Source organism: Pyrodictium brockii (assembly GCF_055379715.1).
On sequence record NZ_AP042401.1, the window covers coordinates 445249 to 501750 of the forward strand.

The following is a 56502-nucleotide window of genomic DNA, read 5'->3' on the forward strand; positions in this document are numbered from 1 at the left end:
TGGGGCCTGCACCGGGTGCCCAGGGGCGGCCGGGAGAGTGGAGGGAGTTGAATAGTAGCGGCGTGAGGATAGGTGTGTACTTCGACCGGTACGAGCCCGCCCATGAGGTCAAGGACCCTGGGCAGATAGTGCTGGGGCTGAACGACCTGGGCGTGGAGGCAGAGCTGATAACGGTGGAGAAGCCTAGCCTCAGGGGCTACCAGCGGATCCCGCTCAGGTTCGTGCAGGCGGGGGAGGCGTCCCGGCCAGAGTACTGGCGCAGCACACCCTACGACGTAGTCATCATCTACACGTGGCTTGGAAGACCCTACCTGCCCATAATAGCCGCGCTGAAGAAGGCCGGGAAGAAGGTCATAGTGAAGGGGGATATAGACGGCAGGCTATGCTACCCCGCGTTCCCCAGGAGCGTTTACCGCACCAGGAAGGTCGGCAAGCTGCTGAGGCACATGCCCGGCCCGCTGAGAGCACTGGCCGAGAAGACCATAGCTAGGCTGAGGACGCTCCCCAGAAGAATAATACCGCACCTGGAGGCCGCCGACGCCCTGGTCCTCGAGTCCCCGCAGGCCAAGGCCAACCTGGCGTACATCCTAGTGTACTGGGGCAGGCCGGACCTAACCGGGAAGATCCACTTCATACCCAACCCCGTGGCAGATGATATAGCGAGGGCCCCTATACCGGCGAGGAAGAAGAGGAAGATAGTGGCTGTCGGCAGATGGCATGACGTGGCGCAGAAGAACACCGGCACCCTGGCCCGGGTGCTCTGCAGCTTCGCCAGGGCCATGCCGGACTACGAGGCCGCGGTGATAGGGCCCGGGGAGGAGACGGTCAGGAGGTACATGGCGGAGGCCTGCAGAGGGGACCCCGCCCCCTCCATCAGTGTTCTCGGCCGGGTCCCACGCGGCGAGCTGGTCAGGCACCTGGGCGAGGCCAGGATACTCTTCATGCCCTCCAACTGGGAGAGCTTCGGCATAGCCGCCGCGGAGGCGGTGTCGATGGGCTGCAGCATAGTGGGGACCCCCATCGAGAGCCTCATGTACCTAACCCGGGGAGGCTTCTCCGGGACCCTAGCCCCCGACTTCAGCGAGAAGGCCCTCCTCGCCGCCCTGCTGACAGATGTCCAGCGCTGGGAGGCCGGGGAGTACGACCCAGGCGAGATAGCCTCCTTCTGGCGCAGCAGGCTCAACCGTAGAACGGTGGCGAGGAGCTACCTGGAGCTAGCCGCAAGGCTGCTAGAGGAGGGCGGCCGGCAGCGCCACGCCTAGAGCCTCTCGAGGATCCTGGCCAGCCTCTCCAGGCTCCCCGTCGACATCCTTCTCAGCCTCTCCAGGGTCTCCTCGACTGCCTCCGCGACCCCGGGGCCCCCGGAGAGGCACCTGTCGATGGCCTCCGCCACCCCCTCCACGGTCGGGGGGAAGAGGCAGGGGTAGCCCGGCCCCAGCACCTCCCTCAGCGTCCCCGTCGCGGATGCTAGGAGGGGCTTCCGGTAGGCCACCGCCTCCCAGGCCGCCGAGAGCATCGTGTACTCCCTCGTCGTAGCCGCCACCACGGCGGCGGCGTGGCTGAGGAGCCAGGCGTACTGGGGCTCGGGGAGGAAGCCGGTGAGCACTATGGAGCCCCGGCTCTCCCGGGCCAGCCTCCTCAGCCTCCGGTGGAGCCCCGGCCTCCTCCCCGGATCCCCGGTCACCACGAGCCTGTAGCCCCCGGGGGCCCCTGATGCGAGGAAGCCCCTGGCCACGAGCTCCAGGGGCTCGTCGGGCGCCCAGGAGGCCGGGACGAGGATGTACCCCCCGTCGCCGAGGTCTAGGGCTGGCCTCTCCAGCCTAGCCGGGGGCCGGGGCAGGGGGTCGTAGACCACCAGCACCCTCTCCCCCGGCAGCCCGGCCCTCCCCAGCAGCCTCGCCTCGGGCTCGTTGTGGGCCAGCACCAGGTCGGCGCGGCGGAGGAGCCCGCGGAAGGGCCGGTTGAGCAGGAGCCCCGCCGGCGAGCTGTAGACGAGGAACCCGGTGTGCACGTCGGCCACGACCCGGAAGCCGAGGCGCCCGGCCAGCGTGGCCACGCGGAGGAGCAGCGGCCCCTGCGGCAGCTGCACGACCACGGCGTCCGGCCTGGCCTCCTCCAGCGCCCTGGCGGTCTCCCTCCAGGCGCGGATGTAGGGGGGCCTATCCCGGAGGAACAGCAGCCCGGCCCCAAGGGCCCGGGCGAGGTCGCGCGTCCTCCGGCTAAGCCGCGCCCAGGCGACGAACACCAGCCGCTTCATCCCAGCCGCATCCCCCCGGGGCTATGGAGCCCTCAGCCGCTATCCCCCGGCGGCGGGGCTTGATGAAGCAGATTTAAGGACTGGGCGATCCCGCCGCCCCTCTGGAAGCCAATGCCGGAGAGGGCTGCGGTACCAGCAGTAAGGTGGTGTAGTTGGCTAAACGTGTATGCCTAATAGGCCTCGACGGCGTCGGGCCAGGCAACCTTAAGACCATGCTGGAGAGTATCCCGCTCAACGCGCTATCCAGCATAGCCGGCAAGGGCTTCGCCTCCCCCGCTCCCTCGATCCCTCCCTACACGCCCCCCGCCTGGACGAGCATATTCACCGGGGTGAACCCCGGGAAGCACGGCATATTCGGCTTCTACGTGGTCGAGCAGGGCGAAGAGGGCTTCAGTATCCGCGTGGCATCGTCCCGCGACGTCATGTACCCGCGCGTGTTCGAGATAGCCGCCATGAAGGGGCTTAGGAGCGTCGTCATAAACGTGCCCCTAACCTACCCCGTATCCCAGCTCCTCGCGGCCCGGAACCTTGTACTCGTCAGCGACTGGTCCCCCCCGGCAGTTCATCCACCCTAGAGGCTATGAGGCCAGGTACTCCGAGTACCTGGTCGAGCCTCCCCACCAGTGGAGCAGGGCCGCCGACACAGACTCCTATGTGAAGATGGTTGAGGAGTTTCTCGAGAAGAGGCTAAACATCTACTATGACCTGCTCGAGAAGGAGGACTACAGCCTCTTCGTCATAGTGTTCAGCGAGCTCGACTGGCTCATGCACAGGATCCCGGACATAGTCGAGGGCAGGCAAATGCATAGAATCTACAGGATCGCATCGATGATAGACAGGTTTGTCCGTAAAGCTAGCGGCGAGTGCAGCCTGCTTATACTCGCGAGCGATCACGGCTTCCGCGTCGCACGCGTGCTCGTGGGTGTAAACAGCATCCTCGCAGACAGGGGCCTGATAGACTACCGGTACCACGTGGCCCGGGGGGCAGAGCACAGCGCCACGGAGCCGGGCAGCGGCAGCTCCCCCAGCAGCGCCCGGGGCTCCAGAATACGCCCCCTCCTCCGGCTGGCGAGGAGGCTTATACCGAGAAGCCTCCTGAAGAGGATAAGGCCACTGATCCCTCTACAGGTGGAGGTGAACTACTCCACAAGCAGGGCCTTCATGCTCGAGACGGGCAACCTGGGGGTGTACGTGAGGAGGGGCTACTGCGGCGCCGTGCGCCAGGCACTGCAGGGCATCAGCCAGATACGGGGCATAGCCTCGCGGGACGAGGTCTTCTGGGGGCCCTACGTGGAGAGGGCGCCCAGCCTACTCCTCATACCGGGGCCCGACGTGTTCTTCGACGCGAACATACATGCAGAGCCGCTCCACAAGGGTATATGGGCGTCCACGAGCAGCACGCGCTAGTAGCCCTGGCGGGGGATGAGGTATCCGCCCCGCCCGCCGGCGAGGAGAGGAGAGCCTCCATCTACGACATCACACCCACCATACTAGCGTACCTCGGGCTCCCACTACCCCACGACACGGATGGCAGGCCTCTGGCAGACGCCTTCGCCACAGGGCTCAACGCGGCCGGAAAGGCCAACTACACAAGCCTATTCAGGAGGCTACGGAGGCTACAGCTCCTGAAGCCATAGGAGGGGCCCTGCGGGGAGCCGTGAGGGCTGGCCCCCGCGGCAGGGGTGCAGGCACCGTGGCGGCCAGGGTGCTCCACGTTCACGTGTCCTTCGAGGTGGCCGGCGGCGCTGGGCTACTCTCGTTCGACCCGGCGTCTGCCCTGTCTACGGCTCTACGCGCCCCCTATAGTACTTGATCGTCTCCCTTAGGCCTTGCTCCAGGCCTGTCCTGGGCTTCCAGCCGAGCTTCTCCTCCGCCAGCCTGATTGAGGCTACGCTCCTCCTAACATCCCCCGGCCTCGGGGGCTTGTGGAGCGGCTCCGGGCAGCCCCCGCCCAGGAGGCTGCAGAGCATCCTGTAGAGCTGGTTTATGCTGGTCTCCCTCCCGGTGCCTATGTTGGCTGGGCCCGTGTAGCCCGCCTCTACCGCCCGGAGCATGGCCTCAGCCACGTCCCCCACGTAGACGAGGTCCCGGGTCTGCTCGCCGTCGCCGTAGACCACCGGCGGCTCCCCGCGGAGAAGCGCCTCTATGAACCTGTACACCACGCCCGCGTAGGGGCCCGGCCTCATCCCGGGCCCGTAGACGTTGAACAGGCGGAGCGCGGCCGGCCTGAGCCCGTAGGCCCGCTGGTACTGCCAGAGCAGGGTCTCCCCGGCGAGCTTCGACCAGCCGTAGAGGCTGACCGGCTCCAGGGGATGGTTCTCGTCGATGGGGAGGTACCTGGGCTCCCCGTAGACCGCCGCGCTGCTAGCGTAGACAATCCTCTCCGCGTCGAGGAGCCGGGCCAGCTCCAGCACGTTCAGCGTACCCTCTACGTTCACCTCCAGCGCCAGCCGCGGCCTCCCCCATGCCTCCTCGACGCCCACCACCGCGGCCAGGTGGACCACGGCCTCGACGTCGCCCCGCCCCAGCCCAGCCTCCCCCACGGCGTGGAGCAGGGTCTCCCAGCGGGAGACGTCACCCCAGACAACCCGCGCACCCAGCCGGCGGAGGCGCATGGCGGCCCCAGCCGAGCCCGGGGAGTAGAGGTTGTCCACCACAACAGCCTCGTAGCCCCTCTCGAGCAGCAGCCCCACTACATGCCTCCCGATGAACCCAGCGCCGCCCGTGACTAGCACGGCCAAGCCCAGGCCACACCCACAGCCCCCCGGGGATGCAGGGCTATACATCACCCACGCCATCTATAATGGCTTGGAGCCCATCTCGGCCAGCAAGAGTGGAGAAGCCCCCACCCGAGCGCCCGGTGGGCGAGCGGCGCCAAGGCCTGCGCCGAGGGGCGGAGCCGGAGGCTGGATGCCAGCTCTCCCTGCTGCCCCCGCCCCCTCTCCGGCTTATTGTGGCCTGGCTCCTTGCTGTGGGCGCGAGGCTTATCCAGCTCGTGGGGCCCGCGGGGCTGGGAGGGTGGCTGGGGATGCGCTGCCTGGAGCGCGGGGTTGTCGCGTGGCTCACCGGGCTCCCCGCGAGCGGCAAGACCACGATAGCCCTGGCTACCGCTAAGAGGCTACGCTCCCTGGGCTACCGTGTCGAGGTCCTGGACGGGGACTGGGTGAGGAAGACCATCAACCCGGACGCGGGCTACACGCGGGAGGAGAGGCGGCGCCACCTCCTCCGCGTCGCCTGGATAGCCCGGCTCCTGGCCCGGAATGGGGTGATAGTGGTCTGCAGCTTCGTCTCCCCCTACCGCGACGTGAGGAGGGAGGTCCGCAGGATAGTCGAGGAGGAGGCCCCCTTCCTCGAGGTCTACGTCCACGCTCCCCTCGAGGAGTGCATCAGGAGGGACCCTAAGGGGCTCTACCGCCGCGCCCTCCGCGGGGAGATAAGCCACTTCACCGGCGTGAGCGACCCCTACGAGCCCCCCGAGGACCCCGACCTGGTGCTCGACACGGTGAAGAACACTGTGGAGGAGAACGCGGAGAGGCTGGCCGCGAGGATACTGGAGGCCCTGGGAGAGGGGGCTAGAGGTAGCCCAGGGAGCGGAGCCTCTCCCTGACCCGCTCCTCGTCCTCCCTGCTCATCTCCTCCTCCCCGCCGGTCTCGAGGGCCTCGCGGAGCAGGAACTCCACCAGCTCCTCCACGCTGCTGAAGCCCCCCTGCTCCTCTATGAACCTCCGGGCCTTCTCGTACAGCTCCCTGCTTATCTCTATGGAGACCTTGTCCCCCATGCTCTCCACCCCTCCGGGGGCCTCACCGCCTGGAGAATATTATCTCTTCCAGCAGGCCGCGCACCCCGTGTATATCAATCACCCCCGCCTCGCCGGGGCTCACAGTGCCCTCGGGGTCGTAGACCGCGAACACCCCGATCCAGTCGTGGACGGCGTCGTCGGGGCCGCGGTCGTTCTCCTCCAGGTAGGGGCTGGGCCAGCCCAGGGTGCCCGCCGGCCTCCAGTTGAGGTCGTCCAGGTAGAGCATGAGGTCCGGCGGGTCCCCGTTGACCTCCGGGTAGACCTCCTCGGGGCGCAGGGCAGTGTTCCTCCAGTGCTCGCCGCCCGGCCCCCTTATCCTCTCGAGGTCCCTCCGGAGCTGCTCGACCGTCTCCTCGTAGTACTTGGGCTCCACCGCGCCCCTCTTCTCCCTGCCCCGTAGGTTGATGAACACGCGGCTGTAGTAGCCTCCCCAGGCCCAGGCGACCGTGTGCTCCCAGTCCACCAGGTCCTCGGAGAGCTCCGTGCCGGGCTTCAGCTCCCCGGGGCTGGCGCGCAGCCGGAGGTAGCCCTGCTCGGCCAGCCACTGGTTGACCGCGAACGCGCCCCTCATAGCCTTGATGCCGTGGTCGCTCGCCACAACCACCACCGTGTCCCGCGGGAGCCTCCGGTGGAGCCTCTCGAACCACCTGTCTATCCTCCTGTAGAGCTCGGGGATCACCCTGCTGTACACCGGGTGCTCCTCGTGCCGGGGGTGCTCGGGGTCGAAGTACCTCCAGAAGGCGTGGTGCGCCCTGTCGACGGCTATCTCCACATATATGAATAGGTCCCAGCGCTTCCTCAGCGCCAGGTACTCCACCTGCCGCTGGTGGCTCTCCAGCATCGCGTAGAGGTCCCTGGCCACCCTGTCCTTCTCGCCGCTCCGGTACACTATGTCGAACACTGGAGGCCCCCCGGCGGCCTGCTCCAGCTCGCGGCGGAGCCAGGGCGGGAAGGTGTAGGGCTTCTCCGGCCCCGGGGTGGTGAAGTCGGTGACCAGGAACCCGTGGACCGGGCGGGGCGGGTAGGTGGGGGGCACGCCGTACACGCCCGCCCGGAGCCCCCTGCGGCCCGCCAGGTCCCATAGGGCCGGGTGTCGTATCCTCGTGCCGTCGACTATGTAGTAGCCGTACTCGCCCGGCCTCCGGTGCCTGAACCCGTAGACCCCCAGCTCGCCCGGCGTCCTCCCCGTGAACATGGCCATCCAGGCCGGCACCGTTATCGGCGGGTGGCAGCTCCTCAGCCGGTAGCGCCTCGCATCCCCCAGCAGCTGGCGGAGGTAGCTGAACCCGCCCCCGTCCATCCCCTCGTAGAGGACCCTCGGGGGCATCGAGTCGAGCCCCAGGAGGAATAGGCGGCGCGGCACCCCTCCCGCACCCCTCACCTCTCGTCCCCGGGCACGAAGGGGTCCGGGTGCCTTAGGACCACCTCCGCCACCTCCGGCCTCATCATGTACTCCGGCGGCCTCTCGCCCCTCCGGAGCATCTCCCGCAGCCTGGTGCCGCTAATCCTCACCCTGTACTCCTCGCCGTGGGGGCATATCTTCTCGTTGACCACCTGGCCGCACTTCCTGCAGTAGAACGCCTCCCTGACGAAGAGGGGGGTTATCCCTAGGTCCGGGAACTCCCTGAACAGCTCCCATGCCTCGTAGGGGCCGTAGTAGCTCCCGACCCCCGCGTGGTCCCTCCCCACTATGAAGTGGGTTGCGCCGAAGTTCTTCCTCACTATCGCGTGGTGCACCGCCTCCCGCGGCCCCGCGTACCTCATCTCCATCCTGAGCACGCTGAATACAACACTCTCCCTGGGGAAGTAGTTCTCCAGCAACACCCTGTAGGCCTCAACTATCACCTCGTCCCTGTAGTCGCCGGGCTTCTTCCAGCCCACCAGAGGGCTCACAAACAGTCCGTCGGCGAAGGTGAGCGCGGCCTTCTGCACATGCTCGTGGCCTAGATGGGGCACGTTGCGCGTCTGGAAAGCCGCTATAGTCCTCCAGCCCTTGGCCTCGAAGAGCACACGCGTCTCCCGGGGCCAGAGCCTCACCCTCTCAAAAGGCTCCGGCGGGTCCCGGAGGAGGAGGATAGGCCCGCCCACGAACAGCTCCTTCCTCCTCATAAGCCTGGCAACGCCCGGGTGCCCCGGGTCAGTGGTCTTAAACACGTTGAGGGCATGCTCCCTCCGGTCCCAGCCATAGATCTCCTCAACCCGGAGCACCGCCAGCGGCCCACCACGGTAGAAGAGGGCAACCTCATCACCCTCCCTAACCCCCGCCAGCTCGCCCGGAGAAGCATCAAGCACAATCGGGATAGTCCACGGCACATCACTGCTAAGCCTCATATCATGCAGCACCGAGAGGTAATCCTCCTGCACCATGAAGCCATCCAACGGGCTATAAACCCCATGCGCGATATTAGCGGCATCCGCAGCCAAGCCCCCGCCAACCTCCAGCCTGGGCATCTCCAGAGCCTCCCGCAGCAGCCTCTCCCTCGACCCACCCCGGGCAACCCTGTCCACAAGCCTACCCCCATGAGGACGCGAGACCACACCACACCACCCCGCCAATAGGAGGGCTACAGGTAGCCAAGCCTCCGAAGCCTCTCGAGAATAGCCTTCTTCTCCTCCTCACCAACCTCCCCGCTCCTCAGCCTCTCCTCCTCCATCTCCGCCACAACCTCCCGCAGCACATACGTCACAAACTGGGACACACTGGTGAACCCCGTCCCCTCGATAAGCCTCTGGATCCGCTCGTAGAGGGAGACCGGTATAGAGACAGTAGTGTACCTCCCCCTCCTGCCACCAGAGCCGCCGGAGGCCAAGACCCCAAACCCCGCAGCCCCGGGGAGGACGAGGCATTAATTAAATATCATTAAAGACGCCCCGGGGCCACGAGAACGCCACCACCCCCGCCGGACAGCCCCCGCAGGGCAGCAGCGGTAGCAGCAAGGGAAGCCGCACAGCAACGCCGGCAGCAACAGCCGCGGCAAGACCGCTGTCCGGGGGCACTAGCCCCCGGGGTACTCGAAGTTCGTCTCCGCCCCGCGCAGCGGCGGGCACCTCTGGTCCTTCTCGCTGAGCAGGACGCCCTCCTTTATGGGCCAGTCCACGCCTATGTCCGGATCGTCCCACTTGATGCAGCGCTCGTGCTCGGGGCTGTACTCCTTGGTCACCAGGTATAGTACCAGGGTGCCGTCCTCGAGCGCCTGGAACCCGTGGGCGAACCCTGGGGGCACCCAGAGCAGCCTGGGCTCGTTGGCGGCCAGCTCGACAGCCACGTACCTCCCATACCACGGGCTCCCCCTCCTGATATCCACTGCAACGTCCAGGATCCTGCCCCGGAGGACCGTGACCAGCTTACCCTGCTCCATCGGCCTGAGCTGGTAGTGCAGCCCCCTAACAACGCCCCTCCTCGACTTGCTCAGGTTCACCTGGACGAAGTCGTAGGGGATCCCCTCGGAGAGGAATGGCGTCCTCTTGTAGAGCTCCGCGAAGAAGCCCCTCTCATCGGGGAAGACCACGGGCTCAACCAGTATAACGTCGGGGATCCCGAGCCGCCTGAAGGACTTGAAGGGCACCCCAGGCCACCCCTCCTATAGGCCCCTAACCGACTTGTATAGCCTCACGAACTCCGACACCGCTTCACTAGTGGGGGGCAGCTTCAAGCCCAGCTCTCCCTCGGCCTTGCCTGTGTCTAGGCTGGAGTCCCTAGGCCTCCTGGCGGGGAGCCTCAGGTCGCTCATGGAGGCGGGCTTCACGAGGCCCCTGTCGGCCCCGGCGGCGCTGGCTAGTAGTAGGGCGAACTCCAGCCTGCTCATGGCCTCCCCGGCTAGGTGCAGGATCCCCGTGGGCCTGGGCTCGGCTTCGAGGATCCGCGCCACAGCCTCGGCGAGGTGGGGGGTGTAGGTGGGGGAGAGGCGCTGGTCCCTGAAGGCCCTAACCTCCCTCCCCGCCAGGAGGCTCTCGAGGGCGTTGAGGGCGAAGTTCCTCTTACCCGTGGGGCTGTAGCCGTAGAGGCCGCTCACCCTCAAGACGAGGCCTTCGGGCGCGGCTGCCCCCACGGCGGCTTCGCCCAGGAGCTTTGTGAGGCCGTAGTAGTTCACTGGGTTGGGGGGATCCCGCTCTGAGTACATGCCCCTCTCCCCGTCGAAGACGTAGTCTGTGGAGACGTAGACGAGGTAGGCCCCGAGCCTTGAGGCTAGCCTGGCGATGGCGGCTGTGCCCAGGTAGTTGACCCTCAAAGCCCTGCCCTTGTCGAGCTCGCAGCCGTCAACGTCTGTGTAGGCGGCCGCGTGTATTATCGCGTCGGGCCTGGCCCCCCTCAACGCGTCGAGGGACCCGGCGGGGTCGCTGAGGTCGAGCCTCACCCACTCTACACCATCGAGGCCCCGGGGCTCCTTGGAGTGGTAGGTTGCAACCACCCGGTAGCCCCTCCCGGCTAGGGTCTTGGCCAGCCACCAGCCGAGGAGGCCCGTGCCCCCGGTGACCAGCACCCTCAAGGCCCCGCCCCCCAGGGCTCGTCTGCGAGGACGTACCTGTCCAGTAGGGGCCTCCACCACCACTCGTTAAGCCTGTACCACTCCACCGTCCTCTCAAGCCCCTCGAGGAGGCCGACCCTCGGCCTCCACCCGAGGGCCCTCACCTTCTCGCAGGTCATCGCGTACCTCCTATCCTCCCCCGGCCTCCCCCTAACGTGTACTATATCCCTCCCCGGGTCCCTCCCCATGATCTTGACTATGGCCTCGACCACCTCCCTGACGCTGGCGTAGCTGCCGGCGCAGACGTTGTAGACCTCGTAGTCCCCGCCCCTCCTGATCACCGCGTCCAGGGCCTCGGCGAAGTCCTCGACGTACAGCCAGTCCCTCACCTGGGACCCGTCCCCGTACACCGTGGCAGGCCTCCCCTTGAGGAGCCTCACAATGGTCCTCGGCACGAGCTTCTCGGGGTGCTGGTAGGGGCCGTAGTTGTTGCACGGCCTCACAACCCTATACCTCAACCCATACGTCCGCCCGTAAGCCCTGACGAGCATGTCCGCGGCCGCCTTGGAGGCCGAGTAGGGGCTCGAGGGGTTCAGAGGCCAATCCTCCCCCGCCGCCCCCTCGACGCCGTGAAGGTCCCCGTAGACCTCGTCGGTTGATATGTAGACGTATAGGGGCACCTCGAGCCTCCTCGCGACCTCCAGGGTCACGAACGTGCCCAGGACATTCGTCTTGATAAAGGGGGCGGGCTCGTTTATAGACCTGTCCACGTGGGTCTCGGCCGCGAAGTTTACCATGACATCGGGCTGGAACTCCCTCACAACACGCTCTAGGAGCCTCTCGTCAGCTATGTCGCCTCGGGTGAAGCGTATCGAGTCCATTACGTCCGCGAGGTTCTCGAGCCTCCCAGCATATGTAAGCTTATCGTAAACGTACACCTCAACGCCGTCATACCTCTTAACGAGGTACCTAACAAAGTTGCTACCCATGAAGCCGGCGCCGCCCAGCACCAGGATCCTCAAAGCCCCGCCCCTCCCGGCTACACCTCCACCCTGCTATAGTCGGAGATGGCTAGCCTCAGCTCCCCGTGGATCTCCCTCGAGGCCCTGACCACGCAGCCCCTGCCGACGACGCTGTCCACCAGCCTTAGCCTCTTTACGTCCACCAGGCTGTCATTCATAACCAGGGTCCTGGAGAGGGAGCCGGAGAGGATCCTCGACCCACCCTCCACGGATACGTAGTGCTCGACCACAGCCTCCCCGCCTATGCGGGCCCCCCGGCCTATGTAGGCCGGCCCGTAGACCCTCCCCTCGACTACGGCGCCCTCCTCCACTATAACCCTCCCCACGACCTCCCCCGCGACCTCCCCGTCAATCCTGGGCTTGGACTCGTCCAGGAGGAGGTATATCGCCTCGAGGAGCCCCTCGGGGGTCCCGACGTCCTTCCACCAGCCGTTTACTACGTCGTAGTCGACCCTGTACCCGTTGTCTATGAACCACTGTATCAGGTCCGTGACCTCGTACTCACCCCTCCACGAAGGCTTGAGGGCCGTGAAGGCCCTCTCCACCAGGTCGGGGTCCCTGAAGAAGTAGACCCCTATCAAGGCGAGGTTTGAGGGGGGCTCCCTCGGCTTCTCCACCAGCCGCACGACCCTGCCGTCCCTGACGACCGCGACGCCGAACCTCCCGGGATCCCTGACCCTGGAGAGGAGTATGAGCACGTCCGGCTCCTCCTCCAGGAACCTCTCCAGGAACCCCCGTACCCCCCCGGCGAGTATGTTGTCACCAAGGTAGACAACGAAGGGCCCATCCACGAAGCCCTCCTCGACGGCCAGGTGTATAGCGTGCGCTATCCCAAGCCTCTCCCCCTGCCTTATGTACGTGAACCTGGCCCCATACCTAGACCCATCGCCAAGGTAGCCCGTGATCAAGTGGCCCAGGTAGCCGACCACAACACCAACATCCCTAACCCCAGCCTCCACCAGGTGCCCGATGGGGTACTCAATCATAGCCCTACCCAGCAGGGGCACCAAATGCTTAGGCATGGCGAGGGTCAGCGGCCTAAGCCGCGTGCCCTCGCCGCCCGCAAGAACCAGGCCCCTAACGCCGCCGCCCAACGCTGAGCCCCCGGGGGAGGCAGGGCGGCGGGCAGGGTATAAACGGGGGCCGTGAGCCGGCTACCTTCTCCCCAGGAGCCTCCCCATAATGTACCTGAGCGCCTTCCTCGGGTTCGTCAAGCCCTTGACGATCCTTCGGGCCATCTCCTCCCTCCTCATCCTCCTGACTAGCCTCTCCCTCTCCCCGGGGGAGAGCACGAAGGCTGCGGCCCTCCTGATCCTCTCCTCACCGGGCTCCAGGCCTATGAACGAGGCTATCCTCCTGACGTGAGCCTCCGGGCCGGCTATGAAGTCCTCGTAGCGAACGTCCAGTCTTCTGAGGCCCGGGTGCTCCCTGAAGAACTCCTCAACCCTCTCATAGCACACCCTGGCCAGCCAGACCCCCTCTATGCTCATCCCATCCCTCCTCTTGAGGGAGCGCGCTATAGCCTCCCAGTCGCGGTGGCACACTATGAAGTAGGGGTTCTCGAGGTGGGGGAGGTACAGCTCCACGATGAGGGAGGTCCTGGGATCCTTCCAGCCCCACACCTCGTGCCTCCTCCTCTCCTCCTCCGCGAGCGGCCTTATCCTATCGTAGAAGCGTGGGGCAACCGCCAGGATCGCCTCCCGGGCCCGGGGGGGGGGTTGTCCCAGCTCCCACCGGCCGCCCTCAGGATCTCATCGTTCAACTCGACGAAGCCAAGGTCCTCGAAGTGGCCTAGAGGGTTGGACCAGTGGGCCCCCGGAGCCTCTCGCCCATGTTAACCCCGAGTATGTGCAGAATCCCAGCTACCATCGAGGTTCCAGACCTGTGCATGCCCAGGACGGCCACGAGCCCACCCAAGCCTTTAGCACCCTCCTACCACGCCCGCAAGCCCCGGCTCTCTTTGCTCTGGGAGTACCGGGTGGGCTTTTAGCTTGGATGCACCGCGCCAGCCTGCCGCGCGTGGAGGAGAGCCCCTAAACCCCGGCCGAGAACCGGCTAGCCTGGCTATGCGCCGGTTGACTTCATCCCTAAGCGTGAGGCGTACACTCCTGACGAGCGTGTAGGGGGCGCGTAGAATAGCCTCCAGCCCCCCGGGCCTCGCGCCCCACGTCGACTAGTGAAGCGTTCAGGGCGACGATGTGGGCCCTGGACCTCAGGGCGGCTGAGGCGCCCCCAACCTATAGCCCGCGCCGCCGGGCTTGACCGCGAACACTCTAAAACCCCCGGGGCTTTAGCCTGAGGATTCCCTCCACAAGGGACCTCACATACACGGCTACGCTGGCGGGCCCCTGACGAGGGAGTCAGCGACTATACCGACGCGCACTGCGACCACCCAGGGCGCCTCCCCGCGCTGCTGCTACGCGTAAGCGTCAACGGCGCCCAGCGCCCTCGCCAGGAGCAGGGTGGCCTCCTCGGCCGTCCTCCTCCTGGCGTAGTCGAGCCCCAGGCCGGCTAGAAGGCTTAGGGTAGCCTTTGGGGCGCTCAGCGTGATAACGGGGGCCTTGTACAAGTCTAGGGGGGCCCATGGCTCCCTGAGCAGCCTCCGGCCGAGCTTCACGCCGTCCCTGAACCCCCTAACTATGGCAGCGGCGAGCCCCCCGGCGCCCTTGGGGGCCTTGTACCTGCCAGGGTGGAGCATGGAGGCCAGGGCCGGCGCGAGCCCCCGGGCAACGGCGCTCCTGAGCATTAGGGCCTTAATCAGCCCCTTGAACCTGCTGTTCGCCACCTCGTTGAGCGCCGCCCACCCGCGGGCCGTGAGGTAGGCCTGTACAGCCCTGATCCTGCCGAACGTTGAGGACCTCCTGTGGCTGCCCACGACCACCGGGCAGGAGACAACCTTGAACCCCGCGTTCCAGAGCTGGAGGCCCAGGAGGGCGTCGTCGAGGTAGGCGAAGGCCTCCCAGGGGAAGAGCCTATCGGGGTACCCCGTAGCCTTCACGACGGCCTCGACACTGTATAGCGAGTAGGCGCCGTCGGCGTAGGCAGCGTAGAAGGCCCGCCTCACGCCCCGGGGATCCATGCCCCGGAAGGCCGGGTAAGCGGCTAGGAACTCGGTGAGGAAGTCCCCAGCGGTGTCCACGAGCCCCGTCTCGAGGTCCAGTATCACGCCCTGGACGGCTCCAACCCCCTCCAGGGACTCAGCGCACTCGACGAGATCCCTCAAGCTCCCGGGCAAGGGTATGGCGTCGTTGTTCAGGAGCACTATGTACCTGGAGTCGGGGTCCCGGGCCCTGAAAGCCACGTTGTTCCCGCCCGCGAAGCCCAGGTTGCGCCCCAGCCTGACAACCTTCACCCGAGCCCGGAGCCTCCCCGCCAGCCCCCTCACAACCTCAAAGCTCCCATCGCTAGACCCGTTATCGACTATGATAACCTCATAGTCGGGGTAGTCGAGCCCACCCAGAGCCTCCAGGGACCTCTCCACGACATCGATAATCCCCATACTGTTATAGTTCAGCCACAACACTGAAACCCTAGGCCACCCCAAACCACACCGCCACCCAGCCAAGCCCGGCTCAGACGTCAAGATAAATAAACAACCCCTCCAGCCTGGGAAACTTGCCATGAAAATCTTATTAGAAATGTAATATTATATTATCACGAACTTTCAAAGAAATCTTGAAAATAATTGGATAAAGCTTATATTGCAATACATTTTATCGTAAGCAGAAAATGATTATCAAATCGTTATAGTTATGAACTCAGATATTAGAATTCTCGAAAAAGATTATACAATATATGGAAACAAGTGACAGGATATGCCTGATGTCTACAATATTATATTGACTATAGTTTGGAAAAACAGCATGTAGCAGGACTTAAGGAACTGCTTATATGGCATTATTTGTCCCCATATCGGTACTTAACCTGCTCCATGACAGGGATACTCCCTGCACCGTGGGTTACATTTGCTTTAGCAGTTATAAGTAGGAAGTGATTAGCAAATGTAAACATGCCGAGGCACGTACTATTAAGATGTAGACTTTTCATTGCATGCACTCAGTAAGGGATATTTAGTGCTCAGCATATTCCTGCCTATAGTTGTCCATAGAGAGGGAGGCTCTCTTAGGATGAAAACCAAAACGAATTATCAGAGCTTTTTTGTTTACAATTAGAAGGCTTGGAGAGTAAACGTGGAGGCCACCAGAACCATAGCCAGAGCGGCCAGGGTGGTAGGAGCACACCTAGTACACATCTCAACAAACTACGTGTTCGACGGGGAGAAAGGCCTCTACCGCGAAGACGACACACCCAACCCGGTAAACTACTACAGGCTAACCAAGCTAGTCGCAGAGGATGGTACGCTCAACAGACACCCCCCACACAGTGGTCGGGACAAGCGCAGTCTACGGCATGGGGGCAAAGAAAAGCTTCGCAGAATACATAGCCGGGAAGCTATTCCAGGGTGAGAGAGTATACACGCTAACAGACCAGTACGTGTCACCAACACTCAACACACTACTCGCCAAGGCAATAGCGGAAATAGCGGAGCTAAAACCCATGGGAACACTACATGTAGACGGATGAGCCGCCACCGGTTCGCAACAAGGATAGCAGAAGCACCCGGCCTCAACAAGCCTGATAGAAAAGGCGGCAATGAAAGACATGAAGCAGTGGAAGGCGGGGAGGCCGAGAGACAGCAGCCTAGACAAGCCAAGGCGAGAAACACGCTTAAAACAAGATTCCACGACACAAGCCTAGCAGTAAAAATATTCAGCGAGGAATGGGGGAAGACAAGAGGCGACAACACCCAGAAGCACGGCCAAGGAACGAAACACTAAGCACCCTCCCCGGACCCCCACAAATTCGACGCAGCTCCCGTATCGGCGGGGAGGGGCACCAAGCAGCACCCTTCCAGGCACAGAGAGAGGCCAGGGAATAAAGCGCCCAAGAGACGCTGGAAACCCCGTCAAGATACCGGGAAAGGTGCTGCAGAAGCCGAGGAAAGGATATGGACTCACAGTGGAGGAGGCAGTGCAGGCCGCACACGCTAGCAGTAAGCCATCACCAGCCCCAGTCTAGACATAGGACGCGTCAGCGGTCTAAGCCGCGTATCCCCGCCACCCGCTAGGACGAGGCCCTCTCAAAGCCGGTGCGGCCCCCACCCAAGCCGTTATGGTTATCCGGGGGGCTGCCGGGCTGGGATATTATTCATTCTTTAGCTCTCCCGGGTTTCACCTTAATCCTCAGCTGAGCCCTGTAAAGCCCCGCCAGGTGGAGCCTCAGGCCGACAAGCCTGAACGTTACCAGCCCCCTCCTGAGCATCCCCGTTAGGCTAGCCCTCCTGGGGGTGGCCGCCCTCCTACCCGCCAGATACTTTAAATCCCTGAAGAACCTGGCCAGTATTCTAAACGTTAGCCTGGCCTCGTAGGGGTCGCTTAGAGCGGCCTTCACGCCCAACACAAGGTACAAGGCCATGAGCATGAGGGAGGCTACTACTGCTGCTGGGAGGGGGTAGTTCGTGAATATCGTGTAGAGCCTGTTCCTCCTGCCAAAGTATAGCGCCCGGTAGGGGATCCTCCTAGTCGAGTGCTGGCCGACATGGTATGCAACCGCGCCGGGGACATACACCACGCGGTACCCGGCAAGCCAGGCCCTCCAGCAGAAGTCCAGGTCCTCATTGTAGAGGAAGAACCTCGGATCCATACCCCCAAGCCTCAGGTAGACGTCACGCCGGACCATGGCACATGCAAAACTAGCATACAGTATATCCCTAGGCTCGCCATACTGCCCCGAATCCCTCTCATACATCCCCAAGTGGAAGCCGTGGCCGAGGAAATCCATGACACCCCCAACACCATCAATATAACCCCCAGGCTTCAGGAGCTTAGGCTGAACAACAGCAACATCACTATTCTGGGACAAAAACTCGGCAAGCCTGGCGAAACAGTAGGGGTCAACAACAACGTCAGGATTCATCAAGACAACATACCTGCCACGAGCAAGCCGGACACCAACATTACAAGCATAGGGGAAACCCATGTTCCTACGAAGCCTGACAATCTTAACCCTTGGATCGCTACCGAAATATTTCTTAACGAGTTCTAAGGTATTATCGCTACTATTATTATCAACCACGAGCACCTCCTCTATAGCTACACCGCGGGAGCCGAGAACGGACTTCAAGCAAGGGATAATGTAGCTGCTGGCGTTGTAGGTAACCACAACTACAGATACAGAGATCTTCTTATCCCGCATTTTCAACCGCCCCAAAGAGTAGGCGTGCATACATCCGGGCAACATCACCAGTAGTTTTTACATATCTATGCGTATCGAGAGGGCCAAAGGCATCCTTATCCCCGATAATCCTGTCTATAGTCTGCTCGATAGCCTCAGCCAGTGCATGGGCGTTACCCGGCTCTACGAGTAAGCCTCTCGGGTAAGGGCTCAAGTACTCTGGTACGCCTCCAACATTTGAAGCAATAACATATCTACCCGAGGCAACACCCTCAATAACACTTAACCCTGCGCTTTCATGGCATATAGAGGGGAGGACAACTGCGTCAAGCAACTTATAAACGCTTACTCTAGGTCTCACAAAGCCTAATAGATGAACATACTTTCCTAATAAATACTTATATTTGCTAATAATTCTCATGGATGCACTGCTTAGATTATGCACCTTTCCAATAATGTAAAATTCCATGGAACGGGCTAAATCCTTCCTGCGCCTCACAACGAGGTCTACAGCCTCTAATAACACGTGTACTCCCTTGTGGAGGGAGACGTCTCCAATAAAGCCTAATCTAACACGAGCAGTTCTCCTAGGTTCACGGGCCAGAGCGAACAGCTCCTCCGGAGCCCCATGCCGAATAATGACAGCGTTCACGCCGGCGAAGCGTTTAACAATGGAGGCCATAAACTTTGAGGGCACAATAACATTTGAATGCCTCAAGACAGTTCTAGATATCTCCCATGCATCTTGGAAGTTCTTGTCTACACTAATCTTCTCGGCAGGGCTTAGAAGCCTAGGTTTTAGAGGGTTGAGGAACGGCTGAATGTACCCTATCTTAAGCAACACCTCGGAAGCTGCACAGTACCCTGGGGGTTCTCCGAGAGCCAAGCATGGCATGCTGCAGGGCCTGCCTTTAATTGGATCCCACATGTGTTTAAGAGGGCAGAAGAACCCCCCATCATGGACGATAAGGTATAGCTTAGGAATTTTATCCATAACCTTTTCAATTACGGAAAGAACAATTGGCTCGACAGAGTTCACCAGCATTATGCTAGGCCTCAATGCACTAATGAATCCCTCCATGAACTTAGAAACCTTTTCTAAAATATTATTAAAACTGCTGACGCGTAGGAAGTTGTAGACTTTAACTGTATATCCGTAGTTGTTCCCGTTTTCCACAATGCCCAGCTCCAGCTGTAGTACGCCACTCTGAGAACGCATACCGACTAAGTAGAACCGGGACTCTGCTATTTTGCTGAGCCTGCTTAGAAGGTCTTGGAGAAACACGTTGGCGCCGCCAATCCCCAGCCTACCGCTATGAACCACCAGCACCTTCAAACTCATCCATTTTCACCCTACCCGCTCTCTCAACAACTTCTCTAATTGTTAGTACCTCAATATCCCTCTTTAGAGAAGATATGAAGGCTAGGAGATCCTCAAATCCCAGCTTAGCTTCTCTATCAAGCATTATTTCCCATGAGTGCCCCCACAAGCTAACTACATAGCTCTTTTTATCATACCTAGACCGCTCAAGCAGTATCAATATTACATTTTTAATAAACGAAAATGTGTTCATATATCCTCTTTTAATCATGTTAGCAAAAAGGTCCCCTACATCACTAGAATACATGCTCAAATACGCTCGTAAGAATGTGGGGCGAAGCTTGTTCACGACATCCCATATAGAACCCACAAGTTTTAACGGGTAAAGTGGAAGAGTAACACGCAGGGAATAAGGATCCCCCACGAACCCGTTAACACCTATCCAGTAGGCATTAGTAGTTCTGGCATACAGGTAGCCAGCCTCCCTTACATGCTTCTTAATATTATCGTTGAACAATCCGTAGGGGTACGAGAAACCGATGATCCTCTCACCAATAATATCCTCTAATAATATTCTTGAATCCCTTAACTCCCTCACCACAAGCCCCCATGGAAGCAGGGTAAGAGGCCTATGAGTTAGCGAGTGAGATGCAACCTCATGAACCTCGGAAAGCCAGTAAACATCCTCCCTTGAAAGCCACGCAGAACCCTTATCAACCTTACCAGCCGTAACAAAGAACGTAGCTTTAAACCCATATTTCTCAAAAAGCTTAGCTAGACTAATGTCAGTTTTAAATCCATCATCGAAACTAAACATTAATCGTACAGGCATAATTGTATCCCAATTATTTTATGTGAATTACTCCCCACCCATCTTAGTTGCCATTACACAGTACTCACCACGCTTATTTTCAGCTTGTTGCTCCGCCAAGAACGTTCTTTTTACGAATACGGTCATATCTCTTAACAAAGTCTTCTTCTCAACCCATCTTGTAATATGATCTATTATTTCGAACTTCAGCAGTGCTAATAAATTCTCACCTCTTACAAATCTTCGGAAAGTGTACTGAGGTATGAGTAGAGTGCTTACCTTGAAATTATACTTTTTCAGCAATTTAGCTACACTAAATACTGCATAAGAACTATGTGCTTCTAAAATAAGAGATCGAATTCTTCTTTTTAAAGAAGCCGTAGCTCCTTTAAGTACTTTTAATTCTGCTCCCTCTACATCTATTTTCACCAAATCTACTTGATCTATTCCTAAGGATTTTAGAACATTATCCAATGTATTTGCTTTAACGAGAGTGAATTGTCTCCCAGGATAAACAACTGAATATATACCTGATAAATTAAAATTATATAGTTTTAAAGTTCCTTGTCTATCCCATAGGGCTAGATTTAATGGAATTACATTATTTAAATTATTGAGCTTTATATTAATTAGAAGCTTTCTAAAGTTTTCTGGATGTGGCTCAATTGCTATAACAATTCCTTTCTTAGCCTTAGTTGCTGCTTTAACTGTGAAGAACCCGACGTGAGCGCCAACATCAACTATTATGGAATCGCTGCGAATTTCTACGGAATCATAAAACCTCCTTATAAAAACATCAATAAAAGGGTAGAGATCGCCTACTTTACTATCTACAAGAAATTTTAACCCTTTATAAGAGAACCTAATCCACACAGGCATCACCTATGGTGGTTTAACATTTTAATTACATCTATAAGTATCTGTAAAGGTTTCCGCCTTGTAGTGTCAATTTCTATTAGTGGCGCAAAAGTAAAGTAGTCCCTTAAAAACCTCCTTTCGACAAGCGATCTGAATAACATTATCCAGCGAGGAATTGCTGGTGTCCCTCTGCCGGATTGTCTCTCCTTAGCAATATCGAAGTCGCAGCTTAAGTAAACAACACTGTGGGGTATTCTGCGCAGAAAACCGTATAGAATCCTTGCTGTGAAGAGTGTATATGAGTAATTTATATTCTTTCTAAGCCGCCTTAAACGTAGGTATAGCTCCATACATGCGATATATGATAGAAAGCTGTAAGGACCTCTCTCCCATACTACAATAGAGCCGAAGATTGCTCGTAACAGGTTCTTTAAGGAGTAGATAAAAAAGCTAACTATTTGCAAAATATACCATAAGGGAAACAACCTAGCCACAACACCATAATCAGGCTCAACAATCTCAGAACCGTCAGGGTAAACATGAACTTCCTTCCTTCCCACCTTGATCAAGAACTTTTGAAGCGTATATGCCAGTAAATGATCAGAGTATGTAGCATCAAACACTGCATTATCCCCTAATAAACGAATCCTAACATCTTTAGGAAGCGAGAAAATATACCTTGCAAGAGTAGATTTGCCAGAACCCTCAACTCCAATAATCATTAACCATACTGGTTTAGACTTGTTAAACACGTTATCTGTCACCCAATAAACCTCATTAAACAATCCCAGCTACACTCAATAAAAACGAGCATCCTTATTACTTTAGGTACATTATCTTTTAATCTTTTAAGTAGTCGTGAAGCCTCTTAGCTAACGCTATATGTCCCTCTAAGAGGATATGCTTCCTTAAGATTTTCAAGTGCTCTTTTAGAAGATCTGGATTACTATCTACTATATTGACCTTTTCATTCGGATCTTTAACTATGTCATATAATTCGGTATAAACATTATTTCCATAGAATGTGACTATGGTCTTTGCACGCTTTGTTATGTATGCGTAACTAATTTTCCTTTCCCACCAGCATTCAGCAAACACGCCAGCTCTTCTTGAGTAGAAGTTTGCCGTCAGAGATGGTATATTTAGATATTCCCATAATTTTTGTTCATTCTTTCCCAATACTTTAAACACCATCTTACCAAAATCCATGTGAGATGAAAGTTTACTAGTAATTTCACCTAAATCATCAGGGTAGGCGCCGTAAAGGATTAAGGGAACCTTTAATAACTCATTGTATAATGCATATCCGTGATTTAGTTCTCCGTGTTCAAGGAAGCCCTCTCCATGGTCTGACGTAATTATTAGAATAGTATCTCCTAAGGTTGAGATTAGTTTCTCTAGGAGTGCAAACAGTTTTGCAAGTACTAGGTCGACATATTTTAATGCTAGCACACGTAATTCTTTAAGTAATGTTAAGATTTCATTGTCAAGTAAATCCTCCCTCTTAGTCCTGAGCTCTACTTTTCTAAGAATCCTAGTTAGCATATATAATTCTCGAAGAGTGCTAAGTCTATTTAGCGGTGGTGCATAACTGCCAAATCCATTATCATGGAGGTCCATGATGTGGACCCATAAAAATAAGGGTGTCCGCAGGTATCTTTGTAGAATGTGACCAGTTATTCTTACAGAATCTTCACCCCGCACTGCAGGCATACGTTCGAGATTAATAGAAAGGATCTTGTACTGAAGTATATCAATAAATGCTATTAGCAAGGAGGCGAGGTCAATATTTTTAGCTGATAAGGCCTTATGATACATCAACCATTTAATTACTCGCTCGGGCACTCTTAGAAGGTTAAAACCTTGTTTCATGCCTGTCAAAGATCTGACCCAAATCCTCTTCTTTTCTATTCTTTCCCAATACTCTTGGAGATCGATGAATAAATCAAAGCCTTTAGAATACCCGTAATATGAGGATACATAGGGATTATCAACCAAAGCTATGGTTCTATAGCCGAATCTTTTAAGAACCTCTGCAAGTGTTCTTCGTTTCCAGATAGCCACTCCATTATACTTATCTGGTTTTGTCCTCCAAAGGGGAGGCAGGGATGTATGGATGGATGGAAAGGAGAATGGCGTTGCTGGCCCATTAGCGTAGTGATTTTCAAAGAACATACCTTTACTAGCTATTTTTCTGAGGAAATGCATTTTATTTACTTCGTCGTATCTTAAAGTATCAATAGTAACTAATACAATATTAGGCATTCTTGTCATCGCCATTCTCCTCATATAATTTTCTTCGCCTCGCTCGGAAGCACCATCTTCTATTCATAGTCTAACACTAATCCCCCATAGAGTTCAATATTTCAAAATCTCTATTGACGGCAATAACTCTTCCGCGACGCATTGAGACGAGATCCCATAAGTAAACTTGCCCGTCAAGTTCACGTGTAAGTGGTACTAGCTTATCTCCGCTCGGCTTTAAGAAGCCATAGATTCCAAGCCTCTCAGGGCTTAAGCCTGCGAACAGTGAGTTCCATGCAGGAATGCTCCATGGGGGTAGGGTGCTTTTAAGTGTAGCCCATGCGGCACCACTTTTAATAAACCTCATTGATAAGACCTCCGTATGTTTAAGCCTCTGAATTATATTCCAGGAGGCGCCATCAATCCCTATCAGGAGAGCCTTCTCCATCGCAGTCCCCACTAAATGCTGCGTCTACGTCTAAGCATGGGTACACCTAATTGAGCGGAAACTTATGAGCTAACCGTGTTGACCCTTTGAGCGGTTCCCATTTGATCCGGGGCTCTATTTTCTCCTCGAAGTATGGGCATACGGCGCAGAGTACTGGCCTCTTCTCAACCCTGACCCTGTAGACTATCCTACCGTTTAACTTGTCCCTCTTAACCTCGTCATCGTCTAGCTCCGGGGGCCTCTCAGTCCAGTACCACCGGTAGCAGTAGCCATCCCTATAGTACTTGCAGCGGCTCATCCTCAGCCTCCCAGCCTCAGCTATGAGCGCTAGGCTAGCGTATATGTCGATCAGGGAGTCATCGTATTCCCTTAAGCTCCTCCTCAAGGCTTAGCATCTTCTCCCTAAGCCCCGAGACCTCCCTGGAGAGCTCCTCCAAGAGTCCAGCCTTGCCGGCGGCCTTCGCGAGCTCCCTAAGCCTCTCCTCAACACGGTCAAGCTCCCCCGAGACATCCTGGAGTCTCCCCGATAGCTCCTCAACCCTAGCAGCCAGCTCAGCCGCCTGCCGGAGCCTAGACCGGGGGCTCTCAACGGGCGACAGGACCTCCCAAACCTTGTATAGGCTGCAGCCAAGCTCACGCGCAATCTCACGGTAGCTATAGCCGCGCCTGCGAAGCTCCAGGGCCCTCCTCCTAAGCTCCTCATCATCATACCTCTTCCTAGGCAAGCGCTCCACCCAAGAAGACGTTATAGGAGAACGTAATACTAAAAACGTCTGCAGAGCACAGCCAGACACACCCAGGCCCCCACACCCAAGACTGCGGGGCGGGCTAGGGGGGCTCCTAGCTCCAGCAGTTCCTGCTCCAGCACAGAGCCGGCAGGGCAAAGACGTTTTCATGCAAAACACTCCCAAACGTTTTCCCCTATCCTTCCAGAGGGTGCTCGGAGTGCAGGTAACTGGAGCTTAACCAGCTTCACCGAGAGCTTTCCCCGCACTTCTTTATTTAAATACGTTTATTTAAATAGGGGAGCCGTAGCAGGTTTCTCAACCCATAGTCTGCTAAGGTAAGCATTTGGTGCTGGCATTGAGCCTAGGATAGCTCTCTTAATGCTACCATGTTCGTAGACCTCGTACTTCGCCTCATAACTGATATCATCTAGAATACCACTCTGTAGTCGTGGAGATGTGCAACAACCCCCCTAGCCTCCTAGCAATAGGTATTAGAGGGTAGCCGCAGGAGGAATATGATGGAACATATAGTACATCAAAGCCCTTCATCGGCTTCTCATACATTGTTTACCTTAGCCGGATTCTTGGTGCTAACAGTAACTGTTATATTAAATACTCTGCTCTGACTAAAAGCTTAGTTGTAAGGTGCGTGGCTAAGGTGCCTCCACTACCCTCAAATCAGTATAGGTTAGTAACAATAAGAATTCTTATTAGTGACTTAAATAATATAACGAGGGGCATTGCAAGTGAAACGTATTAGTTATGCATTGATTAGCCCTAGCTTAAGTAAGACAGCTCTCCCCGCATTATAAAGAAGTGTCTCTTGGCGGACTACAAATGGTGAGAGCTTAAAAAAGCCCTCTCCAGATAACATTTCTGCCCCCATAACTTTTATCGGTGAAAAAGAAGAAAAATAGAAGACATATTGTACTTGCATCTTTTCCAACTCCTCGATATCCGTGCATCCTGAGGCATTGCTTAGTAATTGTACAATCCGCCTATTTATGTAGGGGGTTGGGGAGACATAGCTTGTCAAGTTGCGTACTTCGAGCTTAAATAGGAGATCGCTCGATGTTGCCATATCGCTGTACACTACGATTCTTCCCTCTACATGGGCTAAGTATTGTGAAAAGCCGCTGGTATAGAATCTTGTAGTTGGATCAACACCGTATAAGTAGTTTTCCATGAAGGCTCCTATGCAGGAAATAATTATTAAAAAGAACAGGCTGTAAAGGACTAAATTTACCGAATTTCTCGCAACACTCTTCTTTGTAAATACCTTAACTATGTCGTAAGCCAGAAGAAGTGCTATGGGCAGACCGAATAGAGTTTCAAACCTAAACTCCAAACCCCTATAGAAGAGCTTCGATCCAATTCCCATTAAGAGGATAAACATTGAGAGAAAGGCTACCAGCCCATCATCAAATATTGTTCCTTCCAATTTTTTGGCCATATTCTTCTTCATTCCTCCCAAGGCTTTTAAAATTATGTACAAGAAAGAGTAAAGATATACCGAGATAACGCTTACCCCTTTTACTATTTGTTCTACTCTTTTAAGGATAAATGTGATAGGGTCATAGCCTGCTACAGCCTTATAAACATATGCTTGAGTTTTACGCTCAAGAGCGCCCATGGTGAATAAGCTGAGTACTTGATGAAGGTAATTCCTAATAGTTAATCCCTCCCTTTTGATCTCCATGCCAAGGAAAGGGTTCAGCAGGAAGATAGCTAATATTATGATTAGAGAGATGATCACTAAGCCCTTCTTCTCGTTTTCATCAACCTCTAGTATAGTATGTGATGTAAGCGATGATAAGAAAAGTATGAGGGATCCCGCAAAGAATACTGCAAAGGATGCTGTATAATATGTTATCGACAACAGCAATGCAAACAAGGTTAATACAGTAAACCATGACTTAACATTAGTCTTGTCCATGAGTATGAGAGCATAGATTATAAACACGGGTAAGAGTGTGCCCCAGTGTGCACGACCACTATAGAGTATTCCAAGAGCCAAGTAAACCACATATGCATAATATATTATGGGTATGAAAGCTGAGAATGACTTAGGAAACTCCGAATTCTTCCTTATCTTTTGCATTAATTTCCAAGGAAAAACGTAAAATGCGATGGTTAAAACAAAGACTAAAGGTATGTACCCAGCGTAGGTCCAAGGTATACCAGCGATTGTTATAAATATTAGGTGAAGAAGTGCAGGTGTTGGATACAGTTTTTCAACCTCAACCGCGTCCCCCCAATACCGATGCCAATCTATGCTGGTGGGTATGTTAATGTGACCATGCTTGAATAATTCATATGAGTATGCAATGGAAATTATATTATAATGCCTAGGTATGTTTAAGTAAGAAAGATAAAATATTGCAATTACTATTATTGTCGCCAATACTATTATTTTAGTTAACGCTGTAATGATATACTTATGCCTTCTATCTTGCTGGAATAGCATGTATATGAACCTTTCCAGAACCAAAAGGTGTAATGAATAAAAGGTAATTATTGGACTTAAGCATTGACAAGATCTTTAAAATATTTGCTCTATCTGCTTCAAGTACTATATAGGGCTTTAGAATCCTTATAAATCGCATAGAACCCTTCAATACATCTACTTCGGCCCCCTCTACATCTATCTTTACATAGATATTATGCTTTTTCACCGATGTTAGATTAATTAGTATTTGTGATAGCTCATGTTTTATTTCGTGATCTAATGAGGTTGTTCTAACTATAATTAATCTCGAACTTTGTACATGCGTACTATGTCCTCCCGACTCCTCATGTATGTAGAGCTTTGTCTTGCCTTTTCGTAGCGAAAGAGCATAAGGTTTAATCAAGCACTTACTGACGTTATTAAGTCTAGTATTTAGTCTTAGTAATGCATAATTGAGTGGATGAGGTTCATAAGCAATACAAAAACAATCACATTTCAAGTTTCTATACACATGTGTTGTAAACAATCCTATATGTGCACCAATATCAATAATTATCGATCTAGGCTTGAATTTCACTAGGTACTCATAGTCACGAATATCTCTCACATGCCATAGTAACCCGATTGAAGCCAAATCGGGTATTATATAAAGTGATCTGTCAAGCAGGTATGTGACTACTAATAGTATTCTAGTGTATCTTTTAATGATCCCGCTTTCGGGTTTTATTATAGCATTTATGTATACTCTGCTTAATGCCCTTATCAAGCGTGGTGATACTCTGATTCCATATGATCTCAGCCTGAGGGCTTGAACTATACCATTAACCAAGTAGAAGTAAATCTTCAATGACTATCCTTATCACGCGAATACCGCACCTAAACACTAACTCTCTATTCTTTTCAAGATAAGTCCTAAATAGCTTAAGGAACAAGATTCTACTCCCTCAGCTTAGACAAGATTGTTTTAAGTATTCTTATGAACCTTCTTTTTGCAATATTCTCATTGTAACTTAGTGCTACATGCTTCGCTACATGAGACAGTTCTCTTATGTAGTCTTTGCCATGCGTGTAGATCTTTAAGATAGTCTCTACTATCTCCTCGGGTGAATCAACAATTAGCTTTGGGGAGAGACGCACCACAAAATCTCTTGCTCCTACGTTTTTTGTGATTACTGGTATCAGCCCAGCTGACATGGCTTCAACGACTGGCAATCCGAAAGCCTTAAAGCGGGCTGGATAGACGAAGAAGATGCATCTAGCAAATATTTCCTTAACTTGTTCATCCGGGAGAGGACCTAAAACTCTGAAACCTTCTTCTTTTTTCGAAAATCTAACTAGCTTTCTGAATAAAGTGGAGTTTCTTTCTAATGGACTACCTATAACGTACATCTTAGCGTTTTTTATTTCTCTTTTAAGTATACGGTATATGGTTGGGAGGAAATCTGCTCCATCATTTAAAGTTATATGTCCAAGATAACATATACTAAGAATGTCACTGCCTACCCTTGGTTCTATGTTTCTAAACGCGTTGATCTTGGGGCTAACAGGCCAGCATATAAATAGCCTTTCTTTATTCAAGCCTAATATTTTCCTTGCAAGCTCATATGTTAAGGAGGAGTTTGCTATAGCTACATCAACCCACTGTCGATAAAGTACTTTTGCAATATCTCTAAGTTTAGGGTTTACTATGAAGTCTCCAAACAAAATATTGATGTGTATTTTAGCCAATCCTAAGGATCTTAGAAGACCAGCATAGAGTGAGGGTCTCCACCCTTCACTAAACACTATATATCGAGGATTTAAAAAAAGCTTCATGTCTCCTGGAATAAGTCTTCTCCATAAACGTATGCGCTCGCCTCTAAGAACGCTGAACTGATATCGATGAGCATAATGAGGATTAAAGTCATAGGTTATATAGAGTATTTTATTATTTTTACAGTTGTGCAATGCTCTAAACTTTAACTAGCTAATCACTAAGTTTACGAGCTCGTTCTATAGTTGGTTAGTCTTCTGGGTAGGTAATCTAGTTATTGTACTTCTTCGTATAATTGTTTTATCTTCAATGCTGTAGTACTCCATGGGATAATGTTGGATGACCGTGCTATGAAAAGTTTTTCTCCATTAAGATTTAATATGCTAAGAGGAACTGCCTGGAGCGTTTTCAATACTGTTTCTGTTATTATTGCCTGTGCTCCCATAGCTAATGCTTCAGCTATGAAGACGCTAAAGGCCTCGTGTTTGCTTGGATTTACTGCATACCTAGAACCTGCTAGTAGTTTTAAATAGGTTCGCCTCGGCTGTGGTGGATGAAATTCTACTTCTCCCGAATAAAATCTTTCAATATATTTCCTGAGTTTGTTTTTATATGATCCACCGCCTAGTATAACTAGTCTTAGGCCTAATTGTTTTGAAAGGTCTACTGCTAGTTCTAATCTTTTATATTTCTCTATTCTACCCGCATAGATCATGTAGTCGCTGTTTAGGCCTCTCCACTTATAGTTTAATACATCTTCGTCTACTCCGTTTGGTATTACGGTTATCTTATATTTTATATAAGGATAGTGTTTTTGGAGTTGTTGAGCCTCATAGGGGCTTACTGATTGTATTGTATCTGCTATTTTGGCTAGCTTGTTTATTCTGCTTCGCCAGAAAATATTCCATAAAAGCCTCCTTGTCAGTGTATGACCTGTTCCATGGTAGTGGGGGGTGAAGACTAGTTTTAGGCTTGGATTGTATTGTTTCAGTTTAAGCCCGGCGTGTACCGGTAATACTGCATGGGCGCTATGAACGTGTGCTACATCATGCGTTTTTGCTAGCTTCTTTAAGAGCTTCTCAAAATCGTTTTTACGCCGGGGTATATGGTATGCATTGTTGGGGGCGAGTGTCGGCCATCTTATTACATGTACATTGTCTAGTTCTTCCTCTACAGGCTTATCGATTCCTGGTTCTCCGCAGAGAACTGTTACTTGGTGACCCATTTTAGCAAACCTTATTGCCAGTGACTTGACAACGTACTCCACGCCGCCAATGTGTGGATGATACCTAGGGGCTACGTAGAGGATCTTCATGGGGTATTATTTGGTCTGCTTTTCCCACGTTATCTCCTTTGTGTGTAGGTTTCTTATCATTGCTGCTATGAGGTATAGTTGTGTTGTTATCCATGTCCTGTATGGCTTGTATGCTAGTAGTGCTGCGGCTAGTGCTAGTAGTATGATGGCTAGGGGGCTTTTGTGGGCTGCGGCTAGGGCTAGTAGTGTTGCGGCTACAAGTAGTAGCCATGGGTTGAGTAGGTGTAGGTATGTTTCCATTAGCAGTATTTTCTTGAACTGCTTTGGTGTCCTATGTCTTATCCTTAGTGTTTTCTGGAAGTGCTGGGTTAGGTGTTGCGCTCTGCGGATCCTCCACCTGGTGTAGCCTTTTCTCGGCACTAGCTCTGTGCACCATACGTCTTCGGGTGTTATCGCCCTGTGGCCTTTGAGCGCTATTAGGGTTGCTGTGTGGCTGTCGTCTGCGCCGAGGTCTTCCGGGAATCCTCCTATCTCCTCTAGGAGGCTCTTCCTGTAGGCTGCTAGCTCCCCGTGGAATACTGGTGTTGAGTGGGCTTTGCTCTCCGCGAGCCTTACCTGGTTGTAGAGGCTCCTGTAGGCCTCCTCGACGCCCCCGGGGCCCTGGCCCGCCGGCCTCTTGAGGCAGGAGACGGCGCCCACGGTGGGGTCTGCCAGGTAGGCTACGGCCCTCCTCACCGTGTCTCTCTGGGGCCAGAACGAGTCTGCGTCGGTTAGGATTACGACCTCGGCGTCCGGCGGGATGTGTTTTAGCGCTGTGTTTAGCGCGTGCGCCTTGCCCCTCCTGGCGGGCTCCTCTACGAGCCTGACCTTTAGGTCTGGGTGCTTGGAGGCCCACCTTCTAGCCTTCTCCGGGGTGCCGTCGGTGCTGGCGGAGTCCACTACCACTACTTCGAGCTTTTCGCGGGGGTAGTCCTGCCTGTAGATGTCGTCGAGCTTACGCTCTATGAGCCCTGCCTCGTTGTAGGTCGGCACTACCACTACCACCCTGGGCGTGTACCCGGGATCCCTCCCCAGCCCCCAGGGCCTGCGGAGCCAGGCCCTCCTGAGGTGCAGGTAGTAGGCTAGGGGCACCCCGAAGTGTACTACCGCTAGGGCTACCGCAGCGGCCTCCAGCAGGGCTGTGTTCACTGCTGGCCTGTCTGGCTATGTTTCCTGTATACCAGGATCCATGCTGACGGCCATGAAGGCGTCTTGATCTTATGGTATATTTTTACTCTCTCCATGAGCCTTAGTGTTAGCGGGGTCCCTTTCGCCGGGTTCATTGCTGTGACTTCAAGGTTTATGTATGGATAGCCTATTTTATCTTTTATCCTAACAGTTTCTTTTAGCTTACGTGGTAGCAAGAGTAGTGGGAGCGTTGCATGTGGTTCTAGATAGTGTTTTGGAGGTTTGGTAGCTGTATGATTGGTATCCTCCATTCCTTAGTATTCTGTTTATCTCCTGGAGGCATTTCCTGGGGTTGTGTAGGTGTTCGAGCAGGCTTATGGCTATGACTGCGTCGATGCTTTCGCTTCTTCGTGGTATGTTTTCTGCGTCTCCACATAGTTTCACGGCTAGCGGCTCCTCTATGCTCTTGGTGCTTTGCAGTCTATGTCTAGCGCTGCTACTTGTTTTTCCTTTCTCTCACGGAGCCTTATGGCGAATGCTCCACTACCGCATCCAAGGCCTAACATTATGTTGCACTTGTCTATATAGGGCTCGATGACCTCTAGGTATCTATCAATCCTCGTCTTGTGTAGTCCTGGCTTCTCGGCTAGTTTTACGCCTAGTCTATAGATCGTTTTAGACATCTATGTTGTCCTAATGGAGCTAGACGTTATGATGCATTCCATGTATTCCTTGTTAGGGGATAGTATTGTTGCTTCCAGCATCAACCTCTTCTCTTTAACTCCTCCATAAGCTTCTTTGCAGGAGTGTAATCTGGTTTCAGCTCTAAGGACCTGGAACAAGACCTGTAAGCTTCATCGTATTGTCCGAGGATGAAATGTATGAAGGCCTTATTGTACCAGGCTTTGTACTGGCGGGGATCAAGCCTTAGGGCTTTATCGAGTTCCCTTAGCGCTTCAGTATATCTTCCCAGCATCGCCAAGGCTATGCCTTTATTTATCAGGGCTGAAGTATAGCTTGGATCTATTTCAAGAGCTCTCTCCAAATACTTCAATCCTATATCGGGTCTTCCAAGAAACTCGGTATATAGGCGTCCTAGGTTATTCCACGCCTCCTTAAGGTCTGGCTTAGAATCAATAGCTTTTCTATAGTAGAATTCAGCTAGCCTGTAGTTGCCTCTTTTAACCATCTCAACACCTAGGTTCACTAGGACTTCAGGAGACGCGTCACGTGGGACGGGAATTATCATAGTTTCAATTGCCCATCCAGGGGCTATGTATGCTAATACAGGCTTGTTTTCAACGGTCATTGCATAGGGATATCCAAGCTGATCGAGGTATAGCTTGTTCTGTGTTAAGACTATGGCGTCTATGCCCGGATGCTCAGAGAGCCACTCTCTAGATTTCTGCTCAAGATAAGAGCCTAATATCTCAGGACCTATACTGGTTCCTATTAGCTCAGGCAATTGCAATATAGGTCTACCGGCAACATCAGATACATCCACATAGATTACTTTACGCATCCCACCATAGGCTTCGACGCTTTTAAGCTGTTCTCGAGCCCTCCCTAGCTCGTTTAGTAGCTGCTTCTCTATCTTCTCCCGCTTATCCGGATTTCTTACAATTATTATTTTAGGCTCTTTAACCTTGAAAACCCCATTAAACACCCCTACGTACGATGATGATGCTAAGAACTCTACGTTCTCGGGCTGTGGTATGCTTATTTCATAGATGTTTTCAATAATTTTAGGTAATTTCTGAGTCCTGATAATGGCTTGTTCGTGGGAAGCTTCTCTGATATCACCAGCAATAATTTTTTCAATGAGCTTGACTATTTCTTCCAGATCCCTATTAGTCCTTGGAACCTTTTTCACCGTCACATCAACTATTCCACAAAACCTTTGTTCGCTCAATGACCGCATAGCCTTGATAGCGACGTCAACATATTTCTCGCTTCTCCTAAGCCTCTTACACTCTGCGTAAACCTCTACATTACCCTTCCTAGCATAGACGTCTACTCTTCCAGTTCCAAGCACGTCTGGCAACTCTACTTTGAAGTCGTTTGAAGCATAGTTGGCTGCTACAAGTACCTCATAGATGAGGGCCTCGAACCTAGATCTATCAAGTAATGCCCCTCTAACCCTGCTGTCATCGAGAGATAGCGCATTTGATCGTGCTAAGAGGTCGAGCGCGTATGCGAATAGTAGGAGACTCTGGAATTCCTCTATTTCCATCGAGAACCTTAAGTCGAAAGAGTAACCTCTCTCCTTCAACTTCTGGATGATTACATACCATTTGGCAGCCCTATGTACATTCACGGGGCGCAAGTATTCAAAGCTCTCTGGTTTTCCTTTAGGAATCCATTTATGAAGCTTTTGGACTTCCTCTCTCAGCCTATCCCTGAATACCTCTTTTAGAAACTGCTCTAACGATGTAATTAGTTGTTGTGTGCTTTGAATATTAGTCCACTCGATAAGCTCCATGGTAAGCTTTACCTCTTAACGCCTTTAACTTCTCGGCATACTCTGCATCCCCCGTAAATGAATAGAGGACCTTACTATCAATTCGACCTGGTATTTTCTCAACAAGTTTCCAAGGGGCAGGGTATTCTCGCGTCTACTGATTTCAATAGTTGGCCTAAGTTCTGCTAGTAGTATGTCTACGTCTATAGTTTCCAATGCTGTTATCTCTCCAGTTTCTCTTGTCCTATTATTTTTAATGTCCAGGGCCCCCTCCAGGTTCCCGGCGCTACCCGTGGACAGGTTGTCTATGCCGGTGACCCTGAAGCCCTCGCGGAGGAGCCTGTCCACCAGGTGGCTCCCCAGGAAGCCCGCGGCGCCGGTCACGACGGCCCTCACAAGGATCCCTCCCACGCGTGTGGTGTAGTCTACACTCCCAGGTTGTCTAGGAGTGCTGCATCTAATACGTTTCCTGGCTTGTTGTACAGCTTCTTGTCGCTCGTCACTAGGGTGGAGCCTGCTGGCGCGGCTAGGCTTGCATACGCCGCGTCGTATATGGTGATGTTGTGGTCGTACGACAGCTTTACGGCTAGACGCCACGCCTCGGCGTCGAGGTCTATAGTGATGCCGAGGTCGAGGAGGCTCTCAACCGCCTTAGCTACCATATCGGCCCCGAGCCTGTAAACCCTATGTAGAGACCCCGTAGACTATGAGGCTTGGAGCGTAAACCTCCACCTCGCCGTCCCGGTATTTCTCGAGCAACCTTAAGGCCTTCTCCTGACCCCTCTCGGGCGCGAACCACTTCACCGCCACGCTGGCGTCGACCACGATCCTGCGGCTACCTCCTCGCATCCCTCCAGCGCCTTATCTCCTCCGCCGAGTCGTAGTCCGTGGGCCCGTAGGTTTCCAGGAGCTTCCTCCTGATCCCACTTATCACCCTGAAGGCCTCCACCCTCCTCCCGCGGGGCGCCCCCGTACCTGTGAAAGGGCGGCGAGACGAGGGACCCAACGAGGGCTATGACGTTATACCTCATCATCGAGTACACGTGCTCCGCGGAGGGCTCCCTTGGGGGCGCGCTGGCTACGCCTGGGCTCGCCGGTGTCGGCTCTGGCATCCTCAACCCTGCGCCCCGCCAGGCCGGTGTTGACGGGCAGTGGGGCTCCAGCCGCTATGAGCTTCATTTTCGGGTCAGGGGTCCTCAAGTGCCTCGAGGAACTCCCTGAGGGACCTGCTCGCCCTCGACGCCCTTTGAGGGTCCACCTTCTCTCCGAGCACCCGGCCCCACTCGGGGGTCTTGACGTATAGCTTGCCGCACCTGGCTAGCTCCCTCCTAAGCTCCTTGGCGGGGTCGTGTAGCTCCTCGGGGTTGCCGGTGAAGCGCGCCTCGCCGCATATGCTCCGGAGCGCATCCGGGTCCGCTAGGGCCCAGGCCTCTATGGCCCTCGAGACGGGTATGATCCGGAGCTTCCTCCTCGCCTCCTCCGAGACCCTCCCCCTAATCGCCTCCGCCATGCCTGCTATCCTCTCCTCAGGGTTGCAGTGCTTGTCCAGCAACACTATTGCCAGGTCTATTTTGTGGTGGTAGGCCTCCACTATCCTAGCCGCCTTGTCTGGCCTATAGCCGTTCATCACTGCGACCCTAGCCTCGACTCTGCCCCCCAGCTTCCCCAGGAGCGCCTTAACGAAGCCCCTATCGCTGGGGCCCTCAACAATCACTAGTACCCGCTTTCGAGGAGGCCGCTCTGCCAAGCCTCCCCGAGGCTCCCCCCAAGCTCTAGGAACCTCCTCACAGCGTCGATGTCCTCCACCGTTGAGAGCCTCTTGACCCTAGTCCCGCCCTCAACCTTGACCACCAGGTAGACCTCCTCCGGCCTCACGTGGTCCAGGAGGCTCGGCGAGTGCGTCGTGGCGATCACCTGCCTCCCGCTCAGCCTCATAAGCTCAACTAGGGATCCCAGGAGCTCGGGGTGCACGCAGTTCTCCGGCTCCTCGAAGGAGACTAGGGGGCTGGGGAGCGCCAGGGCTGTTATGAAGGCCAGCAGCCTGAGCGTCCCATCCGACAGGTGCTCGGGCCCGAAGGGCCTCTCGAACCCCTCCTCGCGGACGGCTATCCAAACCCTGCCATCCCTTATGGGGGTGAGCAGCTCCTCGACCCCCGGGACAGCAGCGCGCAGCAGCTCCTCGACCCTGACGAACTCCCTCCTCCTGGTAGTCAGCAGCGTGAGTAGGACCTGGGGGAGGTTCCCGCCGTCATAGTCTAGCTCCTCGGAGGCGCCTACAGGGCTGGACCCCCGAATCGCTGCGGGGTTGAAGTTGTAGAAAGCCCATGAGCCTAGGAAGCCTGTAAACCCCGCCGCGTCCGGGCTGGCGTCGCGCGAGTATTTCAATACATACAGTGCCGCCTGATTGTCGCTTATATGGGCCCTAGCTAGGGACCCGTCCTCCCGGAGGTACTCCAGCCGGCCGTCCTCGCGCTTAAAGAGGACCCTGCCCCCCGCCTGGAGCTCCTCCGACTCTATGACGCCGTCCGCCCTAAACGTGATGGTATACCTGTACTCCTGGTCTAGGGCGGCCTCCAAGGCTATCGAGACTCGGGCGTGGGGGTCTCTCCCGTACGCTATATCACCGACGTCCTCGTACCCTATACCCTTCGCCGCCTCGGAGATGAATTGCTTTACGGCTAGTAGGCTGGCGAACCTCAGAAGCTTCACCAGGTTGCTCTTGCCGCTGGCGTTCTTGCCGATGAACACGTTCAGCCTGCCGAGCTCCACTTCAACCCTCCTGAGGCTGAGGAAGTTCTCAGCCCTAACCCTCCTCAGGGTCCAAACCGCTTGCCCCGCCATTAACTGTAACCTCCTCCAGGCCTGCCCTGGAAGCCCTTCAAGGCCTATGCCTCCCTCGAGAGCCTCCGGGCTGTGTAGATGAATTCGTGGCTGTGGGTCGTAGCTATTACCTGGAGGCCCGCGCTCCTGGCGGGGTTTAGGAGGAAGCGGGTGTAGGCGTAGAGGCCTCCTGGGTGCATGTGAAGCTCCGGCTCCTCTATGAGGAGCACTGTGGGCTCGTAGGCGAGGACCAGCATTGCCGCCAGCAGCGCTGCCCTGGCGCCGTCGCCCAGGTCGTCAACCCTCACCGCGGTCTTTGACTTCTGCAGGGCCAGGTAGTAGTGGGGGCCACGGGCATGTAGGTTAGGCCCTCGGCGTCTGGCTCGAACTCCTCCCTGACAAGCTCGAGAACAAGCTTGTCGAGCCTCTTAGCTATGTGCCGGGCACCCATATACGTGGGGATAATAATGCTCACCCTGGGCGTGTACCCGGGGTCTCTCCTCAGCCTCCAGGGCCTGTGGAGCCAGGCCCTCCTGAGGTACAAGTAGTAGGCTAGGGGCACCCCGAAGTGCATGGCTGCGAGGGCTGCCCCGGCGGCTTCTAGCAGGGCTGTGTCCACTGCTGGCGTGTCTGGCACTGTTTCCTGCATGTCGTGGTCCGTGCTGCCGTGTTATGCTCGTCTGCGTGGGGCTCGGCGGCTTCTAGGTTGGCTGGCCGTGTCCGCTGCCCCGGTGCCTGCCGTCTCTGGGCTGTGGGCCTTCACGGCTCCCGGGGGGGGCTCTAGCCGTATATCCTGTATATCGGCGGGTTGTTGAGGTAGGATAGTCCTAGTATGAGTAGCTTGCTGGCGTTGTGGAGTAGCCTGTGGAGGTCCTGGGCCGCCTTCTTCATGGCTATGAGTGCTCCGTAGAGGAGGGCTTGGCCCCGGGTGGTTGCGAGCTCTATTCTCAGGAATGCCTGCTTCAGGATGGATGCTAGGGTGGGGGATTTTATTCTTGGGAGGCGGCGGGCGAGGAGCATGAGCGCCCTGGTCTCGGGGGGTAGGGTGTGCCAGGTGTGGTTGAGTATTGCTTTCCGGATGTACTTCTGGATGAGGGGCCCCGTGATCCTCTCTGGGAGGAGTATCCTGGCTACCGCTTCCCTCGCCTTCTCGAGGGCCCGGCTACCGGGGCCCTGGTCTAGGCGGCTCGCCAGCTCCGCGAGTAGCGGCACTCCCGGGGCCCCTCCGGCCTGGGGTGCGGGCGGCGTGGGGCGGCGGGGGTTAAAAGCCTCCCTCCCGGGGCCTGGTGCCCTTCTCTCCTGCGGGGTTCTGGGCGGGCTTGAGCCTCTCCAGGCTTGTGCGCGGGGGGCTTTGGCTCTACGCCTCTAGGCTGGTTAACGCTCTCGGCGGCTTCCTCTACTGGCTCGTGGTCTCGAGGCTCGCCGGCCCCGGGCTCCTGGGCAGGGCCTCGGCCGTGGTTGGGCTCGCCGGCCTCGTCTCGGGGGCTGCGGGGCTCGGTGCGGGCGCCGGGCTCCAGCACCGGCTGGGCAGGTGCCTGGGGGCTGGGGACGAGGCCTGCCTCCGGAGGGTCTTCTGGTCGACGCTCTACGCTATGGCCCTGGTCTACCTGGCCGCCGGCTCCGCCCTGGCCCTCCTGGGGCTCGCGGGCCGGGGGCTGGGGGGCCTCGGGCCCCGGATGCTCCTCCTCTCCGGCGCCCTGGCGGCGCTGGGCGTGGCCGGGGTGGTGGAGGCTGCCCTGCTCGCCCTCCTCCGCAGCGACCTGGTCCTCGCCTCCAGGCTGCTGGGCAACCTCTCCAAGCTGGCCCTGGGCGCGGGGCTCGTGGCCCTCGGGGCCGGGCTCCCCGGGGTGGTGGCGGGCTACGCCCTCCTCCCCGCCGCGGTGCTCCTGGTGGGGCTCCCCTACCTGGCTAGGCGCTACGGGGCCTGGCTCGGCCTGGACGCGGCCGCGGTGGCGGGGGTCCTGGCCGCCGGCCTGGCCTCCTGGGCCCCGGGCGTCGTGGTCCTCGCCGGCCAGTGGCTGGGCGTGCTACTCGTCTACGGGAGCAGCGGGGCCGTGGAGACGGGCTACTACTACGTGGCCTTCGCCGCCGCGGGCCTCGCTACGGGGCTCGGTATGAGCGTGCTGAGCCTCCTCCTCCCGGTGCTCAGCGGCATGGCCGGGGGGAGGGGTGGGGCCGCCTGGAGGGCCCTGAGGGTGAGCCTGGCCGTCACCGCCCCCGTGGCGTTCTACGCCGCCGCCTACCCCGGGCTGGTCCTGGGCCTCCTGGGCAGGGGCTACGCCTCCGCCTCGGCTGAGCTGGCCGTCCTCCTCACGGGCTTCCTGCCGGACGCGGTCAACGCGACCGTGTCGAGCCTGGCCTACGCCCATGGGAGGTACCGCCTGGTGCTCGCCCAGGGCCTCGCCGCCAGCCTGCCCAGGCTGCTCCTCTACCTCGTCCTCGTCCCCAGGCTCCACGGCCTCGGGGCGGCCGTGGCGTACGCCCTGGGCTCCTACGCCGGGCTGGCCTACAGCGCGGCCGTGGCCGGGGGCCTGGGCCTGCGGCTCGACTGGAGGCTGCTAGGCGGGGCTGCCGCCGTGCCCGCGGCGCTGGCTGCCCTGGCCAGGATCCTGGGGCTCCACTGGCTCGCGGGCGCCGCCCTCCTCGCGCTCAGCTACCCCGCCTACGGCCGGCTGGGGGTCCTGGAGCGCCGCGACCTCCGCGACCTGGCCCGGGGGCTGCTCGGGGAGAGGGCTGGGAGGCTCGCCAGGCCCCTCTCCCCCCTCATCGACGCGCTCTTCCAGTAGGCGGTTGAGCCTCTCGGCGAGCTCCTCCAGCCTCCTCTGGAGCCTCATCTCGGCCCTCTTAAGGTAGAGGGCCATCACTGCGAGGAGGAGGCTGGCGAGGCCCGTGGAGGAGAGCACCACCGCTGCCAGCCCCTTCACGTAGTGCTTGACCCCGTGGGCCAGGTACATGTAGGCGACCCAGCCCCCCAGCCCGAGCCCCGGGGCGAGGAGGAGGCCGCCTAGCAGGAATATGAGGAAGGCGGGGTTGTACCTCCACGCGAGCCGGACCATGTCCCTGGCTATGGACAGGCCGTGGAGGACCCGGAGCTTCTTCCTCCCAAGCCTCCTCCTGTACCTGATGGGGACCTCCGCTATCCTCCCCGTGGTGGAGGCCACGTGGGCGGCTATCTCGGACTCTATGCTGAACCCCTGCATCTCGAAGCCCAGCTCCCGGAGCCTCCTGGTCCGGGCCGCGTACATGCCGCTCAGCACGTCGCTAAGCCTGGTGCCGAAGAGGAGGTTGAAGAGCCTTGTGAGCAGCGCGTTCCCCACCCGGTAGACGAGGCTCTGCGCGCCCCGCTCGGGCACGCGGGCGCCTATCACTAGGTCGTAGCCGCCCTCGACCAGGACCCGGTAGAGGACGGGTATATACTCCGCGGGGTACGTGTAGTCCCCGTCCATGACGAGGACGTAGGGGGTTGAGACGTGGCGCAGCCCCGTCTTGACAGCCATAGCCTTCCCGCGGCCCTCCTGCCTCACCATCCTCACCCCGCGGGCCCTGGCTATCTCGACCGTCCCGTCCCTGCTGCCCCCGTCCACGACCAGGATGTTCTCCCTGGGGACGCCCGCCGAGACGACCTCGTCTATAACCCTGCCTATAGCCTCGGCCTCGTCGAGGACGGGTATCAGTACCGTCAGGCCCCTCATGCCGGCCCTCAAGACCCCTGCAAGCCCCCGCGGCCCCGGGAGAGGGAGCCTGGAGCCTCCAGGCCGCGCGGCTAGCACCTACGGTATGCGAGGGTTTAAGATGCTAGGTGCCGCGGGCCCCGGTGGGGCAGGGAGGCCCGGCGATGGCCGCCTACCAGGCAGCTGGGCTAGCCGTAGCAGTCTCGGCGGCGGTGCTCGCGGCGGCCACCTACCTGCTCATAGGCCCCGGGCCCCTCACGGCCCTCTGGCTGGGCCTGGCGGTGGTGGGCGCATCCATGTACCTCACCCCCGAGGCCTGCACCGGGGTGAGGGAGGCCCTCCTGCTCCTCGAGAACGCGTTCTCGAACATAGCCGGGCTCCTGGAGGCCCTCGGGGCCCGGGGGCCGAGCCTGTACCGGAGCAGCGGCGGCACGGTCTACATCTACGTCGGGGCGGCCGGCTGCCCCGGCCCCGGCGGGCCCCCGGCCACGCCGATAACGGTTTGCGGGGGGAGGCCGGTCCTGGTCCTCCGCTCGCCCGTCTCGGGGAGCATGGTGGAGGGCTTCACGGAGCCGTGCGCGGCGGTGGGGTACCTGCTCACAGACCTCCTAGGCCTAGCCGACTGGCTGGACTGCGTCGACCAGGGGGACAGGCTGGTGGTCGAGGTCCACGGGGAGCGCGTGGCGGCTCCGGCGAGCCTCGAGGACACCGTGGGGAGCATATACGGGGTGGTGGCCGCCTCCGCCGCAGCCCTGCTATGGGGGAGCGCCCTGCTGGAGGCCGACCGGAGGGCCGGGCCCCGGGCCAGGAGGATAGTCGTCGGGAGGCCCGAGGGGTAGAGCCTCATGGTGGATAGGAGCCGCCTAGCCAACACGCTGCTCGCCATCATGGTGGCCCTAACCGTGTCCACGCTCTGGGCCCTGGGGGAGGAGAGGCTGGACGCATACATAGCGATGTACACGCTGGAGTACACCGTGGTCAAGGCTGTGCTCAGGCCTGCGAGGAGGGGTAGGGACTGGCTCCACGCCGCGCTCCTCGCAGCCTTCACCATAGCCGTGGGGTTCAGGGTGGCCGAGGTGCTCGGGCGGTGAGGAGGCGCGTACTCCCAGCCCTAGCCCTCCTGGCCCTGCTCGCCCTGGCGGCAGCCTGGGCCGCCAGGCCCCCTAGGCACGTGGACCCCTCCACCGCGAGGGGGGAGGGGCCCAGCCCCCTAGCCCTCCTGGCCCTCTACGCCAGGGTCGCGGAGGCAATCGGGTCAATGAACCTCTCGGCCGCCAGGGCGGGGCTGTCCCTCGCGGAGCAGGTCTACGCCCCGGCGGGCCTCCGCTACACCCTTGAGAGGCTTAACAGCCTGCTAGACAGGCTCGCCGCTCAGGTCAACGAGACGAGGAGCCTACTGGCGGAGGCCAGGAGGAGCATAGCAGTGTCGGACCCCGGTACGGCCGCCAAGCTGCTCGACAAGGCGAGGACGAGCCTCACGGGGGCCAGGGTGACCTACGACGAGCTAAGGGACGCGGCCAGGGAGCTGGAGAGGCGCGGCATACCCGGCAGGGGGTTGGAGGAGATCCTGGCGCGTATAGGCGGTGCCCTGGAGAGGCTGGAGGCGGAGCTTAGGAGCCTCGAGAGGGAGGCCCAGGGGCTGGTGGAGCTGACACCCACCCGTGTAAACGTGACGGCCGAGCCGGCGAGCCTGGCCCCCGGCGGCATCCTCCACCTGGCGGGCTGCCTCGAGACGGCTGCAGGGGAGCCCCTGCCGGGTAGGAGGGTGCTAGTCCACCTAGGCCCTGAGACCCTGGAGGCCGTCACGGGCCCCGGGGGCTGCTACGCGCTGGAGACGAGGCTGGACATCTACATGCACAGCGTGCCGGTGTACGCCGAGTACACGCCCCAGGGCCCCGACAGGGGGCTCTACAGGTACTCGAGGTCGGCGACCATAACAGTCCACGTGGACTACGTGGAGCCTCCCCTCGAGGCGAGGCTTGCCAGGGACACCCTGGCCCCCGGGGAGAGCACCACGCTAGAGATAGAGACCATGAGGGGGCTTAGAGTGGTGGTCGAGACGCCGTTCACCGGCAGGCAGCTGCTAGGCCCAGTCGAGGGCCCGGCCAGGATCCAGGTGAGGGTCCCCCCGGACGCGGCCGAGGGAGCCTACACGGTGACTGTAAGGACGCTCCCCCAGGGCGCCATAGGCCCGGCGTCTGTCCAGCTAGCCCTCCGGGTCCGGAGGCTCACCCCGCACGTAGAGGTGAGGGCTCCAAGCCTGCTCCTCACCGGGCTGCCCGGCAGGCTGGAGGTGCTCACAGACACCGTTTCGAGGATAGTCGTCTCGAGCCCCGAGGCCGGGCTCAGCCTGGCCCTCCAGGGGAGGAGAGCGGATCTGGAGCTGAGAGTGCCCCACAGCTACCTAGGCACGGTGGCCAGCATCCACGTCCGCGTTGAGCCGCTCAGCCCCAGCTACAGGAGCGTGGACGAGGAGATCAGGGTCAGGGTGTACAACACGCCCGCGCTCGTAGCAGCCTCTTCACCGCTGGCTGCCGCGGCGGGCCTCCTGCTGAGGCGTGGACGCGGGAGAGGGGCGGGGAGGGGCGGGGCCGCTGGAGCGGCTGAGCCGGCGCCGCAGCAGCCCCCCGGGAGCGGCGGGGGGATACGGGGCCTCTACCACCGGCTCCTGGAGGCCCTGAGGAAGGCCACCGGGGTGGAGCCTAGGCCCAGCTACACGCTCAGGGAGTACCTGGCGAGGATCCGGGGGAGGCTCCCCAAGAGCATCTACAGGGCTGTGGAGGAGGTCTTCCTCGGGCTGGAGAGGATAGCCTACGGCCCCGGCGGCCCCAGGGGGCTGCTCGAGCAGCTGCGCAGGCGCATGGAGAGGCTCCTAGCAGCGCTCCACAGCCTCGCAGCCGGGGGAGGAGAGCCGTGAGGAGGGCTGCCGCGGCGGGGCTGGCCCTCTCGCTGGCGCTGCTCCTGGTGATCATAGCCCTGGTGCCCTCGACCGACGACTTCGCCCTGGACAACCCCTTCTGGAACGGCATGAGCAGGCTGGCGGCCCTGCTGGGGGCCAGGCCCGTCGCCGCCATGGACGCGGGGAGCCTCCCCGGGGACAGCCTGGTCCTCGTCATAGGCCCCAGCCGGCCCTTCACAGCCCAGGAGGCTAGAGCACTCAAAGCCTTCGTGGAGAGGGGCGGGGTGCTGGTCGTAGCCGACGACTTCGGCACGGCGAACACGCTGCTGGCCCTCATGGGGCTGAGGGTGAGGCTTAACGGCTCGCTGCTGGCAGACCCCCTCTTCATGCACCGCTCCCAGTACCTGCCGCTCGCCAGGGTCGCGGTGGGGGGCAGAGAGCTGAGAGTCTACCTAAACTACGGCACGTTCATCGAGGCCGCGGAGGGGAGGTGTATAGGCTACTCCACGCCATTCAGCTACATAGACGCCAACATGAACGGCCGCCACGACCCCGGGGAGCCCCACGGCCCCTTCTGCACGGTCCTCGAGGCGCGGCTGGGGCGGGGGAGGCTCTACCTGGTAGCGGACTCAAGCGTCTTCATAAACTCCATGCTGGGGCTGGGGGACAACCTGGAGCTCGCGAGGCTCCTGGCCGGGGGGAGGAGGGCCTATATAGTCGCGGACAAGTGGAGCCCAGGCCTCTACACGGCCGCGAGGAGGCTGCTGGCAGGCGCTGCGGCAGCGGCCCTCCAGACCTCGCTCCGCTACCCCCTGGCGGCGGCTCTGGGCCTGGCAGCCTACCAGGCGGGCAGGAGGCTCTACAGGGCGGCCCGCCGTAGGGGGAGGAGCGCCGGCCCCGAGAGCGAGGTTGAAAGACTCCTGGCGCTCCACCCCGGCTGGGACCCGGATACGTTGAAGAGGCTTGCAGAGGAGATGCGTCATGCAGCCCAGCGCGGCCGCGAAGCTGGCCGAGGCCATCGAGGAGCTTAGGAGGTACATACTGGGCTACGAGGACCTCCTTAGGCTCCTGGCGGTCGCCCTGGTCAGCGGGGGCCACGTGCTGATAGAGGGGCCTCCAGGGGTCGGGAAGACGACGACGGCAAAGCTCTTCGCCCAGGTGATAGGGGGCGTGTTTAGAAGAGTCCAGATGACGCCCGACCTCCTGCCATCGGACATACTTGGCACCTACTTCTACGACCTCCGGAGAGGAGAGTGGGTGCTCCGGAAGGGCCCCATCTTCGCAAACGTCCTGTTCATCGACGAGCTCAGCCGGGCACCCCCAAGGACGCAGAGCGCGCTGCTGGAGGCGATGCAGGAGGGGCAGGTGACGATCGAGGGCGAGACGCTCAGGCTGCCGGAGCCCTTCATGGTCGTGGCCTCCCAGATGCCCGTCGGCTCTGAGGGGACCTACCCCTTAACCCCCGTGCTGAGGGACCGCTTCGCCTACTCCTACGCCTCGAGCTACCCCGACCCAAAGATGGAGGTGGAGCTGCTGTCGAGGATAGACGAGATAGACGAGGCTAGAGTGGGGAAGGTCCTGGAGCCCCGGGACGTGGCCGAGCTGAGGAGGGCCGCCCGCGGCGTGCACGTAGCCCCCTCGGTGAGGAAGTACATAGTCGATGTAGTAAACGCTGTGAGGAGGAGGGAGGAGGTGCTCCTAGGGCCCTCCCCGAGGGCGTCGATATGGCTCTACAAGGGTAGCAGGGCGCTGGCCCTCCTAGAGGGCATGGACTACGTGATCCCCGACCACGTGAAGCAGCTGGCACCCTACACGCTGCGCCACAGGATAGTCCTTAGGCCTGAGCGGGAGGCCGAGGGGGCGGATGCCTCAGCCATAGTGTCTAGGGTGCTCGAGGAGGTAGAGGTACCGAAGATTTGAGCGTGGAGCTCACCGAGCGGGGGGCGGGGCTGGCAGCGGTAGCCGCCGCCCTGGCCGCGCTGTACGCGGCTACGGGGGACCCTCTGCTAGCCCTAGCCCTGGCGCTGGCGGCTCTCCCCCTGGTCCTGGACCTCGCCTACCTGGCCCTGGGCCCGGGGAGGGCGTCCTGCAGCGCCGGGCCCCGGGTGGAGAGGAGGCTGTGGCCGTGGGAGAGGCCGGTGGTGGAGCTAGCAGTCGCCTGCAGCAGGGGCCGCGCCCGCCTCGACGAGGGGTCGCTGCCAGCCTGGCTCCATGTCCTGGAAACTGTGCCCGTGGACGGGGCCGGGGTGAGGGTGAGGGCTAGGCTCGCCCCAGCCCACTACGGGGTCTACAGGCTCCAGCGGCTGCTGGTGGTGTTCGAGGCGCCCCTAGGCCTCCTGAGGCTGAGGAGGGGGGTGGAGGCCCGGGTTGAGCTGAGGGTTCTACCCGAGACCCTCTACCGGGTCCTCGAGGCGCTGGGCCTCCTGGGCCTAGGGGGGCTAGGCGCCTGGCCCGGCGAGGGCCTCCCAGCCCCCTGGGCCCTGAGGAGCATGGGGGGCGAGTACTACGAGACCAGGGAGTACGTGCCCGGGGACCTGCCCAGGAGGATCGACTGGAAAGCCACCGCTAGGACGCAGAGGCTCATGGTGAGGGACTACAGGGAGGCCCCGGCAGGCGGCCTGGCGCTGGTGTTCGACACCAGGTGCAGGGGGCCCGCCACATGCGACGCTGTGGCCTCGGCAGCGCTCTCGGCCGCTGTGGCGGCGGTGAGGCAGGGGGAGCAGCCCCTACTAGCCTACGACCTCTCGCGGGGCAGGATAATAGCCCACTCTAGCCCAAGGGTCCTGCTAGCCTACCTGCTGGACCGTATACTGGAGAGCGAGGCCGCTGAGAGGCTGGAGCTCTACGAGTACGCCGAGCCCCTGACCAGCAGGGAGGTTCTCCAGGCGTTGAGGGGGCTGGCGGGGAGGGCGGGGGTGGTCCCGGCGGGGCCCCTGGAGGCTGTGGATGCCCTGGCTAGGCCTGGAAGAACCTTTATAGCCTCCATGGTTCTCCACATGGTCCGCGATACCCTGGACCTGGTGGACGCGCTTAGGCGGAGGGGCGTAGAGGTAGTAGTGGCTATGCCTGCGAAGCCCTGGCTTGACGCTGAGAGCCTCGAGGAGGCGTACAGGGTGTATAGGAGCGCCGAGCTGGTGGCGAGGAAGCTCCGCCGCATGGGTGTGGAGCTCCTGCCCTGGCGTAGCCGGGGGCACGGGGTGTAGCTGGTGCGCCTAGCCCTGGTCCCAGCGGCTATAGCCCTCCTGGCGGCTGTGCTGCTCCAGCCGGCGGCCGGGAGCCGTGGCGCGGTGGCTGCGCTCGACCAGAAGATAGGGGCGCTGGTGCACGATGCGTCACTCCTCTACAGCCGTGGGGCGAACGTAACCAGTATAGTCCAGCTGCTCGACGAGGCCGTGAAGAGGATCAACCGAGGCGACTACAGTGGCGCGGAGGCGGCGGTGGCAAGCGCCGCCAGCACTGTGGAGGCCCTGAAGGCCGGGGTCCGCGGCATCTACCTCCGCATGGTGGTCCGCCGCTACGGTCTTGCCGCAGCCGCGCTCGCGCTGGCCCCCGCCGCCTACATACTGATACCCCGCGTCTACCTCTACCTATGGTTCCGGGCTAGGAGGGGCTGGATCGTCTCCACGAGGCCGGCTGGGAGGAGCCGGAGCAGCCTCATAATGGACGAGGAGGTTTTCGCCGTAATAATGGCGGTCATAGTGGTTGCATCAGTCTTCACGGCGGCTATGATACTGAGGCCGAGGAGCATAGAGCCGTTCACAGCGCTAGGCCTGCTCAACGAGGAGTGCAAGATAGGCTACTACCCGGCGGAGGCCTACCCCGGGGAGAACCTAACCCTATGCATATTCGTCGACAACCACATGGGGGAGCCGATATACTACAAGGTGGTCTACAAGGTTGGCAACGGCTCCACGCTCCCAAGCAACACCACGCCCTCCCCGGAGCCCCCGCTAATGGAGTGGAGGGGGGTCCTGGGAGACGGCGGCAACACGACATTCAGGGTAGTGGTGCCGGTGGAGCCTCCCCGGGGGCTCATGGGCCAGCGAGTAGCACTGATATTCGAGCTATGGGTCTACGACCCGGGGAAGGGTGGCTGGGTCTACACGGGCAGGTGGAACCACCTATACCTCAAGCTGGTCAGCCCAGGGTGAGAGAGGGGCCTTGGAGGGGAAGACCCTCGAGCAGCTCGTGAGGGAGCGCCTGGAGAGGGGGGAGAAGCTGTACAGCGTGCTGAAGAGCCTATACCAGGACATAGCCGGCGGGAGGATGAGGCTCATAGACCCCTCCCCGCCCAGGAGCCTCCGGGAGTACCTTCTGAGGCTCGACTACAGCCTATGGCTCTGGGCCGTGGTTGCCCTGGTGGCGCTGACCCATGCCTCGGTGGCCCTCTCGGGGGCGGCGCCGCCAGCCAAGCCTCTACGCTACGTGGCTGGGAGCATCTACGTGCTCTTCATACCGGGCTACGTCCTTGTGGAGGCCCTCTACCCGGAGGAGGGGAGCCTTACACCCCTTGAGAGGCTCGCCCTCTCCATAGGCCTCTCGCTGGCCGTAATCCCGCTGATAGGGCTGGTGCTCAACTACACCCCCTGGGGTATAAGGCTGAAGCCGATAATGGCGGCTACAACCGTCTACGTGGCCGCCATGCTGGCCGCGGCAGCCTATAGGAAGTATAGGCTTGTGAGGCTCGAGGCCGAGGCCCGGGGGAGGAGCCGCTGAACCCCGATGGGCCAGCGTGGTGGCTGCCGTGGGGAGGGCTGCCTCTCTCCCAGCGCTGCTGAGGGTGCTGCTCTCCGCGGCTATGCACAGGGATGTGCTCCTCCTACTACTGGTGGCTGTCTCTACGCCGGCGGCGCTGGCGTCGGCCTACAGCCTCGTGCCCAGGGCGCTGGAGGAGGCCAAGCCCCTCCTGGCGCGGTGGGAGGGCTCTTCGCTCCTACTGCTGCCCCCGGGCGCCGGGGCGCAGGGCTGCGCCACCGTGCACCTTGCCTTCGCGAGGGTAGAGGCTGGGGGCAGGGCGCTGGAGGCCCCCGTGCTCCTAGTCGATGCCGGGGGCTTCCAGGGGATTACCGGCTGCCGGGCGGCCGGGGAGGCCCCGCTCTCCCTGGGAAGCCTCCTGGCGGGCATGCTCGGGGCCAGGCCTGGCTCCAGGCTCACGCTGTGCATGGGCGGGGGCTGCCGCAGCTACCTGGTCTCATGCATCCACGGGGGCGGGGGCCTCTACGCGGCGTCCATAGTCCTGGCGGCGGGGGCGTGGAGCGGCCTGGCCGGGGAGGAGTATAGGCTGTGCAGCGTCCCCGGCCAGCAGCCGGTGCTTGAGGGGCTGGAGGCGGCCCTCTCGGAGTATGCCAGGATCCTAGCCTACCTTGTGGCGGCGGTATACCTGCCTATAGCCTACATGGCGTGCAGGAGGGCCGTCCAGTCCCTGGAGGGGGATATAGAGACGCTCTACAGCATGGGGGTCCCCCTCCAGGAGGCCCGGCTGGCCCTCGCCCTCGCGCTCAGCCTCCTAGGGCTGCTCATGTCGGCCTACGGTGTGCTCCTCGGAGTCTTCGCCATGCATGCGGCGCTCTACACTCTAAGGCTCTTCGGCGCCCCCGCCCCCCTCCAGCCGGTCCCCAGCCCCGGGGGCCTCGTGTCCCTGGCCGGCGTCTTCACCGCAGAGGCCGTGGCCGCGGCTGTGGCGGCCGTCCAGCGCGGCGGGTGACGCGGGATGGCGTGCCCGCGGGCCGTCTTGGGCGTTCTAGAGTCTAGGCGTTACGCGCTCTTAGCGGCGGCTACAGCGCTCTACATCCTGGCAGTGCTGGTTAACGCGGGTCTTATCGACGTGCTCTACACCCTGCCGGACTACATTACCGAGCCGAGGCGGGCCCCTACACCCTACTACCTGGTCCTCTCCTCCTACTCTCTTGCACCCTTCACCTCGAGGATTGACGGGCACGCGCTCGAGGAGACCCTCCGCAGGCTCACCGGGGTAGAGAAGGTGGTCTACGAGGTACTGGCGCTCGTGGAATACCATGGCACGGATATAGTTGTCCGGGGGGTTAGAGGGGAGGACCTCGTCATAGTGGCCGGCAGCTACAAGGTGCTGGGGAGGCCCTTCGACGACCACTGCATCGGCTGCGTGTGGCCGGGCTCCGCGCTCGCCAGAGAGCTAGGGCTCCATAGGGGGGACGTCATAGTCGTCTACTCCCCCTTCACCTGCTCGGACTACGCGCTGCGCGTCGAGGGCGTGCTCCACGCTAGCGGCCCGCTGAGCTATGAGCTGGTGACGAACCCCGCTACAGCCATGGCTATAAGGGGGCTGGGCCCGGGCAGCACCTCTATAGCCATAGTCTTCCTCGATAGCCTGGAGGGGTTTGAGAGGGCTGTGAGGCTCCTCGGCCTCCCGGCCGCCGAGAAGAGCATGGTGGGGAGGGCGCTGCTCGCCCTGAGATCCCACGGTGGAGGGGTGTCGGCGAGCGCCTACGAGTCGTACACCAGCATGCTCCTCTCGAGGGTGAGGCTGAGCAGGAGCCTGCTGCTGGCACTCCAGGCGGCGGTCACCCTCCTCCTAGGCCTAGGCTTCTACACGCTGGGCCAGTCGCTTGTACTCGGCAGCTCCGAGGAGCTAGAGCTGCTCCACGAGCTGGGCCTGCCGCTGCGCAGCGCCAGGGCCTGTATCACAGCGCTGGCGCTAGCGCACTACGCGGCCGCGGGGCTGGCGGCCGCGGCGGCTGCATGGAGGATCCTCCCCGGCGTAAGGCTCGGCATACTGCACTACAGGGTTGGCCTGGTGCCCGACGCCTCTATCCTCGCCGCCTCGCTAGCCCTGGGCGCGGCTATGCTTGCTGCAGGCGTGTGGATGGTGAAGCCCGATGGCCGGGCGTAGAGCTGCTCTAGCGCTGTCAGCCATACTGGTGCTCGCTGTGCTTGCCCGCCTCCTCCCAGCCTACATGTCGGGCAGCCTCTTCTCCACCGACGTCTGGCCCCTCTACCGCGACACCCGGGTGCTCCTAGAGAACTCTCAGGCCCGTATCTGGGAAGACAAGCTGTTCGACGGCTATAACAACCACTGGCCCGGGGTCATCCTGTCGGCCGCCGTCTCTGCAGCCGTGCTCGGGCTATCAGCTAGAGGGGTGTACATGTACCTCTACACCGCGGCCCTCGCCGCCGGCATGATGGTGGCGTTCTACGCGTTTGCCCGGAGGATCCTGGCCCGGAGCTCGTCTACTCTATCCCTGCTAGTCCTCGGCTTCACGCCCTCACTGCTCGTGTTCACCTCGAGCCCCCTCAAGGAGGTCTACGCATACCCCATGCTTTTCGCCCTCCTAGCCCTAGCCCTCCGCGCCCTGGAGGAGCCCCTGGCGGCCAGGGGCCTCGCCCTGGCAGCGGTGCTCTCCCTCGGGATGGCTGTATCGCATCACCTAGCCAGCTTCATGGCCGCCGGGTTTACCGCTGGGCTTGCCTACGCCTTGCTCGCCTGCAGCCTGAAGGGCCTGCGGCTAGCGGCTCCCGGGGCTGGGGCCCGCCTACTCCTCCTGGCCGCGCTTGAAGCCCTGGTCTTCGCCGCCTACTACACCCTCTACGGCCGCTACGGCCTCCAGCTCCCCCTGGGTCTACGCGATGCCGCCCTGTACCTCGTCTACGCTGCTGTGATCTATGGCGGCTTCCTGGTATTCGCCGGGCGGGTGAGCCCTGCGGCAGCCGTGCTACCGGTCATCCCGGTTATGGCCTATATACTCGCCTTCCGGGGCTCGGTTGCAGCCATGATAGGGGTTAGGATGAGTAGCAGCCACATACTCCCCTACGCTGCGCCCATAGCGGCTGCGCTCACCCTGGTGGCGTTTATCCGCGACCGGCTGCTAGGCGCCCTGGAGGCGGCCCTGGGCCTCTTCATAGCGCTCAACACGGCATTCGCCCTGTTCGGCTCCCCGGGGGTCTCAAGTATAATCCACAGGTTCCTGGACTACCTCGTGCCCATGCTCGCCCTGCTCGTGGGCTACCTGTGGGGCAGGGGAGGTGGAGGGGTGAGGCTTCTCGCGGCAGCTGTCGCCGCCGCCTCGCTCGCCTCCGGGCTGCTGGTATCCGTGAACATAGTCAGCTATAGGGATAAGGTATCGTATACCTGGTACTACCCCCTCTGTGAGACCAGGGGCTTCGACACTGTGTTCGCCTATGCCTCGAGAAACCTAACGCTAGTGGGGGACACGAAGGTCTACTACTACGGTTTGATGGAGAGGAACGTAGACTCCAGAGACGTGCCCGCCATGCTGCTCCAAGGCGGGGCGCCCAGGCCCGGCAAGCTCTACATAGTGTACTACGAGAACTACCGCATTGGCTACAAGTTCTTCCACAGCATATACCGGTTAGGGGGCCTCTTCAGCCGGGAGGGGTACAGCAGGGTATACGATAACTTCTGGGTCCAAGCCTACCTCTATGGTGGGGGCGTTGATCCTAGAGCTTAGGGGTGTCTGGTTCGAGAGAGGAGCAGACACGATACTCCGGGAGGTCGACCTCTCCCTGGAGAGGGGCGAGATCCTAGTAGTGCATGGGAGGAGCGGTGTGGGGAAGACAACGCTCGCAATGATAGCGGCTCTCCTCCTGGCGCCCACTAGAGGGAGGACAGTCTTCATGGGGAGTGACGTCACGGGCGCAGGGGACCAGGAGAGGTCAAAGCTGAGGCTGAAGCATATAGGCTATGTAGACCAGTATAGTAGGCTCCTGCCAAGCCTAACCCTGGTCGACAACGTGGCGCTGCCACTCCGCCTCATGGGTGTGGGCAGGGAGGAGGCTAGAAGGGAGGCCAGCATGCTCCTGGAGAGGCTTGGCCTCAAAGGCCTCGAGGAGAGGTATCCGGGGGAGGTGAGCGGGGGCCAGAGGCAGAGGGCGGCAATAGCCCGCGCGCTCGTGAAGAAGCCGCGCCTGGTTGTCGCAGACGAGCCCCTCTCCAGCCTAGACGACGAGGCCAGGGAGACGGTGCTAAGCCTACTGAGAGACTATGTTAGGGAGAGGGGGGCAGCCGCGCTGATAACGACCACGGAGCTAGGCGTGCTCTACGGCGGTGACAGGGAGTACATGCTCTCCGGGGGGAGGCTGAGGAGGATAGCCTAGGATGCGGTGCTAGTAGGTCTCCCGGAGCAGCTTAGACCTCACCAGCTCCCCGAACCGGGGGTCCCTGAGAGCCCTGGCGATGTTCGGGAGGGTGGCCCGCGTCGCAGCGTCCCTGGAGGCTTTACGCAGGAGCAGGAGGAGCCAGCGGGCTAGCGGTATCCTGTAGGGGAGAACACCCCCCATGTGCACCATGCTGTGGATGCGGAGCGCCTCCCGTACAGCGTCGCTGCATCCAAGCTCCTCGGCTAGCCGGAGCATGGTCCTCGAGCCCCAGCGGGCTAGGGTGACGTAGTCGTTTAACGTGTAGAGCCTCTCCTTATACACCGAGTGGGCTGCAGCGACTAGGGCCTCTAGAGGCCTCTCCAGTAGGGGTATCTCGAGGCCCTCGAAAACCCCCAGCTCCCTATACTCTAGCAGGCGGGGGCCGTCAAGGTAGGCCACACCGCCCACTGTTGGGTAGGTGTAGAGGTCTACTATCACCCGCCCCCTCCTCATGGTGATAGTGTAGGGCTCTAGCACCTCGACACGGAACCCTACCCTCTCTAGGCGGCGCCGGGCTCTAGCGGCGTCACCGGGGTCTACGAGCACGTCTATATCCGAGGGCACGTACCTCGCAGGCTTGCGCAGCTTGAAGAACACGTAGTTGAGGCCCCTAAGAGCCCTGGAGACCAGGTGCAGCGCCTCAAGGAAGAGCCTGTACCTCGCCTCCTCCAGGGCCCGCAGCCTCCCCTGCACGCCTGCAGCCCTCAGAAACTCTAGCAGCACTTTGTTCTTCGAGGCGGCCTCGATGCACTCTTCTAGAAGCTCCCCAGGCTCTACAGCCCTGCCGTGGACGACGGCCTCGTAGACGAGTCTAAAGGCTTCACTGTTCACCGCTAAGGCCGAGCACCTCCAGCGCTTCAGAGAATGACTCGTCTACACTCCTACCAGTGGTGTCTATGCGGGGGGCGCCCAGCGCCTCGGCCAGGCGGTCGTAGACCCGTAGCTCTAGAGGGATAAGCTGCTCCTCTCCGGAGCCCCTCCTCCTGGAGAGCAGTGCCTCCACGCCGGCACGTACATAGAGGATGCGGCTACAGAGGAGCCTCGAGAGGGATATAGTGGACCTCCCATAGAAGCTGCCCACGACACTGGTATCCCTCAGAGTGACCACAAGCCAGACCAGGAAGTCTAGGGGGCAGCGCTCGGCAACAACCACACGCCCGAGGAGGCGGGGGGCGGCAAACCTGGCCAAGACGACGGGAAGCACGGAGGCAAACTCTATGAAGACCCATAGCCTCCTCATAGCCGGGGGGATGCAGATCCGGTAGTAGGGGTTACACGCACCCCGGAAGGCAGAGGCCCTTGAGAGCATCCTAGCGAGTAGGGAGGCGAGGGTATGGGAGCCGCGAACCCAGGCGACGCTGACCCGCAGCCCACGGCCGCGCAGATATGCTGCAACACGCCTAGCGATACTCGTCTTCCCGGAGCCGTCAGCGCCGAACAAGCATAGAGCCGCTCCCATCTACAGCCGTCATCCCTCCGAGAGCCGCTCCCCGGGGGCTGCCGGGGCTCCACGGCTATGTGTTCTCCGGGTTTAGTATCTCGGCTAGCCTGTCCGGGTCCAGCTTTGCGTACCTCTCCATGCTCCCCACGTCTATCCACGGCCCGTTGTAGATGTATGCGTAGACCCTGTAGCCCCTCTCTATCATGTAGGGGATCAGGCCCGCCATGATGTCGAAGTTTCTGCCCAGCTTCTGCTCGGCCTCGTCTAGGACGCTGGGGTCTACCGCCAGGATTCCTATGGTGGCGTTTATGCTTAGCTCTGGCTTCTCGCGCAGCCCTGTTATCCTGCCGTCCTCCCCCATCTCTGCTACCCCGACTGGCACCTGGTAGCGGGTGGCGATTGCCAGGGTTGCGTGGCTCCCCTTCTCCTCGTGTGTTTTTAGGAGGTCTAGGGGGTTTAGGGCTGCGAGTATGTCGCCGTACCAGACGAGGGTGGGGTTTCTCAGTAGGCCTCTGCGGTAGGCCTGGAGGAGCGCGCCCCCCGTGCCCCGGTACTCCGGGGTGTCGACAGAGTAGCGTATCCTGGCCCCCAGGCCCGCCCCGTCGCGGAAGTAGTTGCGGATGTAGCGCCACTTGTAGCCTACGAGGAGCACTATGTCTCTTACCCCGTGGCGGGCTATCCACTCCACTATGTGCTCGAGGACCGGCTTCTCCTCCGGGCCGACCGGTATCATGGGCTTGGGGATCAGGTCGGTGTAGGGTCTCAGCCTCCTGCCCTCCCCGCCAGCCAGGATAGCCGCTACAGCCTCCATGAGGGGCCGGCCTCCTCCTGCAGCCCCCGGCCCCCGGGATATATAGCTGCAAGGCCCTCGGGCCCCCGGGTTTGGCGTGGCATCCCTGCAGGGTGACCCGGGGTCTTGAGGGCCCTGGTACCGGTGTGGCAGGGTTCCCGGGGAGCCATCTGGCCGAGAGGCTCCTCGGGGAGGGCTGCAGCGTGGTCGGCATAGACAACTTCTCCACGGGCCGCGTGGAGAACATCCGGGGGCTCCTCGGGGAGAGGGGCTTCAGGCTGGTGAGGGCCGACCTGCTGGAGCCGGGAGGCTGGCTGGACGGGTTTAGGGGCGTTGACGTGGTGCTCCACTACGCTGCCAACCCCGAGGTTAGGCACAGACGGCGCGACCAAGGCCGCGGCGGAGACCATGGTGGGCGTCTACGCCGGGCTCTACGGGCTCCAGGGCCTGGTGCTGCGGTACGCCAACATAGTCGGCCCCCGGCTCAGGCACGGCGTCATCCACGACTTCATAGTGAAGCTCAGGGAGAGCCCCCAGAGGCTCGAGATACTGGGCGACGGGAGCCAGAGGAAGAGCTACCTCCACGTGGCCGACGCGGTGGAGGCCACCATGGCGGCGCTCGACGGGCTGCTACGCGGCGGGGACGCGCTCCGGGTCTACAACGTGGGGAACAGGGGCTGGATAACGGTGGAGGAGATAGCCAGGATAGTTGAGGAGGAGATGGGGCTGGCCGGCGTGGAGCACGTGTACAGGCCGGCGACCCCCGGCGGCCGGGGCTGGCCCCGGGGGACGTGGAGCCCATGCTCCTAGACATAACGAGGATGGCCGGGGACACGGGCTGGCAGCCCGCTACACCAGCGGGGAGGCGGTGAGGCTCGCTGCCAGGAGCCTCATGGAGGAGCTGGGGGCGTAGCCCCTCCGGGGGCTTGGGCCCCTTCTAGAGCAACTCTGAGAGCAACTCTGATTGCCTCCGGCGGGCGTAGGTAATCCCTGGTGCCGGCTGTGAGGGTCGGCATTGTCTCCAGCTACCCGCCGACCCACTGCGGGATAGGAGAGTACACCAGGATGCTCGCCGCCGCTCTGCGCTCCGTCGACCCTGGCGTCGAGGTCCTCGTGTTCTCCGACCGGTCTCTCCGGGAGCCGTGGGTCAACGACTACGCGGGGGCCCGTGTGGTCCCCCTCTTCGAGCGGGGCAGCGGCGCGGGTGTCGAGGATCTCCCCGACGCCCTGGCCGAGGCCGGTGGTGTCGACGTGCTCCACGTGCAGCACGACTACAGCCTCTACGGCTACAGCGACGCCGTCCTCCGGGCGGCGCTCCGGGCGCGGGAGGAGGGGCTGGCGGCCCGGGTGGTGTTCACCATGCACACGGTCCACCACCCCTACACGCCGGAGAGGGAGGCTCTGGGGCTCCAGTCCCGCCTTGGCCCCGTGGACGCTGTGGTGGTCCACAGCCCCCTCCAGGAGTTCGAGCTGAGGAGCCAGGGGGTGCCCGGCTCCAGGCTGGCCAGGATCCCCCACGGCACACTGTTCAACCCCTACCTTGGGCTCCCGCGGCACCAGCTCCTCCAGCGCCTGGGGCTCGGGGGCCTCCGGGGCGCCCTCGTGGTGGTGCCGGGGTTCCTCAAGCGGGACAAGGGGCTGGACACGCTCCTCGAGGCCCTCCGGCTCCTCGGCGGCGGGGGCGGCCCCGCCCTCACCCTCGTGGTGGCGGGGGAGGTCTGGGACCGGGGGCTGCTCGGGACGCTGGAGGAGATAGGGAGGCTTGTCAACCTCGTCCTCCTTGAGAGGTACCTGGAGCACCGGGAGCTCCTCATGCTGCTGGCGGCCGCGGACCTGGTGCTCCTCCCCTACCGGCACACCCGGTTCTACAGCGTGAGCGGCATGCTCCACCTAGCCCTGGGGGGCATGAGGCCGGTGATAGGCACCCGGGTGCCGAAGCTCGCGGAGCTCTACCAGTACGCCCCCCGGCTCACCACGCCCCCCGGCAGCCCCGGGGCGCTCGCCCGGCTCCTCCGCTGGGCGCTGAGGCACTACGAGACCGTAGTCACCTACATGAGCTTCCTCTACAGCTACGCGGCCCGCACCGAGTGGAGGCGGGTGGCCCGCCGCCACCTCCGCCTCTACCGCCGCCTCCTCCGCGGCGGCCACGCGGCAGGCTAGCCCCCTCCCCGGCCTCTGGGGCACGCGCCCCGATCCTTCCCCTTGAATCCTCCCCTCGATAGCGCTTCCGGGGCTCCGTCGGCCCAGGTGCACGCACCCGCGGGGCCCGCTGGGCCCCTCCTTAAACCCTGGGGCCCCGTAGCACACAGGTGTATACCAGTGTATACACCTGCAGCCATACACCCCAAAAACCCGCACCCACTACCAGACGCGACGGCGCTAGGAAGAGGTGCGCCCATAGAGGGGCAAGACCATGAACACGCGCATAGCCTCCCTCATAGCCATGGCCCTGATACTAGCCCCCATACTGTCCCC

At 59.5% G+C, this 56502-nt stretch carries 65 protein-coding genes and 2 pseudogenes (1 of these 67 only partly in view); 24 read left to right on the plus strand and 43 right to left on the minus strand.

The annotated features are described in order from the left end of the window. Positions 1-47: 47 nt before the first annotated feature. A complete protein-coding gene (locus ACZ42Y_RS02535; protein ID WP_464735600.1) occupies positions 48-1262 on the plus strand; it encodes a glycosyltransferase family 4 protein in 1215 nt (404 codons plus the stop codon). On the opposite strand, the gene ACZ42Y_RS02540 is transcribed toward ACZ42Y_RS02535, so the two are convergent. After that, entirely contained in the window at positions 1259-2257 is a 999-nt protein-coding gene (locus tag ACZ42Y_RS02540) for a glycosyltransferase (protein ID WP_058371544.1), read from the minus strand. The genes ACZ42Y_RS02535 and ACZ42Y_RS02540 overlap by 4 nt on opposite strands. Before the next feature lie 152 nt (positions 2258-2409). Between ACZ42Y_RS02540 and ACZ42Y_RS02545 the strand changes: the two genes are divergently transcribed. The 3 genes from ACZ42Y_RS02545 to ACZ42Y_RS02555 are packed head-to-tail and all read left to right on the plus strand — an operon-like array spanning position 2410 to position 3894. Next, a complete protein-coding gene (locus ACZ42Y_RS02545; protein WP_464735601.1) occupies positions 2410-2832 on the plus strand; it encodes an alkaline phosphatase family protein in 423 nt (140 codons plus the stop codon). Continuing rightward, positions 2786-3664 carry an alkaline phosphatase family protein gene (locus tag ACZ42Y_RS02550; protein ID WP_464735602.1) on the plus strand — a complete coding sequence of 293 codons (879 nt, stop codon included), beginning with the start codon at positions 2786-2788 and terminating at the stop codon, positions 3662-3664. Before ACZ42Y_RS02545 ends, ACZ42Y_RS02550 begins: the two co-directional genes overlap by 47 nt. Then, on the plus strand, positions 3637-3894 hold the full coding sequence (locus ACZ42Y_RS02555) for a hypothetical protein (protein WP_083494634.1): 258 nt from the start codon (positions 3637-3639) through the stop codon (positions 3892-3894). Before ACZ42Y_RS02550 ends, ACZ42Y_RS02555 begins: the two co-directional genes overlap by 28 nt. 144 nt (positions 3895-4038) lie before the next feature. On the opposite strand, the gene ACZ42Y_RS02560 is transcribed toward ACZ42Y_RS02555, so the two are convergent. After that, on the minus strand, positions 4039-4992 hold the full coding sequence (locus ACZ42Y_RS02560; protein WP_464735770.1) for an NAD-dependent epimerase/dehydratase family protein: 954 nt from the start codon (positions 4990-4992) through the stop codon (positions 4039-4041). Between the two features lie 293 nt (positions 4993-5285). Here ACZ42Y_RS02560 and cysC point away from each other — a divergent pair, with 293 nt between their 5' ends. Continuing rightward, positions 5286-5864, plus strand: coding sequence for an adenylyl-sulfate kinase (gene cysC / locus ACZ42Y_RS02565; protein WP_464735771.1), 579 nt, complete (start codon positions 5286-5288; stop codon positions 5862-5864). On the opposite strand, the gene ACZ42Y_RS02570 is transcribed toward cysC, so the two are convergent. From ACZ42Y_RS02570 to ACZ42Y_RS02620, 11 genes are all read right to left on the minus strand, one after another. Beyond that, positions 5830-6036, minus strand: coding sequence for a CopG family transcriptional regulator (locus ACZ42Y_RS02570; RefSeq protein WP_464735603.1), 207 nt, complete (start codon positions 6034-6036; stop codon positions 5830-5832). The genes cysC and ACZ42Y_RS02570 overlap by 35 nt on opposite strands. 22 nt (positions 6037-6058) lie before the next feature. Then, positions 6059-7420, minus strand: a complete 1362-nt coding sequence (locus ACZ42Y_RS02575) for an alkaline phosphatase family protein (RefSeq protein ID WP_083494633.1) — start codon at positions 7418-7420, stop codon at positions 6059-6061. 14 nt (positions 7421-7434) lie between these two features. Continuing rightward, positions 7435-8595, minus strand: coding sequence for a sulfate adenylyltransferase (gene sat / locus ACZ42Y_RS02580; protein ID WP_464735604.1), 1161 nt, complete (start codon positions 8593-8595; stop codon positions 7435-7437). Between the two features lie 26 nt (positions 8596-8621). After that, positions 8622-8867 carry a ribbon-helix-helix domain-containing protein gene (locus tag ACZ42Y_RS02585; RefSeq protein ID WP_058371539.1) on the minus strand — a complete coding sequence of 82 codons (246 nt, stop codon included), beginning with the start codon at positions 8865-8867 and terminating at the stop codon, positions 8622-8624. A 186-nt stretch (positions 8868-9053) separates the two neighbouring features. Next, complete coding sequence (rfbC, locus tag ACZ42Y_RS02590; protein WP_464735605.1) at positions 9054-9623, minus strand: dTDP-4-dehydrorhamnose 3,5-epimerase; 570 nt, start codon at positions 9621-9623, stop codon at positions 9054-9056. Between the two features lie 15 nt (positions 9624-9638). Next, complete coding sequence (rfbD, locus tag ACZ42Y_RS02595) at positions 9639-10538, minus strand: dTDP-4-dehydrorhamnose reductase (protein ID WP_464735772.1); 900 nt, start codon at positions 10536-10538, stop codon at positions 9639-9641. 2 nt (positions 10539-10540) lie between these two features. Continuing rightward, the gene (gene rfbB / locus ACZ42Y_RS02600) at positions 10541-11545 is read right to left on the minus strand and encodes a dTDP-glucose 4,6-dehydratase (protein ID WP_464735606.1); all 1005 of its coding nucleotides are present in this window, start codon (positions 11543-11545) and stop codon (positions 10541-10543) included. Positions 11546-11562: 17 nt separating this feature from the next. Next, a complete protein-coding gene (locus tag ACZ42Y_RS02605; protein WP_464735607.1) occupies positions 11563-12639 on the minus strand; it encodes a glucose-1-phosphate thymidylyltransferase in 1077 nt (358 codons plus the stop codon). A 60-nt stretch (positions 12640-12699) separates the two neighbouring features. Continuing rightward, positions 12700-13272: a sulfotransferase gene (locus ACZ42Y_RS02610; protein ID WP_464735773.1), complete on the minus strand. Its 573-nt coding sequence runs from the start codon at positions 13270-13272 to the stop codon at positions 12700-12702. 64 nt (positions 13273-13336) lie between these two features. Beyond that, positions 13337-13462 carry a hypothetical protein gene (locus tag ACZ42Y_RS02615; RefSeq protein WP_464735608.1) on the minus strand — a complete coding sequence of 42 codons (126 nt, stop codon included), beginning with the start codon at positions 13460-13462 and terminating at the stop codon, positions 13337-13339. Positions 13463-13961: 499 nt separating this feature from the next. Next, positions 13962-15089 carry a glycosyltransferase family 2 protein gene (locus tag ACZ42Y_RS02620; protein ID WP_464735609.1) on the minus strand — a complete coding sequence of 376 codons (1128 nt, stop codon included), beginning with the start codon at positions 15087-15089 and terminating at the stop codon, positions 13962-13964. 643 nt (positions 15090-15732) lie between these two features. Between ACZ42Y_RS02620 and ACZ42Y_RS02625 the strand changes: the two are divergent. The 3 genes and pseudogenes from ACZ42Y_RS02625 to ACZ42Y_RS02635 form a co-directional block, all read left to right on the plus strand. Then, positions 15733-16011 (plus strand): annotated as a pseudogene (locus ACZ42Y_RS02625) (sugar nucleotide-binding protein); the annotation flags it as partial. Beyond that, positions 15929-16129, plus strand: coding sequence for a hypothetical protein (locus ACZ42Y_RS02630; protein ID WP_464735610.1), 201 nt, complete (start codon positions 15929-15931; stop codon positions 16127-16129). The pseudogene ACZ42Y_RS02625 and the gene ACZ42Y_RS02630, both read left to right, overlap by 83 nt. Continuing rightward, the gene (locus ACZ42Y_RS02635) at positions 16126-16383 is read left to right on the plus strand and encodes a hypothetical protein (RefSeq protein ID WP_464735611.1); all 258 of its coding nucleotides are present in this window, start codon (positions 16126-16128) and stop codon (positions 16381-16383) included. Before ACZ42Y_RS02630 ends, ACZ42Y_RS02635 begins: the two co-directional genes overlap by 4 nt. Positions 16384-16753: 370 nt before the next feature. Here the strand turns inward: ACZ42Y_RS02635 and ACZ42Y_RS02640 are convergent, their stop codons facing one another. The 27 genes from ACZ42Y_RS02640 to ACZ42Y_RS02770 form a co-directional block, all read right to left on the minus strand. Beyond that, positions 16754-17800 carry a glycosyltransferase family 2 protein gene (locus ACZ42Y_RS02640; protein ID WP_464735612.1) on the minus strand — a complete coding sequence of 349 codons (1047 nt, stop codon included), beginning with the start codon at positions 17798-17800 and terminating at the stop codon, positions 16754-16756. Further along, complete coding sequence (locus ACZ42Y_RS02645; RefSeq protein WP_464735774.1) at positions 17790-19109, minus strand: glycosyltransferase family 4 protein; 1320 nt, start codon at positions 19107-19109, stop codon at positions 17790-17792. The genes ACZ42Y_RS02640 and ACZ42Y_RS02645 overlap by 11 nt, the downstream gene beginning before the upstream one ends. Beyond that, a complete protein-coding gene (locus tag ACZ42Y_RS02650; RefSeq protein WP_464735613.1) occupies positions 19093-19932 on the minus strand; it encodes a polysaccharide deacetylase family protein in 840 nt (279 codons plus the stop codon). Before ACZ42Y_RS02650 ends, ACZ42Y_RS02645 begins: the two co-directional genes overlap by 17 nt. A 27-nt stretch (positions 19933-19959) precedes the next feature. Beyond that, complete coding sequence (locus ACZ42Y_RS02655) at positions 19960-20790, minus strand: FkbM family methyltransferase (RefSeq protein ID WP_464735775.1); 831 nt, start codon at positions 20788-20790, stop codon at positions 19960-19962. Next, entirely contained in the window at positions 20790-21533 is a 744-nt protein-coding gene (locus tag ACZ42Y_RS02660; protein ID WP_464735614.1) for an ATP-binding protein, read from the minus strand. The genes ACZ42Y_RS02655 and ACZ42Y_RS02660 overlap by 1 nt, the downstream gene beginning before the upstream one ends. Before the next feature lie 76 nt (positions 21534-21609). Continuing rightward, a complete protein-coding gene (locus ACZ42Y_RS02665; protein WP_464735615.1) occupies positions 21610-23058 on the minus strand; it encodes a sulfatase-like hydrolase/transferase in 1449 nt (482 codons plus the stop codon). Between the two features lie 52 nt (positions 23059-23110). Further along, positions 23111-23461 carry an alkaline phosphatase family protein gene (locus tag ACZ42Y_RS02670; RefSeq protein WP_464735616.1) on the minus strand — a complete coding sequence of 117 codons (351 nt, stop codon included), beginning with the start codon at positions 23459-23461 and terminating at the stop codon, positions 23111-23113. A 46-nt stretch (positions 23462-23507) separates the two neighbouring features. Next, positions 23508-23846, minus strand: a complete 339-nt coding sequence (locus tag ACZ42Y_RS02675; protein WP_464735617.1) for a hypothetical protein — start codon at positions 23844-23846, stop codon at positions 23508-23510. Next, positions 23818-24195 (minus strand): helix-turn-helix domain-containing protein, encoded by a 378-nt coding sequence (locus ACZ42Y_RS02680; RefSeq protein ID WP_464735618.1) that lies wholly within the window; start codon positions 24193-24195, stop codon positions 23818-23820. Before ACZ42Y_RS02680 ends, ACZ42Y_RS02675 begins: the two co-directional genes overlap by 29 nt. A 754-nt stretch (positions 24196-24949) precedes the next feature. Further along, the gene (locus tag ACZ42Y_RS02685; RefSeq protein WP_464735619.1) at positions 24950-26593 is read right to left on the minus strand and encodes a hypothetical protein; all 1644 of its coding nucleotides are present in this window, start codon (positions 26591-26593) and stop codon (positions 24950-24952) included. Between the two features lie 43 nt (positions 26594-26636). Continuing rightward, positions 26637-27485, minus strand: a complete 849-nt coding sequence (locus ACZ42Y_RS02690) for an FkbM family methyltransferase (RefSeq protein WP_464735620.1) — start codon at positions 27483-27485, stop codon at positions 26637-26639. A gap of 89 nt (positions 27486-27574) precedes the next feature. Then, positions 27575-28342, minus strand: coding sequence for a glycosyltransferase (locus ACZ42Y_RS02695; protein ID WP_464735621.1), 768 nt, complete (start codon positions 28340-28342; stop codon positions 27575-27577). Between the two features lie 323 nt (positions 28343-28665). Next, entirely contained in the window at positions 28666-29706 is a 1041-nt protein-coding gene (locus tag ACZ42Y_RS02700) for a glycosyltransferase family 4 protein (RefSeq protein ID WP_464735622.1), read from the minus strand. A 6-nt stretch (positions 29707-29712) separates the two neighbouring features. After that, the gene (locus ACZ42Y_RS02705; protein ID WP_464735623.1) at positions 29713-30834 is read right to left on the minus strand and encodes a glycosyltransferase family 2 protein; all 1122 of its coding nucleotides are present in this window, start codon (positions 30832-30834) and stop codon (positions 29713-29715) included. Between the two features lie 201 nt (positions 30835-31035). Next, the gene (locus ACZ42Y_RS02710; RefSeq protein ID WP_464735624.1) at positions 31036-31257 is read right to left on the minus strand and encodes a class I SAM-dependent methyltransferase; all 222 of its coding nucleotides are present in this window, start codon (positions 31255-31257) and stop codon (positions 31036-31038) included. A 14-nt stretch (positions 31258-31271) separates the two neighbouring features. Further along, entirely contained in the window at positions 31272-31496 is a 225-nt protein-coding gene (locus tag ACZ42Y_RS02715; protein WP_464735625.1) for a class I SAM-dependent methyltransferase, read from the minus strand. Between the two features lie 80 nt (positions 31497-31576). Beyond that, a complete protein-coding gene (locus ACZ42Y_RS02720) occupies positions 31577-33295 on the minus strand; it encodes a tetratricopeptide repeat protein (RefSeq protein WP_464735626.1) in 1719 nt (572 codons plus the stop codon). Positions 33296-33319: 24 nt separating this feature from the next. Continuing rightward, positions 33320-33670 carry an NAD-dependent epimerase/dehydratase family protein gene (locus ACZ42Y_RS02725; RefSeq protein WP_464735627.1) on the minus strand — a complete coding sequence of 117 codons (351 nt, stop codon included), beginning with the start codon at positions 33668-33670 and terminating at the stop codon, positions 33320-33322. A 29-nt stretch (positions 33671-33699) separates the two neighbouring features. Further along, positions 33700-33936, minus strand: a complete 237-nt coding sequence (locus ACZ42Y_RS02730; protein WP_464735628.1) for a type II toxin-antitoxin system VapC family toxin — start codon at positions 33934-33936, stop codon at positions 33700-33702. Between the two features lie 22 nt (positions 33937-33958). Then, complete coding sequence (locus ACZ42Y_RS02735) at positions 33959-34123, minus strand: type II toxin-antitoxin system VapC family toxin (RefSeq protein WP_464735629.1); 165 nt, start codon at positions 34121-34123, stop codon at positions 33959-33961. 171 nt (positions 34124-34294) lie between these two features. After that, positions 34295-34474, minus strand: a complete 180-nt coding sequence (locus ACZ42Y_RS02740) for a hypothetical protein (protein WP_464735630.1) — start codon at positions 34472-34474, stop codon at positions 34295-34297. Next, entirely contained in the window at positions 34461-34988 is a 528-nt protein-coding gene (locus ACZ42Y_RS02745; RefSeq protein WP_464735631.1) for a DUF4276 family protein, read from the minus strand. The genes ACZ42Y_RS02740 and ACZ42Y_RS02745 overlap by 14 nt, the downstream gene beginning before the upstream one ends. After that, complete coding sequence (locus ACZ42Y_RS02750) at positions 34988-36115, minus strand: AAA family ATPase (protein ID WP_464735632.1); 1128 nt, start codon at positions 36113-36115, stop codon at positions 34988-34990. The genes ACZ42Y_RS02745 and ACZ42Y_RS02750 overlap by 1 nt, the downstream gene beginning before the upstream one ends. Before the next feature lie 44 nt (positions 36116-36159). Further along, positions 36160-36402, minus strand: coding sequence for an AAA family ATPase (locus tag ACZ42Y_RS02755; RefSeq protein ID WP_464735633.1), 243 nt, complete (start codon positions 36400-36402; stop codon positions 36160-36162). Continuing rightward, on the minus strand, positions 36399-36743 hold the full coding sequence (locus ACZ42Y_RS02760) for a hypothetical protein (protein WP_464735634.1): 345 nt from the start codon (positions 36741-36743) through the stop codon (positions 36399-36401). Before ACZ42Y_RS02760 ends, ACZ42Y_RS02755 begins: the two co-directional genes overlap by 4 nt. Before the next feature lie 131 nt (positions 36744-36874). Next, positions 36875-37306, minus strand: coding sequence for a hypothetical protein (locus ACZ42Y_RS02765; protein WP_464735635.1), 432 nt, complete (start codon positions 37304-37306; stop codon positions 36875-36877). A gap of 1346 nt (positions 37307-38652) precedes the next feature. After that, positions 38653-39798 carry a glycosyltransferase family 2 protein gene (locus ACZ42Y_RS02770; protein WP_464735636.1) on the minus strand — a complete coding sequence of 382 codons (1146 nt, stop codon included), beginning with the start codon at positions 39796-39798 and terminating at the stop codon, positions 38653-38655. A 131-nt stretch (positions 39799-39929) separates the two neighbouring features. Here ACZ42Y_RS02770 and ACZ42Y_RS02775 point away from each other — a divergent pair, with 131 nt between their 5' ends. The 12 genes from ACZ42Y_RS02775 to ACZ42Y_RS02830 are packed head-to-tail and all read left to right on the plus strand — an operon-like array spanning position 39930 to position 51754. After that, the gene (locus ACZ42Y_RS02775) at positions 39930-40604 is read left to right on the plus strand and encodes a hypothetical protein (RefSeq protein WP_058371528.1); all 675 of its coding nucleotides are present in this window, start codon (positions 39930-39932) and stop codon (positions 40602-40604) included. Between the two features lie 6 nt (positions 40605-40610). Then, positions 40611-40856 (plus strand): hypothetical protein, encoded by a 246-nt coding sequence (locus tag ACZ42Y_RS02780; protein ID WP_058371527.1) that lies wholly within the window; start codon positions 40611-40613, stop codon positions 40854-40856. Next, positions 40853-42682, plus strand: coding sequence for a DUF4129 domain-containing protein (locus tag ACZ42Y_RS02785; protein WP_464735637.1), 1830 nt, complete (start codon positions 40853-40855; stop codon positions 42680-42682). Before ACZ42Y_RS02780 ends, ACZ42Y_RS02785 begins: the two co-directional genes overlap by 4 nt. After that, the gene (locus tag ACZ42Y_RS02790) at positions 42679-43695 is read left to right on the plus strand and encodes a DUF4350 domain-containing protein (protein WP_464735638.1); all 1017 of its coding nucleotides are present in this window, start codon (positions 42679-42681) and stop codon (positions 43693-43695) included. The genes ACZ42Y_RS02785 and ACZ42Y_RS02790 overlap by 4 nt, the downstream gene beginning before the upstream one ends. Continuing rightward, complete coding sequence (locus tag ACZ42Y_RS02795; protein WP_058371524.1) at positions 43646-44584, plus strand: AAA family ATPase; 939 nt, start codon at positions 43646-43648, stop codon at positions 44582-44584. Before ACZ42Y_RS02790 ends, ACZ42Y_RS02795 begins: the two co-directional genes overlap by 50 nt. A 2-nt stretch (positions 44585-44586) precedes the next feature. Further along, on the plus strand, positions 44587-45867 hold the full coding sequence (locus tag ACZ42Y_RS02800; RefSeq protein WP_464735776.1) for a DUF58 domain-containing protein: 1281 nt from the start codon (positions 44587-44589) through the stop codon (positions 45865-45867). Positions 45868-45870: 3 nt separating this feature from the next. Continuing rightward, positions 45871-46815, plus strand: coding sequence for a DUF1616 domain-containing protein (locus ACZ42Y_RS02805; protein WP_464735639.1), 945 nt, complete (start codon positions 45871-45873; stop codon positions 46813-46815). 10 nt (positions 46816-46825) lie between these two features. Continuing rightward, complete coding sequence (locus ACZ42Y_RS02810) at positions 46826-47380, plus strand: DUF1616 domain-containing protein (protein WP_058371522.1); 555 nt, start codon at positions 46826-46828, stop codon at positions 47378-47380. A gap of 28 nt (positions 47381-47408) precedes the next feature. Next, positions 47409-48368: a hypothetical protein gene (locus tag ACZ42Y_RS02815; protein ID WP_464735640.1), complete on the plus strand. Its 960-nt coding sequence runs from the start codon at positions 47409-47411 to the stop codon at positions 48366-48368. Positions 48369-48374: 6 nt separating this feature from the next. After that, positions 48375-49532 (plus strand): hypothetical protein, encoded by a 1158-nt coding sequence (locus ACZ42Y_RS02820; RefSeq protein WP_464735641.1) that lies wholly within the window; start codon positions 48375-48377, stop codon positions 49530-49532. Beyond that, positions 49519-51108, plus strand: coding sequence for a hypothetical protein (locus ACZ42Y_RS02825; RefSeq protein ID WP_464735642.1), 1590 nt, complete (start codon positions 49519-49521; stop codon positions 51106-51108). The genes ACZ42Y_RS02820 and ACZ42Y_RS02825 overlap by 14 nt, the downstream gene beginning before the upstream one ends. After that, positions 51092-51754 (plus strand): ABC transporter ATP-binding protein, encoded by a 663-nt coding sequence (locus ACZ42Y_RS02830; RefSeq protein WP_464735643.1) that lies wholly within the window; start codon positions 51092-51094, stop codon positions 51752-51754. Before ACZ42Y_RS02825 ends, ACZ42Y_RS02830 begins: the two co-directional genes overlap by 17 nt. A 9-nt stretch (positions 51755-51763) precedes the next feature. On the opposite strand, the gene ACZ42Y_RS02835 is transcribed toward ACZ42Y_RS02830, so the two are convergent. From ACZ42Y_RS02835 to ACZ42Y_RS02845, 3 genes are all read right to left on the minus strand, one after another. Continuing rightward, complete coding sequence (locus tag ACZ42Y_RS02835; RefSeq protein WP_464735644.1) at positions 51764-52627, minus strand: nucleotidyltransferase family protein; 864 nt, start codon at positions 52625-52627, stop codon at positions 51764-51766. Continuing rightward, entirely contained in the window at positions 52617-53237 is a 621-nt protein-coding gene (locus tag ACZ42Y_RS02840; RefSeq protein WP_464735645.1) for a nucleoside/nucleotide kinase family protein, read from the minus strand. Before ACZ42Y_RS02840 ends, ACZ42Y_RS02835 begins: the two co-directional genes overlap by 11 nt. A gap of 73 nt (positions 53238-53310) precedes the next feature. Further along, positions 53311-54048, minus strand: coding sequence for a nucleotidyltransferase family protein (locus ACZ42Y_RS02845; protein WP_464735646.1), 738 nt, complete (start codon positions 54046-54048; stop codon positions 53311-53313). 125 nt (positions 54049-54173) lie between these two features. Between ACZ42Y_RS02845 and ACZ42Y_RS02850 the strand changes: the two are divergent. From ACZ42Y_RS02850 to ACZ42Y_RS02865, 4 genes and pseudogenes are all read left to right on the plus strand, one after another. Next, a pseudogene (locus tag ACZ42Y_RS02850) lies at positions 54174-54348 on the plus strand (NAD-dependent epimerase/dehydratase family protein); the annotation flags it as partial. 12 nt (positions 54349-54360) lie between these two features. Then, entirely contained in the window at positions 54361-54837 is a 477-nt protein-coding gene (locus ACZ42Y_RS02855) for an NAD-dependent epimerase/dehydratase family protein (RefSeq protein ID WP_275113636.1), read from the plus strand. A gap of 183 nt (positions 54838-55020) precedes the next feature. After that, positions 55021-56187 (plus strand): glycosyltransferase, encoded by a 1167-nt coding sequence (locus ACZ42Y_RS02860; protein ID WP_464735647.1) that lies wholly within the window; start codon positions 55021-55023, stop codon positions 56185-56187. A 253-nt stretch (positions 56188-56440) separates the two neighbouring features. Next, a protein-coding gene (locus ACZ42Y_RS02865; protein ID WP_464735648.1) for a hypothetical protein crosses the window boundary here: on the plus strand, positions 56441-56502 show its 5' portion. 4033 nt of this gene lie beyond the right edge of the window; 62 of the gene's 4095 nt are visible here — the first part of the coding sequence; its start codon is at positions 56441-56443; the stop codon falls past the right edge of the window.

Excerpts from the sequence above, each read along its gene's own strand:
- ACZ42Y_RS02795 (WP_058371524.1), top strand. The coding sequence starts at position 43,646 with ATGCAGCCCAGCGCGGCCGCGAAGCTGGCCGAGGCCATCGAGGAGCTT.
- ACZ42Y_RS02665 (WP_464735615.1), bottom strand. The coding sequence starts at position 23,058 with ATGAGGAGAATGGCGATGACAAGAATGCCTAATATTGTATTAGTTACT.
- ACZ42Y_RS02700 (WP_464735622.1), bottom strand. The coding sequence starts at position 29,706 with ATGAAGATCCTCTACGTAGCCCCTAGGTATCATCCACACATTGGCGGC.
- ACZ42Y_RS02570 (WP_464735603.1), bottom strand. The coding sequence starts at position 6,036 with ATGGGGGACAAGGTCTCCATAGAGATAAGCAGGGAGCTGTACGAGAAG.
- ACZ42Y_RS02640 (WP_464735612.1), bottom strand. The coding sequence starts at position 17,800 with ATGCGGGATAAGAAGATCTCTGTATCTGTAGTTGTGGTTACCTACAAC.
- ACZ42Y_RS02820 (WP_464735641.1), top strand. The coding sequence starts at position 48,375 with ATGGCGTGCCCGCGGGCCGTCTTGGGCGTTCTAGAGTCTAGGCGTTAC.
- ACZ42Y_RS02775 (WP_058371528.1), top strand. The coding sequence starts at position 39,930 with ATGGCCGCCTACCAGGCAGCTGGGCTAGCCGTAGCAGTCTCGGCGGCG.
- ACZ42Y_RS02540 (WP_058371544.1), bottom strand. The coding sequence starts at position 2,257 with ATGAAGCGGCTGGTGTTCGTCGCCTGGGCGCGGCTTAGCCGGAGGACG.
- ACZ42Y_RS02750 (WP_464735632.1), bottom strand. The coding sequence starts at position 36,115 with ATGGCGGGGCAAGCGGTTTGGACCCTGAGGAGGGTTAGGGCTGAGAAC.
- ACZ42Y_RS02655 (WP_464735775.1), bottom strand. The coding sequence starts at position 20,790 with ATGCCTGTGTGGATTAGGTTCTCTTATAAAGGGTTAAAATTTCTTGTA.
- ACZ42Y_RS02760 (WP_464735634.1), bottom strand. The coding sequence starts at position 36,743 with ATGCAGGAAACAGTGCCAGACACGCCAGCAGTGGACACAGCCCTGCTA.
- ACZ42Y_RS02670 (WP_464735616.1), bottom strand. The coding sequence starts at position 23,461 with ATGGAGAAGGCTCTCCTGATAGGGATTGATGGCGCCTCCTGGAATATA.
- ACZ42Y_RS02650 (WP_464735613.1), bottom strand. The coding sequence starts at position 19,932 with ATGCCTGTACGATTAATGTTTAGTTTCGATGATGGATTTAAAACTGAC.
- ACZ42Y_RS02845 (WP_464735646.1), bottom strand. The coding sequence starts at position 54,048 with ATGGAGGCTGTAGCGGCTATCCTGGCTGGCGGGGAGGGCAGGAGGCTG.
- ACZ42Y_RS02715 (WP_464735625.1), bottom strand. The coding sequence starts at position 31,496 with ATGTCTAAAACGATCTATAGACTAGGCGTAAAACTAGCCGAGAAGCCA.
- ACZ42Y_RS02555 (WP_083494634.1), top strand. The coding sequence starts at position 3,637 with ATGGGCGTCCACGAGCAGCACGCGCTAGTAGCCCTGGCGGGGGATGAG.
- ACZ42Y_RS02825 (WP_464735642.1), top strand. The coding sequence starts at position 49,519 with ATGGCCGGGCGTAGAGCTGCTCTAGCGCTGTCAGCCATACTGGTGCTC.
- ACZ42Y_RS02635 (WP_464735611.1), top strand. The coding sequence starts at position 16,126 with ATGAGCCGCCACCGGTTCGCAACAAGGATAGCAGAAGCACCCGGCCTC.
- ACZ42Y_RS02730 (WP_464735628.1), bottom strand. The coding sequence starts at position 33,936 with ATGGTAGCTAAGGCGGTTGAGAGCCTCCTCGACCTCGGCATCACTATA.
- ACZ42Y_RS02780 (WP_058371527.1), top strand. The coding sequence starts at position 40,611 with ATGGTGGATAGGAGCCGCCTAGCCAACACGCTGCTCGCCATCATGGTG.
- cysC (WP_464735771.1), top strand. The coding sequence starts at position 5,286 with ATGCGCTGCCTGGAGCGCGGGGTTGTCGCGTGGCTCACCGGGCTCCCC.
- ACZ42Y_RS02735 (WP_464735629.1), bottom strand. The coding sequence starts at position 34,123 with ATGCGAGGAGGTAGCCGCAGGATCGTGGTCGACGCCAGCGTGGCGGTG.
- ACZ42Y_RS02720 (WP_464735626.1), bottom strand. The coding sequence starts at position 33,295 with ATGGAGCTTATCGAGTGGACTAATATTCAAAGCACACAACAACTAATT.